We start from the raw sequence: 57,671 nt of genomic DNA, 5'->3' as shown, positions 1-57,671 counted from the left end.
TGCTCAGGCGGTCAAGTATAACGGCAGGTGGAATGTTTTCGTTAGACAGAAAGGTGCCGGATTTCCAGTCGCTTTCGTTGTCGCGTTTAATTGCAATTTATCCAACACTGTCTCCACGGTTCCCGTGAGACACCGTGATGGTTGCCATCACGGTCAATCGGTCAACTTGGTTGGCTCTCGCGGGCGCGATGTCACAACAACCGATGGAGAAAACTTATGTCAACGCGCGTACTTCGCCTGCCTGTCGTTCTGGAACGGACAGGTTACAGTCGCTCCCGCCTATACGCCCGTATTAGCGAGGGACTCTTCCCCCGCCCAATCGCTCTCGGACGCAGAATGGCGGCATGGCCCGAACATGAGGTTGAAGCCGTGATTGCGGCGCATATTCGTGAAACCCCAGAATCCGACATGGCGCAGATGGTTGACCGGATGCATTCCGAGCGCTCGACGTTTGGCTTCAGCCGCCATTCCGGCACCATGACCGGAGAAAGCATGGTCACACGACCAAGGTCTTCTGTTCCTTGACCATACAGACTGGCAAAGCTGGCGCATTCGTCGATCATTCGTTCGTTGGAGTTTTCTGACCGACGGAGCCAATGAGGCTCGACTGAGGTAATCGGCGAATGGGCTTCCAAGGGGATGGATCCCTGAGGGGTAAGGCAACAGTGCGGTCTCCGTTGGAAATCGATCCAGCGCTTAACTTGACGCGCTGGATCCTCGCCAATCGCAAGGCCGAACATGACATCGACGTTTCGCGTCTCGGACTAGCAAAAAAGCGCGGCCATCTCGGCTGACCCGACTTCGGAGTGGATCACCGGTGACGGGTTTGCCAAGAGAATTGCAGGGCCAGACAGGCAGATCGCCCGGTCAGAAACTTCCAGCGGAAGCCTGGAGTCCTCAATCGTCCAGCTGGTGCCTAGGAAGTTTTGGGTTCCTAGCCAACGACGAACGGCTACCAAACGGCTACCAGATGTCAGATTAAGAAGCCTGCGATAGTGAGCACAAGCTCTAACTATCTGTTTTATATGGTGCGCCCTGTGCGACTCGAACGCACGACCACCTGATTAAAAGTCAGATGCTCTACCAACTGAGCTAAGGGCGCTTGAGGTGTCGGATGCCCGACCCGCGCAGTATAAGGGTTTCATGAGCGGGGCGCAAAGTTGGCTTGGCACCATCGCCCCAATGCCTATCTGATACGCTGGAGATCGGGTACGCTGAAGGTCGAGACCTCAAAACCATCATGATAGTTTGGTTTTTTTGTTTTTTGCGCTTGTCGGGGCGAGTCGGATCGGGTTCGGCGAAGCGAACCGGATGCGGAAATTTTCCTTTGTGGGCTTGATTGTTGCGATTACGGGTACAATCGCTTTTAGATACTACAACGATATTAACCGCGCGGAGTGAAAGTCTGACATGAATACCGCCGAAGTGCTGGAAGCCTTTGAGTTACTAGAGAACTGGGAGGCACGTTATGAGTTTATCGGGGAGTTGAGCCGGGAGTTGCTGCAAGTTGCGGACAGTGAGCGGATTGAGGCAAATCTGGTTCAGGGCTGTAACACCCGAACCTGGCTGACTGGAAGTCTGGTGGGCGATGATCCCGAGGTGATTGAGTTTCGCGCCGACGCGGAAACGCCTCTGGTGCGCGGGCTGGTGGCTTTGCTGCTAGTGCCTTTTCAGCGTCAACCGCCGGAGACTGTGCTGGAGACCGATCCCACGGACTACATCAATGGACTGGGACTCAAAGAGCATTTGAGCGCCAATCGCCAGGCTGGCATGGAGCATTTCATGGAACGCCTTTATGCGATCGCGCGCGGTCTTGGTGGAGAGTCGACGCGGAAACAGAGCTGAATCAGATCCTCCATTTCGTACATGTACACTCCAAGACTGAATTCCAGGTCCGAGCTCCAAAGTCGAAACTCAAGGTAACCACATCATGCGCATTGTTGAAGTTGTCGCTCCCGCGCGCCACGCGAAGGAATTAATGGCGATGGCACGTTTTTATGGCGCGGCGGACTGTTGGTGGGGCGCGGAGGGTCCCGATGGCAGGCAAACACTGCGAATGCTGGTCCCGGATCAGGCGCGCCAGAGGCTGCTTGATGGTCTGCAGAGCCTGCTCGAGAAGGAAAGCAACGGGCGCATTGTGATTCAGACTGTCAATGCAACCTTGCCTCGGGTGGCGGCGGGCGACGAGGAGTCCGCGGAGAATAAACGCAGCTCGGTCGCCAACACGCGCGAGGAGTTGTATACAGAGATCGCCAAGGGTGCGCAGCTTGACGGTACTTTCCTTCTGCTGGTGGCCTTGTCAACCGTGGTGGCGGCCATTGGCATGGCCGAGGATAACGTGGCCGTGGTGGTCGGCGCCATGGTCATAGCACCTTTGTTGGGGCCCATTATTGCCTTTGCATTCGCGACCTCATTGGGCGACCGGCGGCTGTCAGCACAAGCGCTGGCAGCTACCAGCGCTGGGCTTGGGCTGGCCATGCTGCTGGCCTTACTCATCGGGTTGCTAGCGCAAATTGATCTCAATAGTCAGGAGATCATGGCGCGAACCGAGGTCGGACTGGGGGGCGTCGCGCTCGCTCTGGCGTCTGGCGCGGCAGCTGTGCTGTCGCTAACCACCGGGCTGTCATCGGCCTTGGTGGGTGTCATGGTGGCAGTGGCCCTGCTGCCGCCAACCGCCGTGCTGGGGCTGATGCTGGGCCATCAGCGCTGGGAACTGGCGCTCGGGGCCGCGCTGCTGCTGGCCGTGAATGTGGTCTGCGTGCTACTGGCGGCCAAGGTGGTCTTCCTTGTCAAGGGCGTGAAACCGCGCGGCTGGCTGGAGACGCGCAAAGCCCAGTATTCGACCTCCTTGTACATCGCGCTCTGGGCTATTTTGCTGGCCGTGCTCATTGCCGCCATGCTGGTGCGCGCTTCGTTCGGCGATCTGCTCAAGAATGTACCGTTCTGGGGCGGCTGAAGGTTAAACCCGGCGCCCCGGACCGAGCGTGATCAGGCGCGTTCGATGGGGAAGGCGATCACTTGATCGATATGATCGGCACCGCAGACCAGCATCAGCAGCCGGTCGAGTCCGAGTGCAACACCGGCACTCTCGGGCAAACCGGCCACAAGTGCCGCGAGCAGTTGTTCATCCTGAGGGACGGGCACCCGACCCAAGGCTTGACGCTCCGCATTATCAAAGACAAAGCGTCGTCGCTGCTCCTCGGCTGCGGTTAATTCCTGAAAACCATTGGCCAACTCCATGCCCTGCATGTACAGCTCAAAGCGCTCGGCATGCGGCGGGTCATGGTCGCTCAGGCGCGCCAAGGCGGCCTGGCTGGGCGGATAGTCGTGCACAAAGGTAAGGCCGGCTTGCCCTAGCTTGGGCTCCAGGCAGTGGGTAAGGAGTAAATCCAGCCAACCATCGGTGTCCAACTTAAGATCTTCGCCCAGTCCTTTGGCATGTGCAACGGCCTGCAAGCTATCCGGCGTGCAGTGCCAGGGGTCCACCGCGAGTTCGCGCTGGAACAACTCCCGGTAACGGACGAACTCGACCGCCTGTTCGGGACGATGCAGCAGATGGCGGACCAGATCAGCCACCTCCCCCATGAGCTCCACCAGCGTCCAGCCCGGGCGATACCATTCGAGCAAGCTGAACTCTGGATGATGCCGCCGCCCGCGCTCACCAGCGCGAAATACCCGACATACCTGATAGATGGGACCAACGCCGGCGGCCAACAGGCGCTTCATCGGGAACTCAGGTGAGGTATGCAGCCAGTAGCCGCTGTCCTCCACCCGCATGGAAGCCAGCGCGGGGTCGGTCGCCGCTGCTTGCGAGAGCATGGGCGTTTCCACCTCCAGCACCTCGCGCGCGGCAAAGAAAGCGCGAATGTCGGCCAACATGCGCGCCCGCGCCCGTAGCACCTCCGGTGAGGCGCAAGGGCCCCAGCTGTTGACCTCCACCCGCGACTGGGCGAAAGCCGGAGGCGGGGTCACTTGCGGTTGCGGACTAGTCGTCCCGGGCGCGTGACACATAGGCGCCGGTGCGGGTATCGACCTTGATCATCTCGCCAATCTGCACGAACAAGGGCACATTGACCACGGCCCCCGTCTCGAGGGTAGCCGGTTTGCCGCCACCGCCGGAGGTATCACCCTTCAGGCCAGGGTCGGTTTCAGTGATCTCAAGCACCACGAAATTGGGCGGTTCGACGCTCAGCGGAGCGCCGTTATAGAGGGTCACCGAGCACATATCCTGCTCCTTGATCCACTTGGCTGCCTCGCCCACGGCCGTCTCATCGGCGGTGAGCTGCTCGAAGGTCTCAGGGTGCATGAAATGCCAGACCTCGCCATCGTTGTAGAGATACTGCAACTCGGTATCATGCACGTCGGCGGCCTCGACCGAGTCACCAGACTTGAAAGTCCGCTCCACCACGCGCCCGCTCTTGAGGTTTTTGATCTTGACGCGATTAAATGCCTGCCCCTTGCCCGGTTTGACGAACTCATTCTCGACGATATTGTAAGGATCACCGTCAAGCATGATCTTCAACCCACCTTTGAACTCATTGGTTTTATAACTTGCCATGCAAACTCCTCGACTCAGGCTCTTGCTCATTGACCCGAAACATCACGCGCTCGACGATGCGTCGCGATCGCATCGCCTCAGACGCTGAGCAGCCCTGATGACGGACTGCTCGATGGGGACGCAGGCGCAGCCAAAGTGCGCGGCCCGCGGCCAGCCGCCAATGGTATCGCGAAGCCGACGCCAATGGCAGACATCCGCGCACAAGAGCGACTGGCATGCTGATCTGCGCACTGGCATTCGCGATCTGCCACGCCTGTGCCAACTGCTTGATCTGGACCCGGCGCTGATTGCCGAGGGCAAGGCGGCCGCCGCATCTTATCCGCTGAGTGCGCCGCGCGCCTGGTTGGATCTCATCGAGCCAGGCAACCCAGATGACCCTCTGCTGCGCCAAATCCTGCCGACTTTGGCGGAAACCCGGCCTCACCCGGATTTTGGCCCCGACCCGGTTGGTGACCAAAACGCCCGACAAACATCCGGCTTGCTGTGCAAGTACCCTGGCCGCGCCCTGCTGCTAGTCACCGGCGCCTGCCCCATCCACTGCCGCTACTGTTTTCGCCGCTGCTTCCCTTTCGCCGCCAGCATGAACCACCCTGACCAGGCCACGCGAGCGCTGGCGGCCATTGCCGCGCGACCGGATCTCAGTGAAGTCATTCTCAGCGGCGGCGATCCCTTGCTACTCAATGATCGCAGCCTAGGCTGGCTGCTCGGCGCCCTGGAGAGTATCGGACATCTGAAACGGATCCGTTTGCATACCCGCATTCCAACCACGCTGCCAAGCCGGATTGACGCGACGCTGTGCCGGCTACTCGGTGGCGGCCGGCTCCCATGCGTGCTGGTCACCCAAACCAATCACCCGCGCGAGCTTGGCGAGGCAGCCGCCACCGCGCTGGCCCGGCTGCAGCGCGCGGGCATCACCCTATTGAACCAAAGCGTGCTGCTACGCGGGGTGAATGACTCGCCGGAAATTCTCCGCGATCTGAGCGAGCGGCTCTTTGCGCTAGGCGTCATGCCCTATTATCTCCACCTGCTCGACCAGGTTACCGGCAGCGCGCATTTCGCCCTGCCCCTGACAAGCTGTGTCAAGATCGCGAAAGAGTTGCGCGCCCAAATGTCCGGCTATCTGATGCCGAGGGTGGTCATCGAGCAACTGGGGGCCAATAGCAAAACGCCGCTTGATCAAGCTCAGGAAGAATCTCGGGAGCAAGGCGATGGACCCAACGCGCGAAAGAGAGTCGCGCACAGCCGGGCGCGGGTATAACATGGCACCCCGAATGTAAACATCGACTGTCGTGACGCGCATCCGGCCTGAGTGGCGCTCAGCCGACGACCGCAATGTCCCATGCAGATCGGCAACCCGGCGCGCCACTCACCGGATCATGCAACAGACAGGCGCTAGTGGGCGGCGCGTTTTTGGAAAGGCACAACTTGCTAGATGGCCAATCCGGTAAATCACTTTCAGCTCCTGATTCTCGCCGCCGCGGCGGCTGACGCGGAAGCGGTGCTCGCTGTTCTGAAGCGCGCCCGATTGCCCGTGCGCGGTGCCTTCTCCGTAAATCCCAAGAGCCTTGTACGCACTAACCACATCGATCTGATCCTCGCCTGCATCGGCGAGTCGGTTTCGGCTCAGGAAATTGCCTCGGCCTATGTGGATATCGACCGGCGCATCCCGCTCATCGTCCTCGCTCCCCCAGGCGACCAGGACGCCAATGCCCTGCATCTGCTGCGCGCCGGCGCCCATGGGCTGCTGACGCCTGGTGACGAAGACGCCTTGGTCCGGGCCGTGCAGCGCGAATGGAAACTCTGGACATCCGCCCAGCAAGCTAAAATACTGCATGAGCGCCTCAAGCGCAGCGAACGCCACCTCCAGGCACTGCTGAAAGCCGGCGGCGAGGGTCTGCAGTCGGGCCAGCGCCTTGATCCCCAAGCAGCCCTGCGCTCCCTGACCGGACCGGTGGACAACAGCGGTTCGCCTCAAAGCAGCCTGATGGATTTGCTCCCCCCCGAGTATCGCGAGGCGCTGGGTCCGCTCATCACCGGTCTGAGGGCAGACCAAAACACGCCGCCAGTGGCAGCTGAAGGTCAAGCGCCAAACCAGCCGCCGGATGAGCTACCCAAGCAACCACCAGATCGACCACAAGACCAAACAGCAGCCCCAGAGCTTGATCTCACCCTGAAACCAAGCGGCGGACAACTGCGACCCGCTCCAGCAACCTCCAGCCCCGGTGAACAAGCCCCCCAAGAACAAGCACCTCAAGAACAGGCACCCCAAGAACAGGCACCCCAAGAACAGGCACCCCAAGAACAGGCAATGGAACAGCAGCTCGCGTTGCAAGTGTCCTCCGAGCCGCTCCCCGACCTCCCGCTGAATGACGCCAAAGAGGCCAAGCTCCCGCCGCTAACCCTTGCAACCAGCGAGGATCCGCTTCCGGATCTTAGCGAACAACCCCATGCGCTCTCCGGTCGCGAACCCAGCGATGAGGAACTGATTGAGCAAATTGAGCGCGCGCTGGACAACGACGGCTTCAAACTGGCTTACCAACCCATCGTCAGCCTACGCGGGGACAGCCAGGAAAGATACAGCGTGCTGCTGCGCCTGCTTGATGACAACCGCACTTTTCACGCGGCCGATAATCTGCTCGAGCCAGCCGCGCGTTCCGGCCGCCTGCCCGATGTCGACCGCTGGGTGATTCAGCATGCCCTGCGCGCGCTGAGTGACAGACGGCAGGCCGGGCAACGCGCGCATTTCCTGCTCAGCTTGTCCGCGGTACTGCTGCAAGATCCGGACTTGTTGATCTGGATCTGCGACCAGCTGCGCCAAAACAGCATTCGCGGCAACTGGGTCAGTTTTCAGATTCACGAGCAGGACATCCGCACGCTGGGCGACACTGCCTATGGCCTGGCCTCTGGGCTCAGACAGGTGAAAAGCAAGGTCGTGGTATCAAACTTCGGCCAGAATCCCGACTCCGAACTCCTGTTCAACGAGTTCCCACTGGATTTTGCGCGTCTTGCACCTGCCCTGACCGAGAATCTCAGCACCGATCAGCTCAAGAATGGCCACGTCAAGCACCTGCTCGCCGCCGCCCAGTCAAAGAGCATTCGAAGTATTGCCGGCTGCATCGAGGATGAGCGCACGCTCGCTGCCATCTGGAGTGCAGGTGCCGACTATGTCCAGGGCAAAGTCCTTGGCCGCCCGTCATCCGCCCTTGACCTAAATGACTGACGACTCCGAGCAACCTGGGTTCGCTACCCCCAAAGGCACATGCCCGGTCGCCACCAGGGTGCTGGCGTCCTGGCAATGGGTCTCCTGATCGTCAAAGAAAATATCCGCGTCAAAGGCCTTTAGAAAGCGACCCTTGCCGAGCCCGCTGAGAAAAAGCGCCTCGTCGATACGGATATCCCAAGCACGCAGGGTGCGGATCACCCGCTCGTGCGAGGGCGCGCCGCGCGAGGTGATCAAGGCTGTACGCAGAGGTGATTCGTCCGCCGGAAAGATGCTTTGAATGCGTTGCAGCGCCAACAGAAAGCCTTTAAACGGGCCATCCGACAGCGGCTCGCGCGCGGCCGCGACCTCATTGGCGTTAAATGCAGCCAGCCCATCGCGGCGGAAAATCCGCTCTGATTCATCGGAGAAGAGCACCGCATCGCCATCGAAGGCAATACGCAACTGCTCGTCATCGCGCGTCTTGGCAAAAGGCGGACTGGCCCAGATGGTGGCGGCCGCGCAGCCTGCCATCAGCGCCTGGCGTACGTCACTCGGGTCGACCGAAAGAAAAAGATGCGCGCCAAAGGCAGACACATAGCGATAAGGGCTCTCACCGCTGGTGAAGGCGGCCCGCGCGATGTCGAGTCCATAGTGATGAATGGAATTAAACACCCGCAGCCCAGTGTCGGAGCTATTGCGCGAGAGCAGAATGACATCCACCTGGCCGCGTTCGCCGAGCCGCTCATTCAGGGCCAGGAGCTTTTTGACCAGCGCGAAAGCAACGCCAGGTTCAAGCACATCGCCCTCATGCGCCACCTGATAGGCATGGTAGGCCTCAATGCCCTGATTCTCGAACACCCGATGGGATTCTGCCAGATCGAACAGTGCCCGTGAAGAGATGGCCACCACCAGGCGGATATCGGACACAGAATCAGGCATTTTCACAACCCAAAGCGCGAACTAACCCAGACCATCCCGTCATCTTGGCCAGGACACCACGGGCCGCGGCTCCCCCCACCGAGCTCAAGTCAAGATCTGGCCAAGACTGGCACAAGGAACCTGGATTACCAGGGCATCATCCCGTTCATGAAGTTCATTGGCCGGCCAATGCTGCGGTTCATCCCTCCGAGGTCGTCACGCATGACCGCCGTGGTAAAGGTCATGGATCGGATGGACTCGTTCATGCTCTGCATGTTGGACAACATGGGCTCCAGAGTGCGTACGTGGACCTCCATACCATCGACCGAAGCGGTGATGCCGCGCATGTCATTGCTCATCTGCACCATGTTATCGGAGATGGACTGCATGTTACTTGCCATCACCGTCATGTTGGAGTCGACGCTAATGGCGAGATAGTGCACGTCCTTGGCCAGACTGAACACCAGATAAAAACCATAGGCCGCCAGAATGATGAAGGCAAAGAGCGACGGGTAGACGATCAACTCCCAACGTCGAGCACTGGTCTCAAACGCCTGCGACAATCGATCAACCGCAAAGGCATTGGCCCGGACATCCCGGCTTTGTTCAGCGGGGCTTTGCACGCCGTCTACGCGCTCGTCATATCCCTCCTCGGCATCGGCGGATGCATGGGAGGCTGAACTCGACTTCTCCCCAGTGTGTTTGTGCTCATCTGTCATCATTACCATACTCCCTGAGCCGCTTGGCGGGCCGGTGCGCGTCCGGGTGAAACAACCCCTTGGCTCCCGGCCAATCCGGCCCTGGGTGGTACCCAGGGCTGGTTTAGTCCAGATGCCGATTAAAGCAGCCGATTAAAGCCAGTTACAACAGGACCGCGCCAGGCCCGCCGCGCCACAACTAACGCAGCAAATGCGGATAGAGCGCGGCCGCCAGTGCGTTGAATTCCCGCGCGGCTTTACCGCGCGAATCGAGTTCAAAGGCCGCCAACCCCTCGCTGAAGGAGCGCCGAAACACGGTTCGCAGCGACAGGCGGCTACGCACAAAACGCACCCCATTTAGCGACACCAGCGCGGCCGCGGCTTCGTCAGTTTCCCGCACCGCGTGATGGGTATCGCCGCGATTGATGAAGCCGAGAATATCGGGCCCCGAGCGATCACGTTCCACGGATTCGACCAGCCGCACAAAGCGCTGAGTGGACCAAATATCGGCCTGCGACGGCGGCACCGGTACCAGCACCCGATCACACAGGGATAAGGCCAGGCGCAGCGCGTCCATGTCCGAGGTGCCGATATCAATCAGCGTCTCGGCGGTTTCACCCAGGCTTTCCGTCGTCAAAGCACTTTGATCGCGCACCTTGAGCACGGGTTTGAAACCTTCCTCGACCCGCACCTGATTCACGTCGGTCAGGGTGGCCTGGGGGTCGGCGTCGATCAATTGCACATCGACCTCGGCCATCGCCAGCCACACGCCCAGATTGAAGGTGAGTGTGCTTTTGCCTGAACCGCCTTTCAAAGATCCGACAACAGTGATCACGAACTTACTCCTTCACGCCCACGCCCTTGGAGAGCCAGTCCCGCGCGGTCATCGCCTCAGTCCAACCCTGCCGCGCTTGAATTGGCGCCTAACAGGGCAGCAGCGACCAAGACCAGGGGGGGTGGGAGCCTGACTACTTCAGTCGTTAGCGCCTAGCATTAACCCACCGATCACTCCGACGAAGCATCAGCGGTGCTCCCCTAAGGTTCAAGCGGGCGAAACCGAAAGCGCGAATCACTGACATTGGCTGGCATCCGGGACTCAAGCCGCTTGTCTTCGCGAAAACTGTAGCCACCCTGCTGGGCACCCCAGGAGCCGGCAGGTACCTGCCAGTCCTGGCGAGCCCCATTGTCGCCGCGAAAGTGATAGCCGCTTGCCTCTGCGTCATACGAAGCCCCATAAGGCGAATACCAGTCAGACTCACGCCACTGAGTTGGGTTTGCACCGTTATCAAACCCGGTCTGCTCATCCAAGGCAGACGGATAATGCGGACTAACGGAACTTTTTGCGCCTACCTGGTAATCCGCCCCCACACCCGATGAACGCGTCGCACCAGGCGCGACCCATTGATGTCGGCTGGAGTCGCCATCGGCATTACCCCGGCCATATGCATCATGCGCGCTGCCGTCATTCCAATTGGAGGCTCGGCCACCCTTGTACCCGCTTGCCCCTGAATAACCTGGCGCTGATCCGGTATAAGGCGCGACATAAGGCAAGGTCTCGCCCGCGCGATACCAACCGGGATCCGCTGTCTTGCTGGCATCCGCTGGCTCCCAGGCACTCGCGGACAGGCTGACACCCAGCGCCGCGGCCAGAGCGAAGCCATGCCCAAGTGTTAACGGATAAGGAACCCGAGTACGCGTCATTCGCTGGCTCCACCTTGATCATCATCGGTTTTTAGCCGAATACCACGTCGCGTTGGCTTCTTGCGCGTGCCGGTGCTGGCCGCCTTCTTGACAGGCGCCTTGCCAGATGCCGCGCCATTGGTCTCGCTAGCCGCTTCGGCATCAGATGCCTTGGTCGTGGTCTTCCTGCTGGTGCTCCTAGTCGTGCTCCTAGTCGTGCTATTGGCGCTGCTGGCCTTTTTCACCGGCACCCTTTTGGTTGGCGGCTTGGCAGGGGCTTTCTTAACAGGTGTTTTCTTAACGGGCGCGCTTTTGGTCGCGGCATTCTCAACGCTCGCATCCTGGGCCGCTGCCCTCTGGGCTGGGTCTTCTGCAATCGGTGCCGGGCTGGCCGCATCCTGGGATGCCCGCTCGGCGCGCACCCTGAGCGCATTGCGTCGAGAAACAGCTTCCGCGGTCTGCACCGGTTTATCGCGCCCCTTCGCGCGCTGCTTGCGCCAGAGATCATTGACCGCGCTATACACCAGCAGCCCCAGACCGCGCAGGGCATAACCGATCATCAGCAGGCCTTCGCCCAGGTATCTCAGCTTGGAGACGCCTGACTTAGATGTCGGCGCCCGGCGCGCGCTGGTTGCCGCCTCGCCGTTGCCCAGCATCCGCGCGCAGGGCACCTCGACCCCGGGCGGCGCGGAGGCCACGGCCACCTCGCACAGATCCTTGCTGGCCGCCACGCAGCCAAGCGGGATAACAATGAGTGTCAGGACGGTCGAGACCAAAACACCCGAAGCCAGGGAAATGGCCATGCCCTGGAAAATTGGATCACTGAAAATGACACTTGAGCCGGCCACCAGCGCCAAGGCGGTTATGACAATGGGTCGGGTTCTGGTGGTGCAGGCGCGCACCACCGCATCGGCCACTGGCACGCCTTTTTGTACCTCGCTGATGGAGAAATCCACCAGCAGGATGGAATTACGCACGATAATGCCGGCCAGGGCGATCCAGCCAATCATGGAGGTGGCGGTGAACTCCCCGCCCAGACCGAACTGGAAGGCGAGAAAATGCGCCGGAATAATGCCAAGCAGGGTCAACGGAATGGGCGCCATGATGATGAGTGGAATACGGAAGTTGCCGAACTCCCACACCACCAGAATATAGATCAGGACCAGGGCCACGCCAAAGGCCGCGCCCATGTCGCGGAAGGTCTCGTAGGTGACCGTCCATTCGCCGCCCCATTCCCAGCCGGCGACCTGATCGCTGGGCGGTGGCCCCAGCCAAAAGCCCTTGGGCTTGGTGCCATCGGGGGCACGATAGTTCGCCGCGGCCATGGCATCGCCAATCTGCAGCATGGCATAGACGGGCGCGGCCAGATCGCCGCCGACATCAGCCACCACATATTCGACCCCGCGCAGGTCCTTACGGTAGATGATGGCCTCCTCGGGCACGCGTTCGAAGCGGCCGAGCTCGCGCAGCGGCACGGTAAAGCCCGAATCTGACTGAATAGGCAGGTCGCCCAGGGTCTGAATTTGGGAGCGTTCGGCCAGAGGCACCTGGATGACAATGCGGATGGGCTCGTGGCCGGAGATTTGTTTGACATCTCCGAGTTCCGCGCCTCCCAGGGCCATGGCCAGATTCTGATTGATGCGATCAACGGAAATACCCCTGCGCACCGCCTTTTCGGTATCGACGTGGAAGCGCCAATAGTCGAAGCCATCGCGCATGTAGTTATCTACATCACGCGTACTCTCGGCCTGCTCGAAAAACTCGGTCATCTCGTGCGCGAATTGCCGTCTCACCTCGTCCGAGGGGCCATGAATCTCGGCCACCACCGCCTGCAGGACCGGCGGTCCGGGCGGCATCTCAACCACGGCAATCCGGGCGCCGAGCTGCTCGGCCAGGGGTTTTAGCATCTCGCGCGCCGCCACGGCTAGCTCGTGGCTGGAGCGGTCTCGATCATGCTTGTTGGTCAGCTGTACCTGCAGTTCACCCTGCCAGGGCTCCGAGCGCAAATAGTAATGGCGCACCATGCCATTGAAATCGAAGGGACGCGCGGTGCCGGCATAGAGCTGAATGGCGGTAACTTCTGGCAACTCGCGCAGGCGATTGGCCATCTGGTTGGCCAGATTGGCGGTCACTGGCAGCGCCGTGCCCTCGGGCATGTCGATGACCACCGAGAACTCCGGCTTGTTGTCCAGTGGCAGCATCTTCACCGGCACCCAGCTGAAGTAGAAGAAGCTGCAGGTGAACAGAAAGGTGCCCCAGAGCACCAGGCGGAAGGTGGCGCGCTTGCGTTTGTCCTCGATCAGCGGGATCAGAATGCGCTGATAGAGTTTTTTCAAATGCTCGGCCTCGCGGTGCTCGCGCTTCTCGGCTACTTCCAGATAGCGCATGGACGGACGCAGCCAGTTGGAAATTGCCAGATAGGGCGTGAACACAAAGGCCGCGAAGAGCGAGATCAACATGGCCACCGAGCCCAGCGCCGGGATGGGTTCCATGTAGGGCCCCATCATGCCGCTGACGAAGCCCATGGGCAGCAGGGCGGCGATCACAGTGAAGGTGGCTAGAATGGTGGGATTGCCGACCTCGCGCACTGCATCGATAGCGGTGGCCTCGTCGGTCTTGCCCTCTTCAAGCCAGCGCCGGTAGATGTTCTCGATCACCACAATGGCGTCATCGACCAGAATGCCAATGGAGAAAATTAGCGCGAACAGGCTCACGCGGTCGATGGTGTAGTCGGTGATCCAGGCCATGAAGATGGTCATCAGGAGCACCACGGGGATGACCAGCATGACCACGATGGCGGGCTTGAGCGCGCGGAAGGCGAGCAACACCAGCACGAAGACAAAGAAGGTCGCGACAAAAAGCTTGAAAATCAGCTCGGAGACTTTCTCATCCGCGGTTTCGCCATAATTGCGGGTAACGCTGACCTCAACATTGTGCGGGATGCGGGAACCGCGCAGTTCCTCCACCTTCTCGATGATGGCATCGGCGACTGTCACGCCATTGGTGAGTGGCTTTTTGGCAATGGCGATGGTGACCGCCGGCTCGCCATCGGCGACCAGCCCTTCTGGCGCGGCAGGGCCGGTGTAGTAAGCAACCATTTGATTGGCATCTTCAGACCCCTGGCGCACGCGGCCAAGATCATGCACATAGACGGGCACTTGATTGAAGGTTCCAACCACCAGGCGGTTGATTTCGTCGGCATTGGTGAGAAAAGCGCCGGTGGTGACCGAAAAATGCGAGCCACTCGATTCCACGCCGCCTGCGGTGGTCTCGGCATTGGCGGTGGTGATGGTGTTGGCCACCTGTCCCAAGCTAATCTGGTAGCTTGACAGCCGCTCCGGCCAGACATCCACGGTGATCTGCTCGCGGCGCCCGCCAACAATGAAGCTATTGCCGGTGTTCTTAACCTCTTTGAGCACCTGCAGCACATCCTGCGCCAGCAGCCGCAACTGGCCATCATCGACATCCGGTTGACCGTTACGATCAACATCCTTCGACCACAGGGTGAGGGTGACAATGGGCACATCATCAATGCCTTTGGTCTTGACCATGGGCGGCATGACACCGGGCGGGATCTTGTCCATGTTGGACGCGATCTTGTCATTGATCTTCACCAGCGAGGGGCCCATCTCCTCGCCGACATCGAACTCGACAGTGACAATGCCCTGACCGCGTTGGGCTGCCGAGTAGACATGCTTGACGCCGGGAATCTCACTCATGATGCGCTCGAGCGGCTGCATGGCGAGATTCGACACCTGCTGCGCCGAAGCGCCCGGATATTGCACCATGATGTCGATCATGGGCACCGAGATCTGCGGATCTTCCTGGCGCGGGGTGGCGATCAGCCCCAACAACCCCATGGCCAGCATGGCCACATATAGCAGCGGGGACAGAGGGGAATGAATAAAGGCCCGCGCGGTTTTGCCAGCCAGGCCCAAATTCTCCGCACTACTAGAGTGGGCGCCAGCATCTGGTGGTGAACTCGGGGCGGAGCCATTCGGGTTCATGTCACTGGGTCTGTCCCCTTGCGGGTGCATGTCATCCTGGCTCATGGGCATGGTCTATCGCGGTAGTCGGTGGGACGGTGTGATCGGCGGGAGGCTTGTCGGACGTTCAGCAGGCCGCCCTAGTTCTTCCAGTCGGCGGCCGATCAGTGACCGGAGGCGGAATTTGCATTCGGGCCCGGGCCGTCGGACCAGCCGCTGGCCACGCCGGGGCCCGGATTGGCCAGAATGCGCTCGCCAGCACGTAGCCCGCTCAGGATGCTCACGCCACCCTCGGGCGTGGCATCGCCGACACGCACCAGACGCAGCTGCGGGCGACCATTGCCATCCAGCACATAAACGCCGGGCAGACTCCCGTTGTAGCGGATGGCCGAGCGCGGCACGACCGGATTGGAGCGCGCCGGGGCATTGAAATCGGGCACCAGCACAGTGGCATACATGCCGGGCTCCGAGGTGCCCTGGGGCAGGTCGAACTTGACCTTGATGGTGTGGCGCCGCGGATCGGCCATAGGGAAAATCTGCGCGATACGCACCGGCACATTCGCCAAGGCGCCAGCGCGCGCGCCCGGTCCAGCCGCCGGCACGTCCAGCTCGGCGCGCAACATCATGCCCTCATGCAAGCCGGAACGCAGCCGTGCCGGCACATCGACCTCCACTTGCAGGTATTCCACATCGGCAAACTTAAGCAGCGGCTGGCCCGGTTGCACCGTATCCCCTACCTCCACCAGCTTGCCAACGATGATGCCATCAAAGGGAGCGATCGAGCGTGCGTCACGCAGTTTGGCGTCAAGCGCGCGCAACTCCGCCTGCAAGCGCATCATTTGGTGATGGGCCTCGCGCACCTGGGTGCGGGAGGCGAAGAGATCAGCCGCTTCCTCGGTGTCCTGATCGCGCTCGCCGAGAAAGTCCTCCATCGGGCGGGTCAACATTTGGTCGAACAAGTTAGGCACGCCCATGCCTCCCGGGGCCGACTTGGAGCGCGGAGAGAAAAGCTCGCGGTTATATTGCACCCCGGCATTGCGAATTTGGGTATCGGCCGAAGCCATCTGCGCCAAAAGCGCCTCGCGCTTGGCCTCCAGTTCGCTCGCGTCGATCGACACTAGCACCTTGCCCTGATCGAAATCATCGCCCTCAATGCCGGCGATGAAGGTCACGCGTCCCGGCATCTGCGCGGCGAAGGTGACTTCCTTGTAGGGGATGACAGTTCCACCGATCGACATGGTCGGAAAGCCCTCGGCCTGGCGCACGACAATGGCCTCGTCCACCGCCAAGGCGCCGCGCCCGAACAGAGCCGCAACCAATGTCAGCACTAACAGGCCTGTTCTAGTAAGGCTTGTTGAACGGCTTTGAGAACAGCCTCGCAAAGAGCGCTGCAAGCAATTCCGTAAATCTGTCCACGAAGGGGTATGCACAGGTTTTCCTTTAAATCCCATCGGTTGGGCACCCAAGATTGAATAAACGAAAAAATGAAGCAGTCTCATGCGACCAAAGGCGCGAGCGCAACACGCCTGAGTTCCGGCGACCAGAGCGACGGTACCACAGCTTGAGCGAAAACATTGATAAAGGTCAATTTGCCAGTCCAATCGCCATAGGGCCGGCAGTATCCAGAAATCCTGTCGCCAATTCAAGCCGAGTCAACAGTTTGAGACCGTCTGCGCGGGCATTCACCAGTCTGGATTTGGGCCCGGGACTTGGCCAGTCAGTCTCCAACCCCCAGCTATCCATTCCGTACCGGGCTCACGCTGAATCCCATGCTCTTCCCGGACAGGTCCGAGGCGGGTCTCAGACCTATCTGGTCCGCGTCGCAAGACTACCTTCGTCCCGCCAAAGCGTATAGTATCCAGCCTGCCAGCGCGAGAACAGCGCCATTCCCGTCGCATCTGTCCCAGAGGCGCGGCCCGCGCCTCACACCCCAAACAACTCGCGTCCCAACAACCAAGCACCACCGAACAGGAGAAGCCAGATGCCCCCGGCGGTCGGATCAGAAAGCGTACAACAGCGCATCAGCGATCTCGAGTCTCACCTGGAGCAGGAGAACCCCATCCTGCTCAACGCGGTGCAGGGCTTCCGGCGGCTCGACAGCGTCGCCTACGAGATGAACCTGCTCGAGACCAATCGCTCCTTTGCCAGCCAGATCCCCTGGTGGCCGCTGATTTCCATCCTTGGCACCTTCTCGGCCGGCAAATCCACCTTTATTAACAGCTATCTCGGCCAAGACATTCAGCGCACCGGCAACCAGGCGGTCGATGACCGCTTTACGGTGGTGGTTTACAGCCCGGAAGAAAAGAGCCATGCCCTGCCCGGCGTCTCGCTCGACTCCGACCCACGCTTCCCTTTCTACCAGATGTCGCGCGAAATTGAGCGCGTCGCCGGCGGCGAGGGCAAGCGCATCGACGCCTATCTGCAGCTGAAAACCTGCCGCAGCGAGCGACTGCGCGGCAAAATCCTGATCGACTCCCCCGGCTTTGATGCCGACGCCCAACGCACAGCCATCCTCAGCCTGACCAACCACATGATCGACCTGTCCGACCTGGTGCTGGTGTTCTTCGACGCCCGCCACCCGGAGCCGGGCGCCATGCGCGACACCCTCAAGCACTTGGTGGCGGACACCATGGAGCGCAGTGATTCGAGCAAATTTCTTTATATTCTCAACCAAATGGACAGCGCCGCGCGCGAGGATAATCCAGAGGACGTGGTCGCCGCCTGGCTGCGCGCCCTGGGTGAAGTCGGCCTGACCACGGGACGCTTCTACACCATCTACAACCGCGATGTCAGTACCCCCATCACCGATCCGGCGCGGCGCAAGCGCTTCGAGCACAAGCGCGACCGCGACCTGGCCGACATCGACCAGCGCATGGATCAGGTCGAAATCGAGCGCGCCTATCGCATCATCGCCACCCTGCGCAAAACCGCCACGGCGCTGAACGACGAGACCATTCCGCTGCTCACCCAGTCAGTCTCCCGCTGGCGCGCCCGCACCCTGCTGGCCGATGGCGCCATTTTCGCCGGCCTGGCCTTTGTGTTCCTGTTCTGGAGCATCAACGCCGGGCACTGGCAGGGGTTACACTATCAGGCTGGCTGGCTCAAGCATCTCGAGGACGTCGGCATTGGCTGGGGGCTGGAAGGGCTTGAGATTGGCATGATACTGCTGCTGATCGCCGCGCATTTCGCCGTGCGCAAACTCATGGTGGTCACCATGCTGCCGGGAATCAAAAAAAAGGCGGCAGCCGGCAAAATGCCCGGCGACCCGTCCGCGGCCTTTGTGCGTAACACCCGCGCCTGGCGCCCGCTGCTCACCGGCAAGCCTCTGGGCTGGAACCAATGGAGCGAGGGCCGCATCGCCAAGGTGCTGCACGACTGCGAGGCTTATGTGCAAAGCCTGAACGAGCGCTTTACCAATCCCAAGGGCATTAAGGATCCGGCTAGCGTGCCCAAAGCGAAGGGCGGATAAGTCGCCCGAGGACGCGAACCCATGCGCATTGGGGTCGATTTGGGTGGCGCTAAAATCAAGGCCGTTATGCTCAAACTCCAGCGGCAAGACGCCACACTCTGACTGATTTGCTGCCGACGAACTTCCGGCCCAACAAGACAGCGGGGCGACCATCACCACCGCATCGATCAATCAGCGAGCCCGTTTTTCGATGACGCCAAACACCACCCCCCCATCCCAACACCAAACCACTCACAGCCCAGGCCCGCCGCGCGGCCCCGCCATCACAGTGCCCGCGCATCCCCAATGGCCGGTGCTGGAAGCAAGCGAAAAAGCCGAGCTAATCGCGCACATTCGCACCCTGATGGCGCGGGAAAAGGCCGTACTGGTCGCCCATTACTACACCGACGGCGATTTACAGGCACTGGCCGAGGACAGCGGCGGACTGGTGGCGGACTCCCTGGAAATGGCCCGCTTTGGCACTGAGACCAGCGCCGAGACACTCATCGTCTGCGGTGTGCGCTTCATGGGCGAGACGGCCAAGATTCTCAACCCGGAAAAGCGCGTGCTGATGCCCAGTCTTGCCGCCACCTGCTCGCTCGACGAGGGCTGCCCAGCCGATGCCTTCAGCGCATTCTGCGACGCCCACCCGGAGCGTCAGGTGGTGGTTTATGCCAACACCAGCGCGGCGGTCAAAGCCAGATCCGACTGGGTGGTGACCTCCAGTATCGCCCTGCCGATCATCAAGCATCTGCATGCCCAAGGCGAAAAGATCCTCTGGGCACCGGACAAACACCTCGGCCACTATGTGCAGCGCGTCACCGGCGCCGATATGCTGCTATGGGACGGCGCCTGCGTGGTGCATGAGGAGTTCAAAGGTTTCGCGCTCGAGCGCATGCGCCGCCTGCACCCAGACGCCGCCGTGCTGGTGCATCCGGAATCACCCGATGAAGTGGTCAACCAGGCCGATGTGATCGGCTCCACCACTCAGCTCATCCGCGCCGTGGTGGACAGACCAGAGCAGGAATTCATCGTCGCCACCGATGCCGGCATTTTTTGGAAAATGCAGCAACTCGCCCCCGGCAAAAAGCTCATCCCCGCTCCCACCGCCGGCGAGGGCGCCACCTGCGAGAGTTGCGCCCACTGCCCCTGGATGGCCATGAACGCACTGCAAAATCTGGCACAGGTGCTGGAACGCGGTGATCAGGACATCCAAATTCCGGAAGACATCCGGGTGCGCGCCGTCCAACCCATTCAGCGCATGCTGGAATTTGCGCGCGAACGGGGGATCGGTGGTTCCGCCAGATCCGACAATTGAGCGCCAACCAGTTCGCAATGGCCACCATCTTCGCCAGTCCTGCCGGGTTTCGATCTCGACCGCGAACGCCGCTCGGTCTGCAACGGCTTCCATGCCAAGGCCGAGATGGAGCCGGTCTGCCGCTTTATCGAACAGCGCTTTCTGCCGGTGCTCGACAATCGCGACCTGCGCTGGTCCAACGAGATCGTGGTCAAGACCGCCTTTCTGGTGATACTCTTTGCTGATCTAGGCTACATCATGGACTCGGAAACCGCCGTCGGGCGCAGGCACTGTGATCTGTCCATGATCCTGCGCCCGGATGCGCGCGCGCCCGGCACCCGACCCCAAGCTTGCGGTAAAGCTGGCATCAGCGGTAAAGCTGGCATCAAGTGAGGCAAGGACGGGGCGCGCAACCGACCTCTCGCGCTTGTACACAGGCCAATTCACCGATAGACTAGTCAGATACCTAGTCATTTCACTCTTGAGACGCCCCATGTCGACTTGGCCCGTTCAGGATGCGAAGGCCCGCTTCAGCGAGTTCCTCGATGCATGCGTGAGCGAAGGGCCGCAGGTAGTGACCCGACGCAGTACTGAAACAGCCGTGCTGCTTCCCATCGCGGAGTGGCGCCGGCTTCAGGTCGCGGCTCGCCCCTCCCTCAAGCAATTGTTGCTCAGCGATTCGGCCCGCACGGATCAGCTCGTGCCCAATCGCCGCCAGGCCCGGCGCAGCCAGGTCGCCGCGCTCGGGTAAGGCCGGTGTATTTGCTCGATACCAATGTTGTCTCCGAGCTGCGCAAACCACGGCCGCACGGGGGGCGGTCGTCGCCTGGATCGAATCCGTTGACAACGCCAGTCTTCATCTGGCCAGTGTCACGCTCGGCGAAATCCAGGCCGGCATCGAGCTGACACGCGAGCAGGATGTCGAGAAAGCCAGGGAAATTGAAGCCTGGCTGGATCTCGTGAGCGGCTCCTATAACCTTGTCGCCATGGATGGGCCCGCGTTCCGCTGCTGGGCAAGGCTCATGCATCGCAGATCAGACACGCTTTACGAAGATGCCATGATTGCCGCCATCGCCAAGGTGCGCGGTCTCAGAGTCGTAACGCGCAACCTCGCTGATTTCGCTCCATTCGGCGTTGATCTTCTCAATCCCTTCGAATTCCGCGCGAACACGGGCACCACGGGCGATGCGAGCCGCGGCGAAAATCCAAAATGACGAGAACGGGGTGAACAGATAAGGACACCGCTCGACCCGCGCGCATCCTCTACAACGGGATCGATCTCTACAGCGCGCAATTGAGTGATGGCGAGAAATACGGCCTCCCGCGGCCAACCTATAGCATCTGGCTGCTCGGGGAGGATCTCCTTCCCAAGCGCGCCGAGTGGATGCATGAGTTTCGCCTGCGCGACAGCCTCGGCCGCCTGCTGCTCGCTCACGGCGGCATCTGGCTGCTGGAATTGAACAAATTCCATGCCGATACCATCCAAACCGAACGGGACCGCTGGCTAAAATTCCTCAAGGACGGCAATCAGCTCGATGCCGACGCCTTGCCGCCCTGGATGCAGACCCCTGGATGCCGATCAGGGAGATGAGACAAGCCATGAACACCCTCAAGGCCTTCTCCGACAAAGAGCGCGCCTACCACGCGTATCAAGCGCGCATGGAGTTTCTGCGCGAGCAACACAGCATTCAGTGCTATCTGGCCGAGCTGCGCGCCAAGGTCGAACAAGAACACCACAGAGCCGAACATGAGCGCGCCAACGCCGAGCAGGAGCGGGAACAGAAGGAACGAGAACGGGCGGAAAAAGAGCAGGAACGCAATAAATGGGGCCAGGGTCGCTTTCATGTTGAAGAAACAATTTGACCCTTTTCTCCTTTGATGGGAATGTGCTCGCATCTGGCCATGATGTGGCATTTGCTCCGAGGGCTGGACTGCTTGGCGCTGAGAGCAATCGCGCATTGCTGATCCACTTTCACTAGTGCGGTGATTGTCAAGGTAGTTGTCGCCTCCCTCATGATTTCACCCAGTCCTTTCGACCGGCGTGATCTTGGCCTCTCGCTCCGAGTTGAGGGAGACGGCCTTGATGGGATCCCAGTTACGCGTCTTGCCGCTCCAGCGCTCGGGGTGCTGCTCGCGAGCCGCTTGGTTGAGCGCATGGCGCTGGGCCAGGATGTCGCGATCCGCACCGCGATGTCGCTCATCGGGCGTGACAAAGCGGATCGCGCTATGACGATGCTCGGTGTTGTACCAATGCACGAACTCAAGCACCCAACGCCGGCTGGTTTCCAAGCACCCGAAGCCCTCGACGAGATAGTGCGGCACATACTTGCAGGTGCGATACAGCACCTCGGAGAAGGCATTGTCGTTGCTTACCCTTGGACGGCTGTAGGACGGGGTGATGTTGAGTGCATAGAGCGTCTCGAGCAAGGTTGCGCCCTTGAATGGGCTGCCGTTATCGGCATGGAGCACCAGCGGGTGATCCACCAGCCCCTCGGCGAGTACCGCGCGGCGGATCACGGCAGGGGCGTTGTCGACCGACTCCGCCTCGAACACCTCCCAGCCCACGACCTTACGGCTATAGATATCCACGGTCATCACCAAGTAGAAGAACAGCCCCTTGACTGGCCCTGGCAGCCAAGTGCAATCCCACGACCACACCCGATTGGGCGCTTGCGCCTGGAACCTTGTTGGTCGTGGGCGGGCGGCCGGTATCTTCGCCCGCCCACGATGGGCCAGTTCCCCATGGCGGCGCAGCACCCGATAGAAGCTCGACACCATAGCGTTGTTCCTCATCGAACAGGCGCGCCACGATCTGCTCCGGGGGCAGGCTGGCGAACGCCGGGCGATGTCAGACCTCCAAGATCGCCTGCTCTTCATCAGGGCTCAGCGCATTGGCCGGTGTTGGACGCTCGGCCAGCGGGCGCTGGTCTTCGCCCCCATCGGGCGCCTGGCACCAGCGTTGATAGGTTCGCAGGCTCAAGCCCAGCGTTTCAGAGGCTTGGGCCAGGCGCGCCCCATGAGCACGGGCCTCCTCGATCAGCGCCATGGCCTTGCGGCGATCTGGGGCGCCGATCATCACGCCACGTCCCCCCAGATCGCCTGGGCTTTTTTTGACAGCGTCAGCAGCGCCGCTGTCTCCGCGAGGGCCAAATTCTTGCGTTGCAGCTCGCGCTCAAGGTCGCGGATGCGCAGGCGCTGCTGCTTGAGTTCCGTCGCTTCGCTTTGGCGCGCAAGCTGTGCCAGTCGCCAGGCTTGTTCGCAGTCCTCGCGCCACGCCGCCAGCTGTTCGGGATACAACCCACGCCGGCGGCAATACGAGGCCGTCACCTCGGCGTTCAGTGCAGCCGTCTCAACCACCGCAGCAAAGCGGTCTTTTGAGAACCAGTCCTGCGCCCCCGTGCATCGGCATCGGGCGGGCAGCGACCCTTGTCGCGCGCATCCTGGCGCCACTTATACACCGTCGCCAGGGACAGACCTTCTTGCTCGGCGACCGCCTGCGGACTCAGGTTCTGCGGGGGTAGCAACTTCGCCACGACAGCGGCACGGCGTTCTTCGGAATAACGAGGCATGATGCGCTCCTCTCGCCCTCAGATGCTCTTAAAAAGGATAACAGGAGCTGACGACTTCTATCCTGACACTGAGGGAGTGTTCCAACGTTTAATAAAATAAATTCAATTACTTAGGGTTCTCGTAATCTGTGTATTTGTCAGGAGCATGGTTAAGTAATTGATTTATATGCACACGCTCGAACAGCGTCAGGCTCAGAATCTGTAGCAAACTATACAGACTTTCATTGATATTCAATCGTTTCTTTACAATTTCTACTAATACATATGTCGAGATCGCTATCCAAATTTGCGATTTCACTGCATTTTCAGTCGTGCCAAAGAAAGCTTTTATGCGCAAGCGTTGCTCGATCCATTTAAAAAACAGCTCTGCGTACCAGCGGTTCCGATAAAGCTCTGTGATCGTGAATGCGGGCAAAGTAAAAGGTTTTTTGTTAAGAAAACCAGCTCCTTATTCGTGGCGGGATCCATGACCTTGACGCGGCGAAGATGCCGAGGGTAACGCAAGGCCGTATTGACACCTGTTAAAGGGACCGTTTGGTTACATCTAAGTCCGGTTTTCTTGTCGACCGGGCGAGAGTGCAATCGTCGCATTTTTGTATTCGCTTTCGCGCGTTTAACAAAAAAAGCACCGGTGAGTTGAAAACGATAAAGACGTTCAAAATCCAGATACGTCCGATCCATGACATAAAAAGCGCCGGCCTCAACCGTCAGCAGATCTAGCGCATTGACGCCATTCAGCTTTGCATCAGAAATTGCAAGAAAAGTCGGTATGTTACCGCGAAGATCCAGCAATGTATGAAGTTTTACGCCTACTTTGGTGCGGCGAAACGGCGCCAATGGGAAAACAGAAAGGAAAAGCTCGATTGTAGATGAGTCAAAAGCCTAAACTGTTTGGTCAAGGTCAAAGGCGAGAGTTTCGTTGATATAAAGATCACGAGCAATTTGAATTAACGTTCGAGTGAACTTGGAATAAATTCGCCAATTACGCACTTGGTTTGCATTAGCGATAGTATTCCGCGATATGCCTCCGCGTATACCCATGTGATAAAGCTTACTCGAATGCGCTCGCAGAGTTGTTTCAATATCTCGAAGACTTTCCCGATAGGTGAGTTGCGCAAACATCATGCGTAGAAACTGGTCGAGACAGGAGAATGATTTAATCTTATGGTTTCCAAGATAACGCGTAACGCACTGCCGAAAAACGGGCAAAGGTAGGTGCTCGGTTAACCGCGAGAAAACGAGTTTGCCGGTATACATTCGAATTATGCCTCCAGTCGAAGATTCCGGACCGAGACTGGTCGAAATTGGCCGGCGCGTTCAAGTCGATTTTTCCTAAAATTTGTAAAAATATCACATAAACAATAATATATAAGACGTGTGCACGAAACGTTGGGGCACTAGTGAGACGCACCAGCGAAGCAGACGCGCCATCTTGGCACCTCATGAAGCGGCTGGAAGCCGCTTCCAAATCAGATAGAACACCCAAATTTGGAACTGCTGGAAACTCAGGGTCAGTGAAAATTCCACACCAAGGCCAAAGTCAGCATCAGCAGCAACATGCCGTACAGGCGATAATCCCACCACCAGCGCATCCCTGGCTCGGGTTTGGACAGCGCTGGCGACCAGAGTGCTGACGAGCGCTGAATCGCACTGACGGGCCAGCGCCAACTGGTGATGAGAAAAATCCCGGCACTGACAAAAAACAGCAAGCCAGCGACCAGGGTGAAATGCAGCGACATGCACCCGAGCAGCCAAAGCACAAAGAGCACCGCCGAGATCAGATGCCCGCCGAGCAGGGTGGCCAGGGCGCTGCGCGGCCCGGCGCGACCAACAAAGGCCCCCAGCAGAAACACGGCCACCACCGGCGGCACCAGATAGGACAACGCCGTTTGTAGATAATGGAAAAGCCCCTCGAAATGGCCGATCAAGGGGGCGATGACAGCCGCGAGCAGCATGAAAAACACGATGGCGGCGCGGCCAATCCAGGCGGTGCGCCTAGGGCCGAGGCTTGGCCAGGCGGGCTTGATGAAATCAAGCGTCAGCAAGGTGGCGGCAGCGTTCAGGGTGGAATCGACACTCGACATCAGGGCCGCGACCAGCGCCGCCAGGATCAACCCGGTCAGGCCCACCGGCAGCAACTCGGCGATCAGCGCCGGAAAGACCTGATCGCCATGTTCGAGCCCCGGCAGGATCTGAATGGCCATCACCCCCGGCAGCACCATGATGAACAACACCGGCAGCTTAAGCAGCCCGGCCAGCAGGGCGCCAGCGCGAGCATGGGCGATGGTGCGCGCGCCCAACACCCGCTGCACGATGAACTGATTGGTGCACCAAAAGTAAAACCCCAGCACGGGCACGCCAATCAGGGTACCGAGCCAGGGCAGATTGGGATCATCCAGCGGCAAGAAGAGGTGCAGGCGCTCTGGTGGCGTGGCCGCGACCAGGGCGCCCCAGTCAAAGCCCAGCTCGGCAAAACCGAGCCAGGTGACCAGGCAAGCACCAATGATGAGCAGGATGGCCTGGAGCATATCGGTGTAGACCACGGCCGCCAGACCACCGGCGGCGGTGTAGCTCGCGGCAATGGCCGCCAGCAGCAGCGCGGCGGAGAAGAGATCCAGCCCCGGGACCAGGCTGGCCAACACCAGTGCACCGGCAAAGAGGGTGCCGGCGGTGTCGACCAGAATGTTGGCCAGCAGCGTGAGGACCGAGAAGTAACGCCGCGCGCGCCGATCGAAGCGGTGCTCCAGCCACTCGGGCACAGTGCCAATGCGGGCATTGAGATAAAGCGGAATGAACACCAGCGCCATGAGCACCAAAATGGGCGCGGCCATCCATTCGTAATTGGCCACCGCCAAACCCCAGGTGTAGGCCGCGCCGGCCAGGCCGATCAGGGTGGTGGAGGAGATGTTGGACGCAAAAAGCGACAGCCCCACCGGCACCCAGTGCAGCCGGCGGCCGGCCAGGAACAGATCCTGATCGTCATGGGTCCGGCGCGCGACCAACACGCCTATCACAGCCACCAGCACAAAGTAGCCAGCGATAACGCCAAGGTCGGTCGCCGTCAGGGAGATCTGGCTCAGATTGATGCTATCCATTAAAGCTCACCTTCGCGGTGCATCCACTCCAACAGGCTGGATATGTCGCTTCATCCTGTCTGATCCCTATCTGATCCCTATCTGGCCCCTATCTGGCCCCTGTCCTAACAGGTCTGCTGCCGCGCGGCGAGCATGCTATTCGCCATGCCCGATCAGGACTCCCCTGGTGGCGCATCCTCCTTGTCAACATCGCTCCCTGCTGACGCGTCTGATGAGAGATCCGGCGAGAACTCCGACCTAGAGGTGGGCTCTACCGGACTCTCGGCGGCCGGCGGCACCTGGCAGGCGGCGAAGAAGTCGTAGTGATCGATGGCCTCGAGAATGCCCGCCGCGAAGGGTTCCTGGGCAAAATAGATGCTTTCGGTGTCGATCAGCTTGGACAGCTCCTCGTTGTGGCGATTGGCTACCACCACGGCCAGGGTGTTGCCGCGCATCATGTCCTCGTCGGCGCCCGAGCCACCGGCGCACAAGCAATGCTCGAGCGGAATACCCCACTGGTCCGCCACATAGCGCAGCGCCAGGCCCTTGGAGGCACGCGCCGGGACCACATCGAGGAACTGACCGAAGGACAGATTGACATGCACGTTCAGGTCCGCCTGGTGCAGCAGGCTGCCGATCTCTTCCAAGGTTGGCGCGTGTTCGGCATCGTAGAAAAAACTCACCTTGAAGCGACTTTGCTCGGATTTCTGCTGCGGCTTGACGCCCGGCAGTTCGATGAGCAAGTCGCGCACCCGACGCGGGTACCAGAGATAATCAATATGGCGCGTCCAGGAGCCATCGGCGGTCAGCTGCGGCGCGTAGTAAATCTCGGTCCCCAGCGCGGTGATGAGCACATCGGGGCGCGGAATGCCGTAGCGACGCATGATGGCCAGGGCCGAGTCGAGCCGCCGGCCGGTGGCGATGCCGAAGGTGGCGCACTTGCGGTTCTCGCGCAGAATGCGGATGAAATCGGCCAGCGAATCCGGATCGCCGAGCAGATTTTGGTCAAGATCAGTGAAAATTGCCCGGTCGTGGTAGAGAATCCGCCGGCGCGACAGAGGTGCCTGGGGTGGAGGCTGGACTTTCTCCAGTAGCGGCTCCAGGGCCTCCATATAGCTCTCGGCATGGGCGCTCCAGGCATAGTGCTTGCGCACGCCAGCCAGGCCGTTTTGCGCGAGTTTGCGCCAGCCGCTGGCGTCGCAGAGCACCTTGAGCAGCGCCTTGGTGATGTCCTGCTTGTCGAGCGGGTCGACCAAAATCCCATTTTTGCAGTGGCCAATGATATCAATTGGCCCACCGTCCTCGGTGGCGACAATGGGCAGACCGCTGGCGGCGGCCTCAATCAGGGTCAAGCCGAAGGGTTCGGTTAGCGCTGGATTGATGAACACCCCGCGCGAAGCAGCGGCAATCTGATAGAGCAAGGGCACATCATCGGCGCTGTGGTGCTTGGGATAAGCCACCCGCCCATACAGATCATACAGGTCAATCAATAGCAGAATGTCGGTCAGCACCTGCTGGGCACCGCTGTCCATGTCGCGCAGATCGTCGCGATTGCCGGCGATGATGACCAGATTGGCTGTTTTTTGCAGCTCTAGCGACTCGCCATAGGCCTCGACCAGAGTGGCAATGTTCTTGCGCTCATCGGGACGCGACAGGGCGAGAATCAGCGGCTTGTTTGGTTCACGCAGAAAGCGCGACAGCTCCTGGCGAATCGGCGCTTTTTGCTCGCGCCCATCGGGCGGGCGGAAGCGCTCCAGATCAGTCCCAGGCGGAATCACCCGCATACGCTCGGGCTGGTAGTGATCATAGAGCCCGTATTGTTCCTCGATCTCCTGGGTCGTGCTGGTAATTACCAGGCTAGCGGCGCCCAGGGTTTCTTCCTCGGCATTGATGCGCCGGGTCATGTTGTAGCGGGTATCGATCACATCCTGCTTGACACCCGAGGCCAGCAGCCGGCGGCGCTTCACCCGCCCGAGCGAGTGCCCGGTATGCACCAGGGGCACGCCAAGCTGGGCCGAGAGGCGCACGCCCACATAGCCAGCATCGGCATAATGGGAGTGGATCAAACAAGGAAGACGTTCGGATTCACGCAGAAAATTCAGGGCATTATCGGCAAAAGTATCGAGGTGATCCCACAGCTGCTCCTTGGGCAGGTACTCGGCCGGGCCGGCCTCGATACGCACAATGCGCGCACCCTCGCCGATGGACTCGATGGGCTCGGCATAGTCGGAGCTGACATGGGAGTCATCAACAAGACGGGTCAGCAGGTCCACTTGGGCCACATCCGGGCGCTTGGCCAAGGCGCGAGCCAACTCGATAACGTACAGAATCTGGCCGCCAGTATCGGCATCACGGCCCAACTCCAAATTGTGACCGCGAAACAGACCGTGCACACTTAGTAAAACAATGTAGCGGGATGGCACTTCGGCATTCATAATATCAGTCAATCAGGCATATGTTAGGGAACTGCCGGGAGCCGTTGCGGCTTGTGTTGCCCGGATTCGACAGCGCAAGACGTCAGTCTAACAAACTCAAGCCACCGAACTCGGGGCAGCCAAGATGTCATTTCACACCCCCTTTGCACTCGGCGTCGGTGCTGAACATCTCACCGGCAAAGCTGTGATGCTTTTTGGCTAGAATTCCGCCATGGCATTTGGAACAGCCAGTGATAAAAAATCCGCATGACGCGCAGGAGCAGTCAGCATGCCAGCGACAGACACCACATCCCTCTACCAATCCTTTCCCCATCTGAGGGAAATCGACAAACTCTGGGGCACCCGTGATGCACGCGACTTCATCAAAACCCTAATGAACGACAGCCGCGAAGGTGCCCGACTGGGTTTCTCCCTGGAGCATGCCTCGACCCTCTTCGCGCTGTTGATCGAGCATGACGAGCAGTTCCCTCAGTTCGACGACTCGCGCGATTTTAACCTCGGCAACGAGAGCGGCGGACTTGCGAACGACTAGAGCCTGGGCGCGCTGTCAGTCACAATCTCCGGCAGACAGCGCGCCTGGCGCCCAGCGCCGAGCGGCACGGCATCAGGATAGGCGCATGCGCACTCGGGCCGCGCCTGTGGACAGCGCGGGTGAAAATGACAGCCCGACGGCGGCTTGGTAGGCGATGGCATATCGCCGCTCAGCCGAATGACCTCGCGGCCGCTGTCCTGATCAATGCTCGGCACGGCGGACAGCAGCGCGCGCGTGTAGGGATGACGGGGATCTCCCAGAACGGCCTCGGCCGGCCCCTGCTCGACAATGCGCCCGAGGTACATGACCGCGACCTGTTGCGCCAAGTAGGACACCACCGCGATATTGTGGGTGATGAACAGATAGGCGATACCAAAATCCTGCTGCAGGGACTTGAGAAGATTGAGAATCTGCGCCTGAACGGACACATCCAGCGCGCTGGTTGGCTCGTCACAGACGATGACTTTGGGCTCCACCGCCAACGCCCGGGCGATGCAGATGCGCTGGCGTTGACCACCGGAGAACTCATGCGGATAACGCGTCATGGCCTCGGCGCCGATGCCGACGCGCTCGAGCAGCACCGCCACCCGTTCGCGCCGCCGTGCCGCTGATGGCTCCATGCCCAGTGCCTGCAAGCCTTCGCCGACAATATCACCAATCAGCATGCGCGGATTCATGGACGCGAAGGGATCCTGGAAGATGATCTGCAGATCCTTGCGCAGCCTGCGCATGCGCCCTGATGCCAGGGTGGCGAGATCCTCATCCTGATAGAGCACCTGCCCGCCCGTGGGCCGTTCCAGTCGCAACAGCCCCTTGCCGACCGTGGTCTTGCCGCAGCCGGACTCGCCGACCAGCGCCAGGGTCTCGCCGGCCTTCAGCGCAAGATCCACGCCATCCACCGCGCGCACATGGCCGACCACCCGCTTGAACAGGCCACGGCGAATCGGGAACCAGACCTGAAGCCCCTTGGCATGCAGCAGCGGTTGCCCGGTTCCTTTCAGCGGTGCATGCTTGGCCACCGGGGCCACCGGGGCCACCGGGGCAGGCGTGCTGGTCTCGCCAAGCTCCACCGCCGCCGCGGGAGCAAGCGAAAAGGCCGGCTGACCCTCGCGCCACAGCAGACAGCGTACCCGATGATCCAAACCGGCCTGATGCCAATCAGGCAAGGTTGTCGCGCAAGACTCAAGGGCCAGCTCGCAACGCGGCGCGAAGCGACAGCCGCTGAAGGGCTGATCGAGTGGCGGCACCCGACCGGGAATCATCGCCAGCGCATCGCCGCGCTTGGCTGCCGTCGGCAAGCTTTCGAGCAGCTTGCGGCTGTAGGGATGCGCCGGCGCGGCAAAGAAGGCGGTACAGCTGGCCTGCTCGACAATCTGCCCGGCGTACATGACCGCCAGGCGGTCAGCGGTCTCGGCCACCACGCCCAAGTCATGGGTAATCAAGAGCACCGCCATGCCAGTGTCGCGTTGCAGGCCCTTGAGCAACTGCAATACCTGCGCCTGAATGGTGACATCCAGCGCCGTGGTCGGCTCGTCGGCGATCAACAATCGCGGATCGCCCGCCAGCGCCATGGCAATCATCACCCGCTGCTTCATGCCGCCGGAGAGCTGATGCGGATACTCCTCGGCGCGCCGCTCCGGGTCTGGAATGCCGACCGCGCGCAGCAACTCGACAACCCGCTCGGGCACTCGAGCGCGTTCCATGCCTTCATGAACCCGCACCGCCTCGGCCACCTGGGTACCGACACGCAGCACCGGATTCAGCGAGGTTTGTGGCTCCTGAAAAATCATCGCCAGACGCCCGCCGCGCAACGCACGCATGTCGCGCTCCGGCAGACTCAGGAGCTCCTGCCCTGCCACACGCACAGAACCGGCGACAATGCGACCGCCCAACGGCAGCAGGCGCATCAGCGATAGCGCCGTCATGGATTTGCCGCAGCCGGACTCGCCGAGCAACGCCAAGGTCTCCCCCGGCGCGATGCGCAGATCAATGCCATCGACCACGGTCACCGTCCGCGCCGCGCCGCCAAGCTGGGTCCGCAGACCACGCACTTCCAGCACGGCATCCGCTTCTTTGCTGACTTGATCAACCATCGGTGTCGAGCTCCGGGCTGGGTTGCGGTCGCGGGAGTCTTGGCGGCAGGGACGCTGCCATGAAGCCTAGAGGGAAGTATTCACGGCGCCCCCCGCGACCACAACCTAGCCCGAAGCATGAGCAGGAACCGGAACCGCCCCCCCTCCGACACGCAATCATTAAGCACCCCCGGCTCAAGTCGCATCCCTCAACCGCGGATCAAAGGCGTCCCGCACCACATCGGCGAGCAGATTGGCCGCCAGCACCAGGGTGAACATAAAGAGAAAGGCCGCCGCCAGGGACCACCAGACGATGGGATCGCGCGCCAGTTCCAGGCGGGCGCTATTGATCATATTGCCCCAGCTGTTCATGGTTGGATCCACTCCAATATTGACGTATGACAGCACCGCCTCGGCCAGCACCAGGCCACTGAAATCCAGCACCAGGGCAATCATCACGATGTGCAGCACATTCGGCAGGATATGGCGCGCCAGGATGCGCGAATGGCGCACCCCGAGCGCGGTGGCCGCCTGCACGTAGTCAACCTCGCGCAGCTTGAGTGACTCACCACGCAACAGCCGGCACAGACCGGTCCAGCTGGTCACCCCCAGAATCAGGCACAAAAACAACAGGCGCAGGTCGGCACGCTCCACCAGACTGTTGAAGTCATCGCCATGGTTGGTCATATAGACCTGCAACATCAAAATGGCGGCGGCAATCAGGAGCACGCCGGGGATGGAGTTAAGCGTGGTGTAGAGGTACTGGATGATGTCGTCGGTCAGGCCACGAAAGTAGCCAGCCATGATGCCCAGGATCACCGCCGCCGGCAGCATCACCAGGGTGGTCAGGGTGCCAATCACCAGTCCGGTGCGAATGCTCTTGAGGCTTTGGAAAAACACATCCTCGCCGACCTTGTCGGTGCCCAGGATGTGATATTTCAGCGCCAGCTCCCCGGCGATGAAGCTCAGGATGAGCATCACCAACAGGGTCCAACAAGCCACCCGCCAAGGCGCCTGTTGCGGCGCCCGCCACAGGGACCGCATCAGTGCATCCAGGGGCTTGCGTGCACGCCAAGACAGACCGCCCAACACAACCAAGAGGATGGCCGTCCAAACGGCTAGCGCCTTGACCAACCCAAGCAGGCTGGAGACCAGAATATCCCAGCCGCGCTCGCGCGCCGGGTCATCGAGATGAGCGCCGCCGTACTTGAGCCGCGGGTAGACGCGCTCCAGGCTGCCATCCGGTTGCTCCATGGGCTCCTTGATGAACAAATGGGTGGCGAAGGGCGCGGAGAAGGTTTTCTCATCGCGCTCGCGCAACGGCGTGAGCCAGAGATCAAGCAGCGACAGGATTTGGGTCGAGTGCGCCGGCGTTGGCGCGTCGGTCGCGGATTGGTCCCCGCCAGTCGCCAGTCGCGGGTGAAAATGCATGGAGTCGAGCAGCCCGATGGCGACATAAAAACCCAGCACCACCAGCGCCGCCGCCGCCACCCGCGAGCGTCCAACCTGACGCCAGGGTTCGGCCAGATGTGGATGGCGCGCGGCATACAAGCCAAAGCCCAGCGCCACCGCGATCAGCAAAAAAATCAGCCCATCAGTGACAAGGATTACCGGCACCGCGCACCTCCCGCGACCCAGACAGCGCGCGCGCGACAGCCTCTGACCACTGACCTCTGACCTCTGACCAATGGCTTCACGACAGCCGCACCCGCGGATCAACCAGGGTGTAAGAGATGTCAGTCATGATCAGCCCCAGGATGTAGAGCACCGAGCCGAGAAACACCATGGAGCGCACAATGGCGAAGTCCTGGCGACTGATGGCATCGATGGTGTAGCTGCCCAGACCCGGCACGCCAAAGAAGGACTCGGTGATCAGTGCCCCCATGAACAACAAGGGCAACACCGCCACCACCCCGGTCAGAATAGGAATGAGCGCATTGCGCAGCACATGGCGAAAGAGCACCACCCGCTCGGCCAATCCCTTGGCGCGCGCGGTGCGCACATAGTCGCGGTTGATTTCCTCGAGGAAAAAGGTCCGATACAGGCGGGTACCGCTGCCAATGCCGGCGATGACGCTGACGATGACTGGCAGGATCAGGAATTTGAACGCATCAAGGCCGGTGTCATAGCCCGAGATGGGCACCAGATGCAGCAGCTTCCCGATCAGAAACTGCCCACCGATGATGTAGAACAGGCTGGAAATGGACATCATGGCCACCAGCAACACCACGCTACCGACGTCGATATAGGTGGCACGGAAGAAGACAATCATCAGCGCATAGCTGATGTTGATTGCCAGCCCCACCATCAGCACGGGCACCGCGATGGCCAGACTTGGCCACATGCGCTGGGCGATGTCGTTGCCAATATCACGCCCGCTGTCGGAAGCACCAAAATCAAACACGAACAGCTTGAGTGATTTTTGGAAAAAGATCGTCTGGGTCAATATCCCCAAGCCCCCGGCCGCGGCATTGACAAAGAGCGGCTGGTCATAGCCGTGCTCGGCCTTCCAGTTGTCGATGGCTTCCTGGGTCACGCGCTTGTCCCCAAGCTGCATGCGCGCCATGTCATCGGGCGAGTTGACCACGAAAAAGAGCGCGAAGGTGAGCAGGTTCACCCCAATTAGAATAGGCAGCGCATAGGCCAGCCGGCGCAGGATATAGGCCATCATCGCGCGCGACTCCGTTCACGCTTGCGTGCCATCCGCCAGGCCGGCAGGGCGCCCAGCATCAAGATCAGGGCCAACAGGCCGAGCGGCCAGAGAATGGGCGGATTCCAAGCTCGGCGCTGCTCGGCGCGCAGTTCGGGTTCCAGACGACGATATTTCAGGGTGTTGTTCGCCATCAGGTTCGGCTTCACGTTCCCAAGCCACTGGTGATACAGGCTATAGTCCTTGGGGAAGAAGCCAAAGGCCACGGGCCCGTCGCGGCGCAGGAGATCGGTCATTTCATTGATCAGTGCCTGGCGTTCGGGGGTGTCGTCCATCACCCGCATTTGCTCGAACAACTGGTCGAACTCGGGGTTCTGGTAGTTAAAGGCATTCTCCCCGCCCTTGATCTTGGCGTTAGGGCCATAAAGCAAAAAAAACAGATTTTCCGGATCAGGGTAGTCGGCATTCCAACCCCACATGAACATCTGCCCGGTGCCCTCGCGCATTTTGTCCTGAAAGCGATTGTAGTCAGTGGCGCGCACCACCAGCTCAATACCGAGTTTGGCGAACTGTTTGCGCATCCAGTTCAGCCGCGCCTTGCCATCGGGGCCGGCATCCATGGCCTCGTAATACAGCGTGAGCGGGCGACCGCTGCGCGGATCGCGCCCATCCGGGTAGCCGGCCTCGGCGAGCAGGGCGCGCGCCTCGCTGATCGGCTTGCGCAGCGCGCGACCATCTTGCCAGTCAAAGATATAAGGATTGAGCCCGGCACGCCCGTCATGGTGGCCAAAGATGCCGGGCGGCAGCATGCCCTGGGCCTCAATACCGCGACCATTGGCGAAAATGGAAATGTACTCGCCGAAGTCCACCGCGATGCTAATGGCCCGGCGCAGCAGGCGCGCGCGCTCAGTGTCGCCACCCAGGACAGGGTCGAGCATGTTAAAGCCCAGGTACCAGATACTGGTATTGACGGCCGTCGCCAGCCGGATGCCCTTCTCGCGCATGCCGGGGGTCAGCTCGGCATCGCCATCGGCGCCGAACGCAATCGCCTGATCGAAAGCATCCGAGGCAATGCCCGAGCTGTCGTAGTAACCCTGCAGAAACTTGTTCCAATAGGGGATGCTTTCTTTTTCCAGGGCGTAGATGACCTCATCGACCAGCGGCAAGGGTTGACCGGCGTCCTGCAGCAGACCTGCCTGCAAGTCTTCCGGCATACCCTCGCTGGGGTAGGTCTCCCCGTGAAAATGCGGATTACGCCTGAGCACCATGCGCAGATTGGGGTTATTCTCGCTCAGCATGAAAGCACCGCTGCCAAGCGGATACCAGTCCAGAGTGATATTACGCTCGGCCAGTCCGGGCTGGGCGTAAAAGGCCTCGGCCTCCCAGGGCATGGGGCTGAAAAACAGCATTGCCAGCCAATACTGAAACTGCGGATAACGTCCCCGGACGCGGATGCGATAGCGATGGCGGTCGATGACCTCGGCCCCGGCGAAGGGGATAGCGCGCAGATCGAGAAAGGGCTGCTCGCCTTTGCCTGCCGCCGCGGCCAGCTCGGCCCGGCGTTCGCTCAGGCGCTCACTGAGTTCGCTAAAATCCAGGATGTGCTTGCCCATCAGTCCGGCGATGGGCGAATGCAGCCAGGGCGCGGCCAGACGCTTGATCTGATACACATAGTCCTCGGCCGTCAGCTCACGGGTACCAGTCTGGGGGAAATCGCCCAGATCCTCGATGCCGCGCAAATCCGCGGGTTCGAGACGATGATAGAGATACCCCTCCCCAGCCGGGGCATCCGCGGCGCGCGCCAGCGCCGGGTGCGGCTGATACTGAATGCCGGGGCGGATGCGGATCAGGTACTCGCTAACGGCGATTTCCGCGGCCGGCGCCGAGTCCGGCAGCGGCTGCCCCTCGGCATCGAAATAGCGCACCTCGGGCATGGACTGGGCCGTGAGCGGCACCAGGGTATAAGGCCGTTTGAGAAAATGGTATTGCAGGGGTGGCTCGTAAATTTGCCCGATGAAGGCATACTCGTTGCTGCTGTAAGAGCGCACTGGGTCGAGATGCTTGGGCTGCTCGGAGAATGCGCTGTAGACAATGTTCGCGCGTGCATCACTGGCTGGATAGGGGTTGTTCCAGGCGTTGTTGCCGCAACCGCCCAACACCGGCACCAAAAACAGCACCGGCACCACCAGCAGCAGCACAGACACCGGGAACCACGGCAGTGAGGACCGCACGGGCGGCACGGCCAGAACAGGGCGAGCCGGGCCTTTTAACTGGAGCGCACTTTGGTTAATGTGACGAGTTGCTTTCACGCGCACAATGATCGCACCCCAGACGCCAGCTGACCAGTGCCGGACAGGATGCGGAGAGGATTAACTGGCAGCGTCGCCCGGGGCCAAAGCACACAACAGCACAGCCACTCAACAGCAGAGATTAGGAAACCATGGGATTTTTAGCAGACAAGCGCTTTTTGATCACCGGCGTCGCCAGCAACCGCTCCATTGCCTGGGGCGTGGCCCAGGCAATGCACCGCGAGGGCGCGCGACTGGCCTTCAGCTACCAGGGCGAGAAGCTGCGCGGACGCGTCGAGGACCTGGCCGCCAAGTGTGATTCTTCCATCGTGCTGCCGCTCGATGTCGCCAGCGATACCGAAATCGACACCTGCTTCGAGCAGCTCGCGGGCCATTGGGATGGCCTGGACGGCATTGTGCATTCCATCGCTTTCGCACCCAAGGAGGAACTCGAAGGCAGCTATATCGACGCCGTCACCCGCTCGGGCTTTAACACCGCCCATGAAATCAGCGCCTACAGCCTGGCCGCGCTGGCCAAGGCCGGCCGGGCGCTGATGGCCGGGCGCAATGGCGCATTGGTCACCATGAGCTACCTGGGCGCGGTGCGCGCGGTGCCGAATTACAACGTGATGGGAGTGGCCAAGGCCAGCCTGGAGGCCAATGTGCGCTATCTGGCGGCCTCTCTTGGCCCAGAAGGCACCAGGGTCAATGCCGTCTCCGCCGGACCGATTCGCACCCTGGCGGCGGCTGGCATCGCGGATTTTCGCTCCATGCTCAAGCAGGTGGAGGAACGCACTCCGCTGAGGCGCAACGTCACCATTGATGAAGTCGGCAACGCGGCGGCTTTTCTGTGCTCCGATCTGGCATCGGGGATCACGGGGGATGTGCTTTACGTCGATACCGGGTATCACATCCTGGGGCTTGGATGACGCCATTAGGCCCTTGTTTCCAGGCTGTCGAGCCTGGAAACATCGCCTGGGATACTCCGCATTCCAAGCGCCTGACTGCCACTATTCCTCTGAGTCTGACCCCAGCGCCTTGCGTTCGATCTTGGCGCCAGCCTCCAAACCCGCCACCAAGTGACTGAAATCCGAACGCCCCAAACTCTGCGCGAGCACTCGCGCCTCGGCCGCGCGAGTGCCAGGCTCCAGGTCATCCATGTCGCCATCACGCACCTCTGATACGACAATCACAAAGGCATCCCCCTCGCCATCGCTGGTCGTCCCGACACTGAAACGCCCGGCGGCGGGACGTGGCAGAACAAAGGCCTCGCGCACCACGGCAGCCGGGAGCTTGCCCGACTGACGCTCAATCATACCGGGATCCTCCAGTTTGTAGGCGTCACCGGCAACCGCGGACAGGGTTTCTCCCTGCTTCACACGCGCGGCCAGCCTCTCGGCCGCCTCACGCGCGGACGCCGCGGCCTTGCGCGAGCTAAGTAATTCGACAATCTCCTCGCGGACCTCATCGAAGGGGCGGAGGGCCTCCGGGCGATGCTCTTCGACCCGCAACACCAGGGCTTCCATGCGTTGCGGATCAGGCTCGATCAGTTCGCTATTGTTACCCATCTCAAGCACTTCGGCGCTGAAGGCAGCGTTGACAACCTTAGGGCTCGCCAGATGTCCACTGCCGCCATCGCGGTCGATCCAGTCACTGGTCTGTATTTCCAGCCCCAACTCCTCGGCGGCCGGCAACAGACTGTCGGGGACCTCGTAGGTCAGTGTGGCGAGTCGCTCGGCATAATCATAAAAAGCACCCTCGGCGGAGCGACTCCGCAGCTCCTTGCGCAACTCATCGGCGACTGCCTCGAAGGGCGGCACCACGCTTGGCTCGACAGCCGTCACCTCAAGCAGGTGATATCCGAAGCGGCTGCGCACCGGTTCGCTCACTTCGCCAGGGCTAAGGCTGAAAGCAGCCTGTTCGAGAACGGGATCGAGCGTGCCGCGCTCAATCTCACCGAGATCGCCGCCGGCTTCGGCCGAGACGGGATCATCCGATTCCTCACCTGCGACACTGGCGAATGCCTCACCGGCTAGAAGCCGTTCGCGCAAGGCCGTGATGTGCGTACGCGCGGCTTCAATACTGGCGTCATCGGCTGTGGTCGGCACCGCGATCAAAATATGGCGCAACGCCCGCCTTTCAGGCGTCTTGAGCGTCCCGATACGCTCTTCGTATAACGCCCGGACATCGGCCTGGCTGACTGGTTGCTCGGCGCCAAGGTGATCGGTGGACAAGAGGATATAGCTTAACCTGACCTCTTCCCGCGACTTGAAGCGCCCCGGATTGTCGTCATAAAAGGCGCGCAACTCCTGGTCATCTGGTGCTTGCTCAGGCGCGAAATCCACCCTAGGAAGCTGGATGTAATGGAGTTCGCGCTGCTGACGGATCAGGCGAATGCTGTGATCAACCTCGCTTTGGGGAGCAAAGGCCGTGTTCTGCACCGCGCGCTCAAGCTGGGTTTCGAGCAGCTGCAGTCGCAGACCCTCTTCAAAAGCGGCGGGCGTCAGCCCTTGGTATTGCAGCACCTGTGCGTAGGTCGCCTTATCGAAGCGGCCGTCTTTCTGAAAGGCCGGTTCTTGGGCAATGGCCGAGCGCAGCACCACATCGGCAACGCGCAACCCCAAGGCCCGCGATGCATCAAGCACCACCTGCGCCTGTATCATCTGCTCGAGCACCCGCTCGCGCAGGCCCGCACCTTCAAACAGGGCCGGGTCGTAGGCCTCGCCCAAGCGCTCGCGCATGTCAATGCGCGTGCGTTGAAGATTTTGTGTCAGCTGACGTTCAAAAATATCAGTGCCATTCACCGACGCCACCGCCGGCTCGGCGCCTACGCCCAGATAAGACTGAATACCCCACAGAGCAAAGGGAATGCTGATTAGGATCACTATGGCCCAGGCGACCCAGCCCTGCGCGCGTTCACGAATCTCGAGAAGCATGGCGTGATGATTGGCTCTTGCGATGCGCTGAAAGCTCAGCGCGGAAGACAAAACTGGCCGAAACGGCGATGACCAGGCACTGGTTTAACGGCCAATTACCGGGCCACAACAAACAGCAGGCAGCAATCAAGCTGCAGTTGTCAGCTGAACTGCCAGCGTCCCGACCAATTCAACGAAGTAAGACTGTTATGTCACGGGAAACTCCTGAAACTGAAACAAAAACGGGGTACCCAACTGGATACCCCGCAGATTTTCGCGTCCAGCGGATCATTTGTGTTGATCCGCTGAGGCGGCTTTGTTGGCGGAGTGGACGGGACTCGAACCCGCGACCCCCGGCGTGACAGGCCGGTATTCTAACCGACTGAACTACCACTCCTAAAATCGTTAACGAAGCACTTGATTGTTCACTTAGCCGCTCTTGCCAAAACTTGCGGCTGCCGACACTCGCGGCTTCGATTTAATTTGCTTCTAGCTGTTATTTGGGTAGCTGTTATTTGGGTAGCAGCCATTTTGGTAGCAGCTAATTTGGGCCTAGGGTCAAGGCTTTCAATCGTGTAACACCATCTTTGGCGTTTGGTACGACTAAAATCACATTGGTGGGTGCTGCAGGGATCGAACCTGCGACCCTCGCCTTGTAAGGGCGATGCTCTCCCAGCTGAGCTAAGCACCCTCTTTACAAGAGACCCTACACCAAGTGCATGGCTACTTGGCCGCCAGATAAAAAATTGAGCTTGAGCCGATACCTAAGCATTAATCTCGCGGATCAGCTCAATCTTGAAGCGGGTTATTTTATCGCATCCTTGAGCGCTTTACCAGCCTTGAATGACGGAGATTTTGAGGCAGCAATCTGAATGGTGGCTCCGGTTTGGGGATTGCGCCCAGTTCTAGCTGCGCGCTCCTTCACCGTGAAATTTCCGAAGCCAATGATGGAGACGGTGTCGCCTTCCTTCAGAGCATTCGCGATGGCGTCGATGAATCCGTCCAACGCCTTGGCGGCTGCTGTTTTTGGGATATCCGCCGCCTCGGCCATGGTATCGACTAGTTCAGATTTGTTCATGCTTCCCCCGCTTGCTGTAGTCGTTTCTTTAACGCCTTCTTGCCATTGCTCGGCTACCGGCCTGGTCGTCCGCTCAGTGGGTCCACGCCAGTTCGTCAAGCGACCAATGCGTCAAGATGGCCAGTTGAACAGGAACGCCCCACGGGTAGTCCTGCTGACGTGGGCGATTGTTGTAGAGATGACCGCAACCTGTCAAGCCGCGCACTCAAGAGAAATAACAGTGCAACAAAGCTCGAAGTGTGACATCAGCCTGCCAAGCTATGCGAAGGCGCGCGGGAAAAGCCGGCCAGTGCTGCACAAAGAATGAACAATTTGAATCATTTCCGTTACCACGGAGCATCGCCTGAACCGGCGATGCAACGCTCTATTATACACAAATTGACAAAGAAACGACTTAATCAGCCAAGGCCTTTGCGCAACAAATAGCTGCGACCAAACACACAACAAGATCTCCGCCCGGCGGATCACCGCGACGAATTTGAACAGGCGCAAGAACCCCGCGCATTTGTCTCCTAGCAGACAGCCATCAGGCCGGACTCAGTGATGCGTACGCGCACCCTCTGGTTGACGCGGCTTTGTCTCGGATTCAGGCGGCCCGATGATTTCAGCCTCGGCATCATCATCGGCGCGCAGAGTCGGACGAGGCACTACGGTCAATGCATGTTCAAATACCTCGTCAATCCAGCGGATTGGACGAATGTCCAGGTGCTGTTTGATGTTCTTGGGAATCTCAACCAGATCGCGCTCGTTTTCGTGCGGGATCAGCACCATTTCGATGCCGCCGCGATGCGCCGCCAGAAGCTTTTCCTTGAGCCCTCCGATCGGCAAGACCTCGCCGCGCAGAGTGATCTCGCCCGTCATGGCCACCGATGACCGCACTGGAACCTTAGTCAAGGCGGACACCATGGCCGTGCACATGGCCACGCCCGCACTGGGACCATCCTTGGGCGTGGCACCCTCGGGCACATGAATGTGCAAATCAAATTTTTGGTGGAAATCGCTATCGATCCCAAGGGATTCAGCACGACTGCGCACCACTGTGAGCGCCGCCTGGATGGACTCCTGCATCACATCACCGAGCTGACCGGTATAGGTGAACTTGCCCTTGCCGGGCACCAGCGCGGACTCAATGCGCAGCAGCTCACCACCCACTTCCGTCCACGCCAGACCCGTTACCTGTCCGATACGATCATGCTCGTCAGCGCGACCAAAGCGGAAACGCTGAACACCCAGATACTTTTCCAAGCTTTTGGGCGTGATCACGATGGCCGAGTCCCGCTTCTTTAGCAAGACTTCCTTCACCACCTTGCGGCAAATCTTTGATACCTCGCGCTCAAGGTTCCGCACTCCAGCCTCGCGAGTGTAGTAACGCACTGTATCTCGCAGGGAGGCTTCACGAATGGACAGTTCACCGCGTTTGACCCCATTGTGTTTCATCTGTTTTGGGAGTAAATAGCGCTCGGCGATATTGACCTTTTCGTCCTCGGTATAACCCGAGAGCCGGATCACCTCCATGCGATCAAGCAGCGCCGGCGGAATGTTCAGCGTATTGGCCGTGGCGACAAACATCACTTCCGACAGATCGAAATCGACCTCCAGGTAATGATCGTTGAAGGTATGGTTTTGCTCGGGATCCAGCACTTCAAGCAGCGCCGAGGCCGGGTCGCCCCGAAAATCCATGGCCATCTTGTCGATCTCATCGAGCAGGAAGAAGGCATTGCGCGATCCCGCCTTGGCCAGGTTCTGGATGATTTTGCCCGGTAAGGCGCCGATATAGGTGCGTCTGTGGCCGCGAATTTCAGCCTCATCACGCACCCCACCCAAGGACATGCGCACGAACTTGCGGTTGGTGGCACGCGCGATCGATTGTCCCAGAGATGTCTTGCCCACCCCAGGCGGCCCGACCAGGCACAGAATTGGCCCCTTAAGCTTGCGCACACGCTGCTGTACCGCAAGATATTCAAGAATGCGCTCCTTGACTTTTTCCAGCCCGAAATGATCGGCATCTAGCACCGATTCCGCGACGCGAATGTCGTTTCGGATTCGAGAGCGCTTCTTCCAGGGCACCGACACCAGGGTGTCGATGTAATTGCGAACGACTGTCGCCTCGGCCGACATGGGCGACATGAGCTTGAGCTTGTTAAGCTCGCCCACGGCTTTCTCATGCACATCCTTGGGCATGCCCGCCTCGTTGATGCGCCTGCCAAGATCCTCGAGTTCGTTGGGTGCGTCTTCAAGCTCACCCAACTCCTTCTGAATGGCCTTCATTTGCTCATTCAGATAGTACTCGCGCTGATTTTTTTCCATCTGCTTTTTAACACGCCCGCGAATCCGCTTTTCCATCTGCAGATTGTCGTTTTCAGACTCCATCAGCCCCATCAGGTGCTCAAGGCGCTCTTGGATATCAACAATTTCAAGCACGCGCTGCTTTTCATCCAATTTGAGCGCCATGTGCGCCGCCATGGTATCGGCCAGGCGACCAGGCTCGTCAATGCTCGCGAGTGATGTCAGCACCTCCGGCGGAACCTTCTTGTTGAGCTTGACATACTGGTCGAACAAGGAGACCGAGGAGCGCATCAGCACCTCCTGCTCGCGCTCGTCAGCCTTGAGTTGCTCGCGCAATGGCAAGGCCATGGCGCCAAAGTAATCCGTGGTGCTAATGAACTTGGTCGCCTCGGCGCGATGATTACCCTCGACCAGCACCTTGACGGTCCCATCGGGTAATTTCAGCAACTGTAGGATGTTGGCCAGGGTACCGATGCGGTACAGATCCTTGATATCTGGATCATCGACATCCGCATGCTTTTGTGCCAGCAGCAGAATCTGCTTGTCGCTGGTCATGGCCGCATCGAGCGCGATAATGGATTTTTCGCGCCCAACGAAGAGTGGAATCACCATATGTGGGTAGACAACCACATCCCGCAGAGGCAGCACGGCAACATCCTGCGGCACCTGGGTGACATATCTTTCCGGGGAGGGGGTCTTCGCCATCAGAGATTCTCGCGGTTATTTGCCCCGCGACTCACGCTTAGGCGCGCCGTCGGGCAAGTGAGTAGAGACTGGGAGACAATGATGGATATCTGGCATCCATATCTGGCAATCCACTTGGCGGGATATCAGGGCAGGCGCGCCCGGCTTCAACGAGCGGACAGGGCTTTGCACATGCGGCACGCCGATCTCTTGCCGGACCGACGACAACCAGCAGTTTGTCGCGGCTGCGTGACTGATCGACGGATCAACCCTCACGCGGACTCATCCGCCATCACCTTTGGTTCGCCGCCTTCATAGAGAATGAACGGCGGGTTTTCGCCAAGAATGACCGAGCGATCAACGGTGATCTTGCTAACATTGTCCATTGACGGCAGGTCATACATGGTATCGAGCAGTGTCTGCTCCATGATGGTCCGCAACCCGCGTGCCCCGGTTTTTCGCTCCATCGCCTTGATGGCAATGGTGCGCAGAGCGTCCTCGCGCAGCTCAAGATCAACACCTTCCATCTCGAACAGGCGCTTGTATTGCCGGTAAAGGGAATGCTTGGGCTCGGTCAGGATACGCACCAGCGCATCTTCATCAAGTTCCTCAAGCGTGGCCATCACCGGCAGGCGCCCGACGAACTCCGGAATCAGGCCGTAGCGAATCAAATCCTCGGGCTCCACGGCGCTCAGAAGCTCGGTCATCTGCTTGTCATCGTCCTGGCTGTGAACCTCGGCCGAGAAACCGATGCCCCCTTTCTTGGAACGCGTGCGGATGATGCGGTCGAGACCGGCAAAGGCCCCTCCCACGATAAACAGAATACTTGAGGTATCCACCTGCAGGAACTCCTGCTGCGGATGCTTACGCCCGCCTTGGGGGGGCACCGAGGCGATAGTTCCCTCGATCAGCTTCAACAGTGCCTGCTGCACACCTTCACCAGACACATCGCGAGTGATGGAAGGGTTGTCCGCCTTACGCGAAATTTTGTCGATTTCATCGATGTAGACGATGCCGGTTTGCGCTTTTTCGACATCGTAGTCGCACTTCTGCAGCAACTTCTGGATGATGTTCTCGACGTCCTCGCCAACATAACCGGCCTCGGTCAGAGTGGTGGCGTCGGCGATGGTGAAGGGGACATTGAGCAGCCGGGCGAGGGTTTCAGCCAGCAGGGTCTTGCCAGAGCCGGTGGGACCAATGAGCAGTATATTGCTCTTGGCGATCTCGACCTCGTCCTTGCCGCCGGAGAGTTCCATGCGCTTGTAGTGATTGTAAACAGCCACCGAAAGCACCTTTTTGGCGTGCTCCTGGCCAATGACGTATTGATCGAGGCTGTCGTTGATCTCGCGCGGCTTTGGCAGCTTGCTGGTCGCCTCATCCGCCGTCTCCTGCATTTCCTCGCGGATGATGTCGTTGCACAGATCAACGCACTCATCGCAGATAAACACCGAGGGGCCGGCAATCAGCTTGCGGACCTCGTGTTGACTCTTACCGCAGAAAGAGCAGTAGAGAAGTTTCCCGTCGTCGTGCTTGCCGTGGCTGTTTCCGCTCATAATTTCCAAACACCGTCTCTAACCAATAGGGCTGGCCAATAGGGCTGGGGCCAATGGGACTGGGGTCGTTGGGGCTTGGAGCCTTACCTGTTGAACTGTCCCACGACCTTGAAGCCGGCGCCGGACGCGCACCGCGCGCGAACCGGCGGATACCTGCCGTTCAGTGACTGATCCCCATCATAGCGACCTTCCGCCCGATAACCAAGGCGGTCAGGACTGGCATCGAATTGAAAGGCTTGGGCGAACATCCCCGGGACAGGGTCGACAAGAACTGTCGTTACCATCCATCTTGCCCTGCAAATCAGGATCTTGTTGACTCAGGATTTTACTGGCATCTCGCGTTTATCGATAACTTTGTCGATCAGACCATAGTCCACCGCCTCGTCGCCGCCGAGAAAGCGATCACGTTCGGTATCATCGGCGATTTTCTCAATCGGCTGTCCAGTATGGTGCGAGAAGATGCGATTGAGTTGCTCGCGAATTTTGAGGATCTCGCGTGCGTGGATGTCGATATCACTGGCCTGCCCCTGAAAGCCTCCCAGTGGCTGATGAATCATCATGCGCGAATGAGGCAAGCAAAAGCGCTTGCCCGCGGTTCCACCGGCAAGCAGCAATGCGCCCATGCTGGCGGCCTGTCCCACGCACATGGTACTGACATCCGGGCGGATGAAACACATGGTGTCGTAAATGGCCAGCCCCGCGGTCACTGACCCGCCAGGCGAGTTGATATAGAAGTGGATATCTTTGTCCGGATTCTCGGACTCAAGAAACAGCATCTGCGCAACCACCAGATTAGCCGTGTGATCATCCACAGGCCCAACCAGAAAGATGACCCGCTCCTTGAGCAGACGGGAGAAGATATCAAAGGAGCGCTCGCCGCGCGCCGTCTGCTCGACAACGATAGGCACCAAGCCAAGTCCCTGGGGATCCCAGGCCCTGCTTGCGTTCCCGCCGTTGACCCCGTTGTTGGTCCCACCGTGAATCAGGCTGCGTTCCATCTTGTACTCTCTCCCGCGAAGGTAAATGGCAATGTCAATCTGGATGAAAAAACCGAGTGGACCACCCTGCTACTGCTCGGTTCCCGTCAACTCGAAAAAGGTCTTGGGCTCATCCTCGACCCGGGCCTCTTCGAGCAGACGCGCAACCACCATCTCCTCGAGCAGGGAGGCGCGAACCTGAGACAAACGTTCCTGATCGGCCAGATAGTAGTTGATCACTTCCCGCGGCTGCTCGTAGCCTGCCGCCAGCGCCTGGAGCTTGGCGCGCACGGCATCGTCACCGATGCTGAGCTCATAGTGCTTGACCGCCTCATTGATCAGCAGGCCAGTTGCCACACGGCGACGTGCGGTCTCAGTAAAAAAGGATTCGGGAAACGGCAACGGCTGGTTGTTGACAGACTTGGTGAGCGACTCACGAATGGCCCGTGCCTCCTGATCGATCAACGACTGAGGCAAGTCGGTGGGGTTTGCCTCGATCAAGGCATCCAACACCCGTGATTTAATGATCTCATCAATGCGCTGGCGGAGTTCCCGTTCCATGGTCTCGCGCACATCAATGCGGAAATCAGCCACCTCACCACTGCTGACGCCCATCTCCTGAATGAAGGCAGCGTCGACCTCGGGGAGCTTGGACTCCTGGACTTTGTGGACCTTTACCTCGAAGTGCACTTGCTTACCGGCCAGATGCTCGGTGCGATAATCCTCTGGAAACCGCAAGTCGAACTCGCGCGCGTCAGCGGCCGCGGCGCCGATGAGCTGATCCTCGAAGCCGGCGAGCATGCGACCAGCACCGATCTCCACCCTATAATCATCGGCCGTGCCACCGTCGAAAGTCTCGCCGTCAATGGTCCCTGTAAATGCGATACTGACTTGGTCGCCTGTGCACGCACCACGTTCAACTGTAACCCACTCGCGTCGCTGCTGGCGTAGCCGCTCGATCATCTGATCGACATCCGCCTCGGCAATCTCGGCCAGCGGCCGTTTGATGGTCGCCCCGGCCAGGGACCGAAGCTCGACGACGGGAAATACCTCAAAACTGGCTGTATACGAATACCGCCGGTTTTTTTGGTCAATATCCGGCTCGATGTTAGGCATGCCAGCGGGCTTGAGCTCTTCCTGCTCCAAAGCGGCCGGAAAGGAGGATTGCACCATCTCGCCAAACACTTCGTTGCGCAGCTGATCGCCATACTGCTGGCGCAACACCCGCACCGGCACTTTTCCCGGACGAAACCCGGGTATCCGCGCCGAGCGTGCAAAGCGTTGCAGACGCTTGTCGATCTCCGCCTCAATCTCATCGGCCGAAAGGTCCACGCGCATCTCACGCTTGAGTCCCTCACCAGCCTGCACAGATACTTGCATGAACCTCTATCTCCTGATTTCCACCATCACGCCCGGGACAGCATTCACCCCGGTCAACGCAAAACCTTGCATTCTAACCGCCATGCGCACTCCACTTCCAGCCATCAATTGCAAATTCGGCAATTCCAAATGTGGGTGTTTCATCTGGTGTAGAAGCGGCTTCTAGCCGCTTCATGACGCGCCAAGATGGCACGCCCCCATGAGGCTTAGATGACTTTCGAGAATCCACCAGCGCCCTGCGTTGCTTCGCGATAGGCATCAAACACCATGCAAATATTGCGAATCAACAGCCGACCCTTGGGCAGCACGCGAATGCCGCTGGCGTCGGTTTCCAGCAGGCCGTCGGCCTCCATGCCCTGAAGCCTGGCGAGGCCGGTGGCGAAATACTCGGCGAACTTGATATCCCACGCACGCTCGACCTCGGCATAGTCGAGCTTGAAGTTGCAGATGAGTCGCGTAATGACGTCGCGGCGCAGTTCATCGTCGCGATTGAGTTCAATGCCGCGAAACACCGCCAGGCGCCCGGCGTCGATGGCCGCGTTGTAGGCGTCCATCTCACGCTGATTCTGGCCATAGGTGTTGGCCACCTTGCCGATGGAAGTGACACCCAAACCGATCAGATCCGCATCGGCGTGAGTGGAATAGCCCTGGAAGTTGCGATACAGGGTGCCATTGCGTTGCGCCAGCGCCAACTCATCGTCCGGGCGGGCGAAGTGGTCCATGCCGATGTAAAGCCAGCCGGCGTCGGTCAGGCGCTCAATGGTCATTTGCAGGATATCGAGCTTGACCTGGGGTGGCGGCAGATCCTCATCCTTGATGCGCCGCTGCGGGCTGAAACGCGAAGGCAGATGGGCGTAATTAAACACCGATACCCGCTCCGGCTCGGCCTCAATGACCTTATCGAGCGTCCGGCTGAACTCCTCGGGATCCTGGAACGGCAGGCCGTAGATCAGATCGATACTAATGGAGCCAAAGCCGACCTTGCGCGCCGCCTCGAGCACCGCCATGGTCTCGGCTTCGGTCTGAATGCGGTTGACGGCTTTCTGCACCTTGGGGTCAAAATCCTGCACCCCCAGGCTCATGCGATTAAAGCCCAGCTCGCGCAGCAGTTGGACGGTGTCGCCGCCGGCCTCGCGCGGGTCGATCTCGATGGAATATTCACCGCTATCGTCATCAAGCAGACGAAAAGACTTGCGCGTCTGCTCCATCAGCTCACGCATCTGCTGCTGACTGATGAAGGTCGGAGTGCCGCCGCCCCAGTGCAACTGCTCGACCACCCGGTCATTATCGAAGAGCGCGCTTTGCATTTCCATCTCGCGGTACAGACGCTCCAGGTAAGGCTGTGCGAGGCTGCGATCCTTGGTGGCCACCTTGTTGCAGGCGCAATAAAAGCACAGGGTGTCGCAGAAGGGAATGTGAAAATACAGTGACAGCGGGCGTTTGCTCGCATTGCTGCGCTCGCAGGTGGCGCGATAGGCGACTTCGTCAAAGCCCTCGTTAAACTCCACCGCGGTGGGGTAGGAGGTGTAACGCGGGCCACTCTGGTCGTAGCGCTTGATAAGATCGAGATCGAAGACGGTGCGCTGATCCGCCATCCGAGCTTGGGTGGTCTGCGGTTGGTCAAGCATGGTTCTTTCGCTAGCTGTTGGAAGTTGAAGCGCGGGCCGCGGCAAGCCCCAGGTGTCAGGGGGCTGCCATAGCCTGTGCGAACTGGTCATGATAGTCGATCAGCTGCTCGCGATGGAGCAGAAAAACGCCCTCGCCGCCATGCTCAAATTCAAGCCAGACAAAAGGCACCCGCGACAAGCGCTCCTGCAACAGGTCCGCTGTGTTGCCAACTTCGAGGATCAGCGCACCCTGTTCGCTCAAATAATCCGGCGCCTGATGCAAAATACGCAGCACCAGATCAAGCCCCTCCGCACCGGCCGCGAAGGCGGCTTCGGGCTCGTGCGCGTACTCTGGGGGCAAGGCGGCCAGTTCGGCGCGCCCGACATAGGGCGGGTTGGACAGGATGAGGTCGTAGCGGCAGCCACCAAGCGCGCTAAATAGGTCCGATTCGATCACCCGGACTCGCTCTTGCAGACCGGCATCATTCATCAGGCGCCGCACATTCTCGCTCGCGACCCGCAGGGCCTCCGCCGAGCGCTCCGCCAGATCCACTCGCGCGCGCGGCAGGTAAGCGGCGGTGGCGATGCCGATACAGCCACTGCCGGCACAAAGATCAAGCACCGCCGTCATCTGATCTAGGTCGAGCCAGGGCTCGAACTGATGTTGGATTAACTCCGCGATGGGCGAGCGCGGAATCATAACCGCCTCATCCACGGCGAATTCAAGCCCGGCAAACCAGGCATACCCCGTCAGATAGGCGGCTGGAATGCGCTCACGCACGCGCCGTTCGAGCAGAGCGATCACCTCGGCTCGCTCGCTCGGCGTCAGACGACAGGGGTACAGATCGGGAGTCAGCGGCAACGAGAGATGCAAGGCAGCGGCAATCAGCCAACAGGCCTCATCCACAGCATTGCCAGTGCCATGACCGAAGAAGAGGCCAGCCTGGTTGAAACGGCTGCTGGCCCAACGGACAAAATCCCCAATGGTGATCAGATCCCGGGTGTCAGCGAGTAAGTCAGGCGAGAGAGGGTCCATAAGCGAGGGACGCGGCCATGATTGAGCAGCTTGAATTGAAAGCCGCAGAATATCACTGCCCGCCCACGGGAGCACAAGCTGCTTGACAAGGAAAGGCTAGCGGCGCCGATACTTGCAGCCCGTCTTATGATAACCCCATGGATTTCCCCTGTTCTAGGCCGCGCGTTTGCTTAAGGGTTCGGCCACCAGACGCGCGCTAGGTTGTAGACGCTGGTCGCGATGGCCGCCGCGCTCGACCAAATCCTGCAGGGATATTTTACTGAGGAAACCGAAGATCTCTTCGCTCAGCTGATCCCAGAGGCTGTGCGTCAGGCATTTTTGCCCGTTGCGACAGTTCTCGCGCCCACCGCAGCGGGTAAATTCGACCCACTCATCGACCGCGCAAATTATATCGGCGATGGAAATCTCGCCCGAGTCCTTGCCCAGATAATAACCTCCACCCGGACCGCGCACGCCGCGGACCAAACTTTTCGCGCGCAAGGCGGCAAAGAGTTGCTCCAGATAAGAGAGGGATATGCCCTGGTTGTCTGAAATATCAGCCAGCGTCACCGGACCCTGGCCGTCGTGGAGCGCCAGATCCAGCATTGCCGTCACTGCGTACCTACCTTTCGTGGAAAGCCTCATGATCTCGTACCCCAATTCCTTATGCCGCACCAGGCGACCCTAATACCCTACGCCTAAGCTTGGTTTTATGGAGGCAATAGTCAAGCATCGCGGTCAGGAATTTTTTCGGGGCGTACCGGGCTGTCAGCACAGGGTCGCAGGGTCCGCGACCCTGGCCCTGGTCGCGTGCTGACGCGCCGGAAAAAAGCGATAGTCCTCGCTAACGCAGTAAGACAGCCACTTGGCAAGAAACCAATTGGCGTTCCATTTCGACTGCAGGGTTGCCAGACGATCATCGCCCAGCAGCGGCAGAGCCGTCTGACGCAGTGCGATCACCTCGACCTGGCGCGCGTCATGGCAGACACGCAATCTCGCATCGGGGTCCGCCTGAAACGCATCTGCCTGAGGAGAGACAGCTGGGACAATCACCCGGCCCGCATCATCACAGGAATGGGCGCACTGTAATCCAGACTGGGTTCCACACTGGGATTCAGACTGGGATTCAAACTGGGGCGGAAAGCGGTAGGTAAGGCGCAGGATGGTGGTATAGCGCGCCTGAGCTATGACATCCAGGTAAAGGTCCGTACCCCGGCCGGGCGCACGATGCGCCCCTGAGAGCCGGCGCAAATCCGGTGCCAGGCACAGGAGCAGACGGTGGTTCTCTTCCATCAGTTCGAGCAAGGCACCGACCGTTGGGCCGCGCAGCCAGGGAATGGCCATGACAGACAGAGCTCCGGGGGCACACAGCCAACCGCTATTAGTCGTTATTGGCCGCCGCCTGCTGCTGGGCCATGTCCGCGCGTACCTTGTCCATGTCGAGCGCGCTGGCCTGAGCGAGCAGATCGCGCAAGGATGACTCCGGCAGCGCGCCAGCCTGGGAAAAAATAATGACTTGGTCGCGGAAGATCATGAGCGTGGGGATGGAGCGAATCTGAAAATGTGCCGCAAGCTGCTGCTCTTCCTCGGTATTGACCTTGGCGAAAACAATGTTGTCGTGATCATTCGAGACTTTTTCATAAACGGGCGCAAATGAACGGCAAGGCCCGCACCAGGGCGCCCAGTAATCAACAACAACAAAAGGGTTTTGCGTGATTGTGGACTCGAAATTTTCACTGGTCAGTTCGACAATAGCCATCGTGGACTCCTATTCGCTTTGATCCGGTTGCAGGATGGCTGCCAGTGTAACAGATTAGAACAAGTCCGACAGACCCTCTCTGATGTTCGCGATTACAATGATCGAACACAGGGCAACAATCAGCGCCGGCTGGATGCCGGCGCCACGGTCTTCAATCCACGTCGCCCAGCGCCTTGAGAATGCGCTCGCGCACTTCATCGACACCCGCCACGCCCTCAACCCGACAGTAAAGCGGGGCGCCTTCACCGCCCGCCTCAGCCCAGCTCGAGTAATACGCGATCAGCGGGCTGGTCTGATCATGGTAGACCTCCAGACGCTTGCGCACCGTCTCCTCCTTGTCATCGTCGCGCTGCACGAGGGGCTCGCCAGTCGCATCGTCCTTGCCCTCCTCTTTGGGCGGGTTGAAAACCACGTGATAGGTGCGCCCCGAGGCCGGATGCACCCGCCGCCCGGACATCCGCTTGATGATTTCCTCGTCCGGCACCGCAATCTCCACCACGGCATCGACAAAGACCTTGCTGGCCTTGAGTCCATCGGCCTGGGCGCGGGTGCGCGGAAAGCCATCGAACAAAAAGCCATTCTGACAGTCATCCTCGGCAATACGCTCCTTGACCATGGCCATGATAATGTCGTCCGACACCAGCCCACCCGCGTCCATGATGGCCTTGGCCGCCTGACCAAGCTCGCTGCCCGACTTGACCTGGGCCCGCAACATATCGCCGGTGGAGATTTGGGGAATCTTGAAGTGCTCTGTAATGAACGCAGCCTGGGTGCCCTTGCCCGCTCCCGGTCCGCCGAGAAGAATCACGCGCATGTTCTTAAGCCCTCATGTTAGTCAAGTGAAGCCGGGCTAGGCTGCCACAGCGGGGCAAGCGGGGCAAGCGGGGCAAACTTTGGCAAACAATAACGACTTTTCGGAAGGGACTCATGCTTGCAATTCTATTGTCAGCCATTCCAAATTTCGTTTTCCAGCGCCCGGTTGTTGGCCCGGTCATCAGTAGACGCGCCATCTTGGCGCGTCATGAAGCGGCTGAAAGCCGCTTCTACGCCAGATGAAACAGCCGAATTTGAAATTGCTGTTCTATTGTTGCCCTGAAGTTGCCATCATGCGGATTGCCATTTTCGCTTTTATAACAGCCCTGTCTGCGTTCTTGCTCGGCGCTGTCGCGCAGACGCAAGCCACTTGTCCAGAGCCGGCACATCGCCAAACTGACTCGGTATTCGTCGTGCGGCAGCACATCCATGCCGCGATGCCAGGCCTGCTTGAGCGCTACCAGGTTCCGGGTGCGGCGGTGGTGTTGGTTCAAGATGGCGAGCCCAACTGGAGCCATGGCTATGGTCTGGCGATTCCGGACCGGCAGATTCCAGTCGATCCCGCGACCACCCTGTTCCAGGCCGCATCGGTGTCGAAACCGGTCACGGCCTTGACTGTGCTGACCTTGGTGCGGCAAGGGCGCGTTGCGCTCGATCAAGCCATACTGCCGCAGTTGCAGGGCAACACTGGCTCCTGGCGGCTTCCCGCCTCGTCATATAGTCGCGATGCCGTGACCCTGGCGCGGGTGTTGAGCCATACCGCCGGGCTTTCCGTGCCAGGTTATGGTGGCTTTCCACCCGGAACACCCGCGCAATCACTGCTTGACTCGCTCCATGGGGCGGCAGACGCAGGCAATACACCGCTCAAAGTAGTCCAGCCGCCTGGCCAGGGGTTTCGCTACTCTGGCGGCGGCTACAGCCTGCTGCAGTTGCTCATTCGAGAATGGGCGGACGAGCCCTTCGCCACCGCCGCGGCGCACCGCATTCTTGAACCTCTGGCGATGACGAACAGCCGTTTTCCGACCCTGCCGTCTGCTTCGCCGCCACTGGCCGCGACCTTCAACGACCAGGGTCAGCGTGCTCCCGCGCGCCATTTCACCGCCTTGGCCGCCGCCGGATTGCAAACCACCGCGACCGATCTGGCGCGGCTGCTCACGCTGCTCATGCCCGGACACCGAGGGGAGGTGCCCGGTCGCGGAGTGCTTCAACCAGCGCTGATTGATCGCCTGCTGACACCCATGCCGCACTCGGACAACGACCTGGTCCTCAGTGGCTCGCGTTATGGACTGGGGATGGCCCTTTACGAACTCGATAGCGGTCGGCGGCTGGCCTATCATCCGGGCGATAATCTGCCCAACTGGCACAATCTGATCGCGGCCATTCCCGAGCGCCGCGTCGGGCTGGTGGTGATGACCAACGCCGCCGGTGGCCGGGCGCTGCGCAAGGATTTGCTGTGCCTATGGCTCGACGCGCTCAATGAAGCCCACCCCGAGGGCCGCATTGGTGGCGGTTGCGCCTCTGTTGAAAGGATCCCCATGCAAGTGATCGGCGAGACATGATCAGCGGCTACAAGCGCCGCCAAAAAATTGAAATTATGCCCGGCGTCATCGACTAGAGACTGCTCAAAAAAACCATAATCCGAGACGCGTGTTAGGTCCGATGCCTACCATGCGCCGACCGCAATGACAAAGGTCAATACTGGCGCCCCCAACCCTCTCCGGAACTGCTATAGTTTGGGAGAAGTCAAACTTTTTCGCCAAGCTTGACGCGCGCGCCCTCTCGCGGCGCTAGCCGCAGGCTTGGCGACAGCAACAATGGAAGGTCGCCCCCGTCTGGCGCCCACCACAGCGGTGGTCATTCCGCCAAGGCCAGTGCATTGCCCCATCCCCCCCAGCAGTCCTCTACCCGGTCTCCCAAACGGTTCCCCAATCAGTCCGCCAACCAATCCCCAAGCACGGCCAAGCTGACTTCATCCCCCGCGCCCAAGCCGGTTCTTCGCAGACTGCTTCCGCCGCTTGCCCTGTTACTAGCATGTCTTCTCGCCGGCGCCATCTGGCTGCCAATCGACCTGCACCGAAGATACCTTGACGCCTCGCTCGAGAATCTTGCGGTCGATGTCATCCACGAACTCGAGCTGTCATTGCGGGAACAAGCAGACGGGCTAGCCATTGCGGGCCAGGTTCTGGCGCGGGACGCGAACCTGCAAGAGGCACTCGCGGCCTTTGATCGGCCCGCCGCTCTAGCCCAATGGGGCCCCCTGTTCGCGAGCCTGAAGCAGAGGCATCAAGTGACACATTTCTACCTGCTTGGGCCCGACCGTCTGTGCCTGCTCAGGCTGCATCAGCCTAACCGCCATTCCGATGTGATCGCACGCTTTACCGCGCGCGAAGCGGAGCGCCGCGGCCAGTCCGTCGCTGGTATCGAGCTCGGACCTTTAGGCTCATTCACTCTGCGCGTGGTCGTTCCTGTTCATGCCGATGGGCGACTGCTTGGCTATGTTGAGCTCGGCAAGGAAATCGAGGATGTTCTAAACGACCTTCGTTACCATCTTAACGTGGAAATCGCCCTGCTGATAGACAAAATCCACCTGAACCGAGAAGGCTGGCGGGAGGGCATGCATATGCTTGGCCGCACGGCCGATTGGGACCAGTTCGCGCGGCAAGCGCCCAACTTCGTCTCCAACCCCGAACTGCTTGACAGACTCACGGCGCCAGCCCTTGAGCAAGCAGACACTCAACTTCCTCCAGTGAGCAAAGCACCAGTGACCAAGGGCGTGCGCTTTCAAGACCAGGAGCGCGGGACTTGGTGGTCCACGCGTCTGCCGCTGCGCGATGCCACTGAGGCCCGGGTCGGTGACCTGCTGGTTTTTCGCGACATCAGCGCCGAGGAGGCAAGGTTTTATCGCCTGCTTGGCATCAGTCTGCTCATCGGGCTCGCCTTGCTGCTGATGGTGGTCGGTCTGGTCATCCTGCTCTTGCGACGGGTGGACGATCAACTCCTCGCGCAGCAGCGTGCTCTGCATGACAGCGACCAACTGCTGCGCGACCTGGCACGCATGGTCCCCGGCTTTTTGTTCCAAATGGAACAACTTTCTGATGGCCGCCTGGCCATTCCCTTTGCCTCCGATGGCATCCGCGATATCTATGCGCTGTCGCCCGATGACGTGCGCGCCGATGCCCAGCCAATACTGACGCCCATTCACCCCAAGGACAGGGAAGCCTTCCTCGCATCCATTCAGGCTTCCGCAAAAGATCTTTCACTCTGGCAACTGGATTTCCGTGTGCTGATGCGCGGGAAGGGCTTGCGCTGGCTGCGCGGACTCTCCCGCCCGGAGCAATTGGCTGACGGGCGCGTGCGCTGGTCTGGCTACATCACCGATATCAGCGCGAGTAAAGCCGACGAAGAACGCCTTAGTGTGACCAATCGCCAGCTGGCCCAAGCCATCTCCAGGGCAGAAGCCGCCAATCACGCGAAGAGTCAATTCCTCGCCAACACCAGCCATGAAATCCGCACCCCACTCAATGGCGTGCTCGGCACCCTGCAACTGCTCGGCGAAAGGGATCTCGACAAGGATCAGCGCCAGCTGCTCGAAACCGGGCTCGAATGCGGCCGCACCCTGCTGCAACTCATTAACGACATCCTGGACTTCTCCAAGATTAACGCCGGCGCCTTCGAACTGCGTCCGAGCACCTTCGCGCCCCGCGAGTTGCTTCATACCATCTGCGCGGTTTTCGCGCTGCAAGCCAAGCCGAAAAACCTGCGGGTTGAATACAGTGTTAGCGCCACGGTTCCCGTCTTAGTGCGCACCGATGCCGGTCGCCTGCGTCAGATTCTGCTTAATCTGATTGGTAACGCCGTTAAATTCACCGATCAGGGGCGAATCGACATCGACCTGCAGGCGGAGCCGGTCGCCAAGACGGCTGACAGCTGCCAGCTAGTGTACACTATCACGGACACAGGCATTGGCATGGACCCCGCGATAATCGATCGGCTGTTCGAGCCCTTCACCCAGGCCGACGCGTCCGACACCCGCCGCCACAAAGGCACTGGCCTCGGGCTATCGATTGTCAAACGCCTGCTTGATCGACTCGGCGGCGACATCCAGATCGACACCAAACCCAATGCCGGCTGCCGCATCCGGTTCACGCTGCCGGTCGGGATCATCAGGCCCACCTCGGACATGGCCTCATCCATCGCCCGCGTGAGCGAGACAACGGCCGCCACAACCGACCTCAATCGCCCAGTCACGCCGCGAAACAACAACCTGTCCCTGTCCATCCTGATCGCCGAGGACGAGCCGGCCAATCGGTTGGTGGTGGATCGATTGCTCACCAAAGTCGGCCACCGAGCAACCTGCGTCGAAAACGGTCAGCAAGCGCTCGACGCGCTGGCTGCCGGACATTTCGATCTGATCCTGATGGATGTTCAGATGCCTGAACTCGACGGTCTCGAGGCCACCCGCCGAATTCGCACCGACCCGCGGGCAACCTGGCCGCGCGATATCCCGATCATCGCCCTGACAGCGCACGCCATGGCGCAGGATGCGGATCGTTTCATCGCTGCTGGCATGACCGATTTTCTGCCCAAGCCGATTGATTTCGCCGCCCTCAAGAAGCTTTTGGCGCGCTACACAGATCGATGAGACTCAGGACGAATTATCACCAACAACGAACTTTTTCCTGTTCGCGCAAAACTTCCAGTTGCAAATTCATGACAAAGGCGTTATTATGCTCAGCTCAGTTGCGGGGTGGAGCAGTCAGGCAGCTCGTCGGGCTCATAACCCGAAGGTCGTAGGTTCAAATCCTGCCCCCGCTACCAACAAGGCATCTTTCGGCATTTGGCCGAATCAAAAAACCGGCTCGCAAAGCCGGTTTTTTTATAAACCACACAATCATAAGATGACCTGGCAAAGGATAACTTGGCTGTAACATGCTCGAGAGTCGCCGATGTTATCGATCACCGCAGAACACCGCTGCAGTCCGCGTCATCAGATCGATTGTCTGATCAAACTGGAGCCTCTTGACGCAGCCGCGGGTCAAGATCCCCGCACCACTTCCACTGCCCCGTCCTGTACAAAGACTGCAGAGATCGGACTGCAAAGCGCCATCGTGCAGGATGCCAGCACCAGTGGTGCACGCATCTGGGCCGACCGCCCTTACGCGCCAAACGAACAACTATTGATTCATTTCGGCTGCGC

Annotated in this window: 43 protein-coding genes, 4 tRNA genes and 4 pseudogenes (1 of these 51 only partly in view); 20 read left to right on the top strand and 31 right to left on the bottom strand. The window is 60.0% G+C overall.

Annotated elements, in window-relative coordinates; genetic code table 11:
- Positions 1-216: 216 nt before the first annotated feature.
- Positions 217-306 (top strand): annotated as a pseudogene (locus Thiowin_RS25160) (helix-turn-helix transcriptional regulator); the annotation flags it as partial.
- 30 nt (positions 307-336) lie between these two features.
- Positions 337-525 (top strand): hypothetical protein, encoded by a 189-nt coding sequence (locus Thiowin_RS25155; protein WP_408034265.1) that lies wholly within the window; start codon positions 337-339, stop codon positions 523-525.
- 501 nt (positions 526-1,026) lie between these two features.
- On the opposite strand, the gene Thiowin_RS02950 is transcribed toward Thiowin_RS25155, so the two are convergent.
- Positions 1,027-1,102 (bottom strand) — tRNA-Lys (locus Thiowin_RS02950).
- 308 nt (positions 1,103-1,410) lie between these two features.
- On the opposite strand from Thiowin_RS02950, the gene Thiowin_RS02945 reads away from it, so the two are divergent.
- Positions 1,411-1,845 carry a SufE family protein gene (locus Thiowin_RS02945; RefSeq protein ID WP_328986251.1) on the top strand — a complete coding sequence of 145 codons (435 nt, stop codon included), beginning with the start codon at positions 1,411-1,413 and terminating at the stop codon, positions 1,843-1,845.
- Between the two features lie 85 nt (positions 1,846-1,930).
- Positions 1,931-2,956, top strand: a complete 1,026-nt coding sequence (locus tag Thiowin_RS02940; RefSeq protein WP_328986250.1) for a TIGR00341 family protein — start codon at positions 1,931-1,933, stop codon at positions 2,954-2,956.
- A gap of 32 nt (positions 2,957-2,988) precedes the next feature.
- Here Thiowin_RS02940 and epmA read toward each other — a convergent pair whose 3' ends face one another.
- Together epmA and efp are read right to left on the bottom strand one after the other, a co-directional pair.
- On the bottom strand, positions 2,989-4,011 hold the full coding sequence (gene epmA / locus Thiowin_RS02935; RefSeq protein WP_408034151.1) for an EF-P lysine aminoacylase EpmA: 1,023 nt from the start codon (positions 4,009-4,011) through the stop codon (positions 2,989-2,991).
- A complete protein-coding gene (gene efp / locus Thiowin_RS02930; RefSeq protein ID WP_328986248.1) occupies positions 3,986-4,558 on the bottom strand; it encodes an elongation factor P in 573 nt (190 codons plus the stop codon). The genes epmA and efp overlap by 26 nt, the downstream gene beginning before the upstream one ends.
- Before the next feature lie 160 nt (positions 4,559-4,718).
- Here efp and epmB point away from each other — a divergent pair, with 160 nt between their 5' ends.
- A complete protein-coding gene (gene epmB, locus Thiowin_RS02925) occupies positions 4,719-5,816 on the top strand; it encodes an EF-P beta-lysylation protein EpmB (RefSeq protein ID WP_328986247.1) in 1,098 nt (365 codons plus the stop codon).
- Positions 5,817-5,990: 174 nt separating this feature from the next.
- Positions 5,991-7,778 (top strand): EAL domain-containing protein, encoded by a 1,788-nt coding sequence (locus tag Thiowin_RS02920; protein WP_328986246.1) that lies wholly within the window; start codon positions 5,991-5,993, stop codon positions 7,776-7,778.
- Here Thiowin_RS02920 and Thiowin_RS02915 read toward each other — a convergent pair.
- The 6 genes from Thiowin_RS02915 to Thiowin_RS02890 all read right to left on the bottom strand — a co-directional run bounded on the left by Thiowin_RS02915 (position 7,767) and on the right by Thiowin_RS02890 (position 16,361).
- Positions 7,767-8,699, bottom strand: a complete 933-nt coding sequence (locus tag Thiowin_RS02915) for a 5'-nucleotidase (RefSeq protein ID WP_328986245.1) — start codon at positions 8,697-8,699, stop codon at positions 7,767-7,769. The two genes, Thiowin_RS02920 and Thiowin_RS02915, sit on opposite strands and share 12 nt — an antisense overlap.
- A 125-nt stretch (positions 8,700-8,824) precedes the next feature.
- Positions 8,825-9,400: a hypothetical protein gene (locus Thiowin_RS02910; RefSeq protein WP_328986244.1), complete on the bottom strand. Its 576-nt coding sequence runs from the start codon at positions 9,398-9,400 to the stop codon at positions 8,825-8,827.
- 175 nt (positions 9,401-9,575) lie between these two features.
- Positions 9,576-10,211 carry a ParA family protein gene (locus tag Thiowin_RS02905; RefSeq protein WP_328986243.1) on the bottom strand — a complete coding sequence of 212 codons (636 nt, stop codon included), beginning with the start codon at positions 10,209-10,211 and terminating at the stop codon, positions 9,576-9,578.
- Between the two features lie 200 nt (positions 10,212-10,411).
- Complete coding sequence (locus Thiowin_RS02900) at positions 10,412-11,077, bottom strand: hypothetical protein (protein WP_328986242.1); 666 nt, start codon at positions 11,075-11,077, stop codon at positions 10,412-10,414.
- On the bottom strand, positions 11,074-15,108 hold the full coding sequence (locus Thiowin_RS02895) for an efflux RND transporter permease subunit (protein WP_328986241.1): 4,035 nt from the start codon (positions 15,106-15,108) through the stop codon (positions 11,074-11,076). Before Thiowin_RS02895 ends, Thiowin_RS02900 begins: the two co-directional genes overlap by 4 nt.
- 98 nt (positions 15,109-15,206) lie before the next feature.
- Positions 15,207-16,361: an efflux RND transporter periplasmic adaptor subunit gene (locus Thiowin_RS02890; RefSeq protein ID WP_408034260.1), complete on the bottom strand. Its 1,155-nt coding sequence runs from the start codon at positions 16,359-16,361 to the stop codon at positions 15,207-15,209.
- 662 nt (positions 16,362-17,023) lie between these two features.
- Here Thiowin_RS02890 and Thiowin_RS02885 point away from each other — a divergent pair.
- From Thiowin_RS02885 to Thiowin_RS02855, 8 genes and pseudogenes are all read left to right on the top strand, one after another.
- The gene (locus tag Thiowin_RS02885) at positions 17,024-18,511 is read left to right on the top strand and encodes a dynamin family protein (RefSeq protein ID WP_328986240.1); all 1,488 of its coding nucleotides are present in this window, start codon (positions 17,024-17,026) and stop codon (positions 18,509-18,511) included.
- Between the two features lie 190 nt (positions 18,512-18,701).
- Entirely contained in the window at positions 18,702-19,808 is a 1,107-nt protein-coding gene (nadA, locus tag Thiowin_RS02880; RefSeq protein WP_328986239.1) for a quinolinate synthase NadA, read from the top strand.
- A gap of 105 nt (positions 19,809-19,913) precedes the next feature.
- Positions 19,914-20,180: a hypothetical protein gene (locus Thiowin_RS02875; protein WP_328986238.1), complete on the top strand. Its 267-nt coding sequence runs from the start codon at positions 19,914-19,916 to the stop codon at positions 20,178-20,180.
- A gap of 100 nt (positions 20,181-20,280) precedes the next feature.
- Positions 20,281-20,538, top strand: coding sequence for a type II toxin-antitoxin system Phd/YefM family antitoxin (locus Thiowin_RS02870; RefSeq protein WP_328986237.1), 258 nt, complete (start codon positions 20,281-20,283; stop codon positions 20,536-20,538).
- A pseudogene (locus Thiowin_RS25150) lies at positions 20,465-20,836 on the top strand (hypothetical protein); the annotation flags it as partial. The gene Thiowin_RS02870 and the pseudogene Thiowin_RS25150, both read left to right, overlap by 74 nt.
- 9 nt (positions 20,837-20,845) lie before the next feature.
- The gene (locus Thiowin_RS02865) at positions 20,846-21,001 is read left to right on the top strand and encodes a PIN domain-containing protein (protein ID WP_328986236.1); all 156 of its coding nucleotides are present in this window, start codon (positions 20,846-20,848) and stop codon (positions 20,999-21,001) included.
- A gap of 80 nt (positions 21,002-21,081) precedes the next feature.
- Positions 21,082-21,378, top strand: a complete 297-nt coding sequence (locus tag Thiowin_RS02860) for a PD-(D/E)XK nuclease family transposase (protein WP_328986235.1) — start codon at positions 21,082-21,084, stop codon at positions 21,376-21,378.
- A gap of 8 nt (positions 21,379-21,386) precedes the next feature.
- Entirely contained in the window at positions 21,387-21,650 is a 264-nt protein-coding gene (locus Thiowin_RS02855; protein ID WP_328986234.1) for a hypothetical protein, read from the top strand.
- 156 nt (positions 21,651-21,806) lie between these two features.
- On the opposite strand, the pseudogene Thiowin_RS02850 reads toward Thiowin_RS02855, so the two are convergent.
- From Thiowin_RS02850 to Thiowin_RS02835, 4 genes and pseudogenes are all read right to left on the bottom strand, one after another.
- Positions 21,807-23,356 (bottom strand): annotated as a pseudogene (locus tag Thiowin_RS02850) (IS3 family transposase).
- Positions 23,357-23,462: 106 nt separating this feature from the next.
- A pseudogene (locus Thiowin_RS02845) lies at positions 23,463-24,613 on the bottom strand (IS4 family transposase).
- A 254-nt stretch (positions 24,614-24,867) separates the two neighbouring features.
- The gene (locus tag Thiowin_RS02840; protein ID WP_328986233.1) at positions 24,868-26,451 is read right to left on the bottom strand and encodes a sodium:solute symporter family transporter; all 1,584 of its coding nucleotides are present in this window, start codon (positions 26,449-26,451) and stop codon (positions 24,868-24,870) included.
- Between the two features lie 152 nt (positions 26,452-26,603).
- The gene (locus Thiowin_RS02835) at positions 26,604-28,865 is read right to left on the bottom strand and encodes an HAD-IIB family hydrolase (RefSeq protein WP_328988189.1); all 2,262 of its coding nucleotides are present in this window, start codon (positions 28,863-28,865) and stop codon (positions 26,604-26,606) included.
- Between the two features lie 268 nt (positions 28,866-29,133).
- Here Thiowin_RS02835 and Thiowin_RS02830 point away from each other — a divergent pair, with 268 nt between their 5' ends.
- Positions 29,134-29,397, top strand: a complete 264-nt coding sequence (locus tag Thiowin_RS02830) for a hypothetical protein (protein ID WP_328986232.1) — start codon at positions 29,134-29,136, stop codon at positions 29,395-29,397.
- Here Thiowin_RS02830 and Thiowin_RS02825 read toward each other — a convergent pair.
- From Thiowin_RS02825 to Thiowin_RS02810, 4 genes are all read right to left on the bottom strand, one after another.
- On the bottom strand, positions 29,394-31,490 hold the full coding sequence (locus tag Thiowin_RS02825) for an ABC transporter ATP-binding protein (RefSeq protein ID WP_328986231.1): 2,097 nt from the start codon (positions 31,488-31,490) through the stop codon (positions 29,394-29,396). The two genes, Thiowin_RS02830 and Thiowin_RS02825, sit on opposite strands and share 4 nt — an antisense overlap.
- 174 nt (positions 31,491-31,664) lie before the next feature.
- Positions 31,665-33,086 (bottom strand): ABC transporter permease, encoded by a 1,422-nt coding sequence (locus Thiowin_RS02820; protein WP_328986230.1) that lies wholly within the window; start codon positions 33,084-33,086, stop codon positions 31,665-31,667.
- A 76-nt stretch (positions 33,087-33,162) separates the two neighbouring features.
- Positions 33,163-34,140, bottom strand: a complete 978-nt coding sequence (locus Thiowin_RS02815) for an ABC transporter permease (RefSeq protein ID WP_328986229.1) — start codon at positions 34,138-34,140, stop codon at positions 33,163-33,165.
- Positions 34,137-36,323, bottom strand: coding sequence for an ABC transporter substrate-binding protein (locus Thiowin_RS02810; protein WP_328986228.1), 2,187 nt, complete (start codon positions 36,321-36,323; stop codon positions 34,137-34,139). Before Thiowin_RS02810 ends, Thiowin_RS02815 begins: the two co-directional genes overlap by 4 nt.
- 236 nt (positions 36,324-36,559) lie before the next feature.
- Between Thiowin_RS02810 and Thiowin_RS02805 the strand changes: the two genes are divergently transcribed.
- The gene (locus Thiowin_RS02805) at positions 36,560-37,336 is read left to right on the top strand and encodes an enoyl-ACP reductase FabI (RefSeq protein WP_328986227.1); all 777 of its coding nucleotides are present in this window, start codon (positions 36,560-36,562) and stop codon (positions 37,334-37,336) included.
- 81 nt (positions 37,337-37,417) lie between these two features.
- Here Thiowin_RS02805 and Thiowin_RS02800 read toward each other — a convergent pair whose 3' ends face one another.
- The 14 genes from Thiowin_RS02800 to adk form a co-directional block, all read right to left on the bottom strand.
- On the bottom strand, positions 37,418-39,343 hold the full coding sequence (locus Thiowin_RS02800) for a SurA N-terminal domain-containing protein (RefSeq protein ID WP_328986226.1): 1,926 nt from the start codon (positions 39,341-39,343) through the stop codon (positions 37,418-37,420).
- A 299-nt stretch (positions 39,344-39,642) separates the two neighbouring features.
- A tRNA-Asp gene (locus Thiowin_RS02795) sits at positions 39,643-39,719 on the bottom strand.
- Between the two features lie 218 nt (positions 39,720-39,937).
- Positions 39,938-40,013: transfer RNA gene (locus tag Thiowin_RS02790), tRNA-Val, on the bottom strand.
- Between the two features lie 114 nt (positions 40,014-40,127).
- The gene (locus tag Thiowin_RS02785; RefSeq protein WP_328986225.1) at positions 40,128-40,400 is read right to left on the bottom strand and encodes an HU family DNA-binding protein; all 273 of its coding nucleotides are present in this window, start codon (positions 40,398-40,400) and stop codon (positions 40,128-40,130) included.
- A gap of 537 nt (positions 40,401-40,937) precedes the next feature.
- Complete coding sequence (gene lon / locus Thiowin_RS02780) at positions 40,938-43,391, bottom strand: endopeptidase La (protein ID WP_328986224.1); 2,454 nt, start codon at positions 43,389-43,391, stop codon at positions 40,938-40,940.
- 251 nt (positions 43,392-43,642) lie between these two features.
- Positions 43,643-44,923 (bottom strand): ATP-dependent Clp protease ATP-binding subunit ClpX, encoded by a 1,281-nt coding sequence (clpX, locus tag Thiowin_RS02775; RefSeq protein ID WP_328986223.1) that lies wholly within the window; start codon positions 44,921-44,923, stop codon positions 43,643-43,645.
- 317 nt (positions 44,924-45,240) lie between these two features.
- Positions 45,241-45,921 carry an ATP-dependent Clp endopeptidase proteolytic subunit ClpP gene (gene clpP / locus Thiowin_RS02770; protein ID WP_328986222.1) on the bottom strand — a complete coding sequence of 227 codons (681 nt, stop codon included), beginning with the start codon at positions 45,919-45,921 and terminating at the stop codon, positions 45,241-45,243.
- A 69-nt stretch (positions 45,922-45,990) separates the two neighbouring features.
- The gene (gene tig / locus Thiowin_RS02765; RefSeq protein WP_328986220.1) at positions 45,991-47,280 is read right to left on the bottom strand and encodes a trigger factor; all 1,290 of its coding nucleotides are present in this window, start codon (positions 47,278-47,280) and stop codon (positions 45,991-45,993) included.
- Positions 47,281-47,486: 206 nt separating this feature from the next.
- Entirely contained in the window at positions 47,487-48,908 is a 1,422-nt protein-coding gene (gene hemN / locus Thiowin_RS02760; RefSeq protein WP_328986219.1) for an oxygen-independent coproporphyrinogen III oxidase, read from the bottom strand.
- A gap of 55 nt (positions 48,909-48,963) precedes the next feature.
- Positions 48,964-49,923: a 50S ribosomal protein L3 N(5)-glutamine methyltransferase gene (prmB, locus tag Thiowin_RS02755; protein ID WP_328986218.1), complete on the bottom strand. Its 960-nt coding sequence runs from the start codon at positions 49,921-49,923 to the stop codon at positions 48,964-48,966.
- A 153-nt stretch (positions 49,924-50,076) separates the two neighbouring features.
- Positions 50,077-50,547, bottom strand: coding sequence for an Rrf2 family transcriptional regulator (locus Thiowin_RS02750; protein WP_328986217.1), 471 nt, complete (start codon positions 50,545-50,547; stop codon positions 50,077-50,079).
- A gap of 123 nt (positions 50,548-50,670) precedes the next feature.
- Entirely contained in the window at positions 50,671-51,246 is a 576-nt protein-coding gene (locus Thiowin_RS02745; RefSeq protein ID WP_328986216.1) for a DUF1249 domain-containing protein, read from the bottom strand.
- Positions 51,247-51,283: 37 nt separating this feature from the next.
- Complete coding sequence (gene trxA, locus Thiowin_RS02740; protein ID WP_328986215.1) at positions 51,284-51,661, bottom strand: thioredoxin; 378 nt, start codon at positions 51,659-51,661, stop codon at positions 51,284-51,286.
- A gap of 151 nt (positions 51,662-51,812) precedes the next feature.
- A complete protein-coding gene (adk, locus tag Thiowin_RS02735; protein ID WP_328986214.1) occupies positions 51,813-52,475 on the bottom strand; it encodes an adenylate kinase in 663 nt (220 codons plus the stop codon).
- Between the two features lie 292 nt (positions 52,476-52,767).
- On the opposite strand from adk, the gene Thiowin_RS02730 reads away from it, so the two are divergent.
- From Thiowin_RS02730 to Thiowin_RS02715, 4 genes are all read left to right on the top strand, one after another.
- Complete coding sequence (locus Thiowin_RS02730; protein WP_328986213.1) at positions 52,768-54,033, top strand: serine hydrolase domain-containing protein; 1,266 nt, start codon at positions 52,768-52,770, stop codon at positions 54,031-54,033.
- Between the two features lie 317 nt (positions 54,034-54,350).
- Positions 54,351-57,116, top strand: coding sequence for an ATP-binding protein (locus Thiowin_RS02725; RefSeq protein WP_328986212.1), 2,766 nt, complete (start codon positions 54,351-54,353; stop codon positions 57,114-57,116).
- A gap of 99 nt (positions 57,117-57,215) precedes the next feature.
- Positions 57,216-57,292 (top strand) — tRNA-Met (locus Thiowin_RS02720).
- A gap of 128 nt (positions 57,293-57,420) precedes the next feature.
- Positions 57,421-57,671 carry the 5' portion of a PilZ domain-containing protein gene (locus Thiowin_RS02715; RefSeq protein WP_328986211.1) on the top strand. It continues 208 nt past the right edge of the window, so only the first 251 of its 459 coding nucleotides appear in the window; it begins with the start codon at positions 57,421-57,423; its stop codon lies beyond the right edge, outside the window.

The sequence above is a fragment of the Thiorhodovibrio winogradskyi genome (genome assembly GCF_036208045.1).
Classification (GTDB): Bacteria; Pseudomonadota; Gammaproteobacteria; order Chromatiales; family Chromatiaceae; genus Thiorhodovibrio; species Thiorhodovibrio winogradskyi.
This window is presented reverse-complemented; position numbering and strand designations above follow the sequence as displayed.

Coding starts and splice junctions, on each gene's coding strand:
- Thiowin_RS02855 (WP_328986234.1), top strand. CDS start 21,387: ATGAACACCCTCAAGGCCTTCTCCGACAAAGAGCGCGCCTACCACGCG.
- Thiowin_RS02895 (WP_328986241.1), bottom strand. CDS start 15,108: ATGAGCCAGGATGACATGCACCCGCAAGGGGACAGACCCAGTGACATG.
- Thiowin_RS25155 (WP_408034265.1), top strand. CDS start 337: ATGGCGGCATGGCCCGAACATGAGGTTGAAGCCGTGATTGCGGCGCAT.
- lon (WP_328986224.1), bottom strand. CDS start 43,391: ATGGCGAAGACCCCCTCCCCGGAAAGATATGTCACCCAGGTGCCGCAG.
- nadA (WP_328986239.1), top strand. CDS start 18,702: ATGACGCCAAACACCACCCCCCCATCCCAACACCAAACCACTCACAGC.
- hemN (WP_328986219.1), bottom strand. CDS start 48,908: ATGCTTGACCAACCGCAGACCACCCAAGCTCGGATGGCGGATCAGCGC.
- clpX (WP_328986223.1), bottom strand. CDS start 44,923: ATGAGCGGAAACAGCCACGGCAAGCACGACGACGGGAAACTTCTCTAC.
- clpP (WP_328986222.1), bottom strand. CDS start 45,921: ATGGAACGCAGCCTGATTCACGGTGGGACCAACAACGGGGTCAACGGC.
- Thiowin_RS02865 (WP_328986236.1), top strand. CDS start 20,846: ATGATTGCCGCCATCGCCAAGGTGCGCGGTCTCAGAGTCGTAACGCGC.
- Thiowin_RS02915 (WP_328986245.1), bottom strand. CDS start 8,699: ATGCCTGATTCTGTGTCCGATATCCGCCTGGTGGTGGCCATCTCTTCA.
- Thiowin_RS02940 (WP_328986250.1), top strand. CDS start 1,931: ATGCGCATTGTTGAAGTTGTCGCTCCCGCGCGCCACGCGAAGGAATTA.
- Thiowin_RS02785 (WP_328986225.1), bottom strand. CDS start 40,400: ATGAACAAATCTGAACTAGTCGATACCATGGCCGAGGCGGCGGATATC.
- Thiowin_RS02825 (WP_328986231.1), bottom strand. CDS start 31,490: ATGGTTGATCAAGTCAGCAAAGAAGCGGATGCCGTGCTGGAAGTGCGT.
- Thiowin_RS02800 (WP_328986226.1), bottom strand. CDS start 39,343: ATGCTTCTCGAGATTCGTGAACGCGCGCAGGGCTGGGTCGCCTGGGCC.
- Thiowin_RS02745 (WP_328986216.1), bottom strand. CDS start 51,246: ATGGCCATTCCCTGGCTGCGCGGCCCAACGGTCGGTGCCTTGCTCGAA.
- adk (WP_328986214.1), bottom strand. CDS start 52,475: ATGCGCGTGATTCTTCTCGGCGGACCGGGAGCGGGCAAGGGCACCCAG.
- Thiowin_RS02910 (WP_328986244.1), bottom strand. CDS start 9,400: ATGATGACAGATGAGCACAAACACACTGGGGAGAAGTCGAGTTCAGCC.
- Thiowin_RS02805 (WP_328986227.1), top strand. CDS start 36,560: ATGGGATTTTTAGCAGACAAGCGCTTTTTGATCACCGGCGTCGCCAGC.
- Thiowin_RS02815 (WP_328986229.1), bottom strand. CDS start 34,140: ATGATGGCCTATATCCTGCGCCGGCTGGCCTATGCGCTGCCTATTCTA.
- Thiowin_RS02840 (WP_328986233.1), bottom strand. CDS start 26,451: ATGGATAGCATCAATCTGAGCCAGATCTCCCTGACGGCGACCGACCTT.
- tig (WP_328986220.1), bottom strand. CDS start 47,280: ATGCAAGTATCTGTGCAGGCTGGTGAGGGACTCAAGCGTGAGATGCGC.
- trxA (WP_328986215.1), bottom strand. CDS start 51,661: ATGGCTATTGTCGAACTGACCAGTGAAAATTTCGAGTCCACAATCACG.
- prmB (WP_328986218.1), bottom strand. CDS start 49,923: ATGGACCCTCTCTCGCCTGACTTACTCGCTGACACCCGGGATCTGATC.
- Thiowin_RS02750 (WP_328986217.1), bottom strand. CDS start 50,547: ATGAGGCTTTCCACGAAAGGTAGGTACGCAGTGACGGCAATGCTGGAT.
- Thiowin_RS02730 (WP_328986213.1), top strand. CDS start 52,768: ATGCGGATTGCCATTTTCGCTTTTATAACAGCCCTGTCTGCGTTCTTG.
- Thiowin_RS02945 (WP_328986251.1), top strand. CDS start 1,411: ATGAATACCGCCGAAGTGCTGGAAGCCTTTGAGTTACTAGAGAACTGG.
- Thiowin_RS02835 (WP_328988189.1), bottom strand. CDS start 28,865: ATGAATGCCGAAGTGCCATCCCGCTACATTGTTTTACTAAGTGTGCAC.
- epmA (WP_408034151.1), bottom strand. CDS start 4,011: ATGTGTCACGCGCCCGGGACGACTAGTCCGCAACCGCAAGTGACCCCG.
- Thiowin_RS02920 (WP_328986246.1), top strand. CDS start 5,991: ATGGCCAATCCGGTAAATCACTTTCAGCTCCTGATTCTCGCCGCCGCG.
- efp (WP_328986248.1), bottom strand. CDS start 4,558: ATGGCAAGTTATAAAACCAATGAGTTCAAAGGTGGGTTGAAGATCATG.
- Thiowin_RS02875 (WP_328986238.1), top strand. CDS start 19,914: ATGGAGCCGGTCTGCCGCTTTATCGAACAGCGCTTTCTGCCGGTGCTC.
- epmB (WP_328986247.1), top strand. CDS start 4,719: ATGGTATCGCGAAGCCGACGCCAATGGCAGACATCCGCGCACAAGAGC.
- Thiowin_RS02900 (WP_328986242.1), bottom strand. CDS start 11,077: ATGACGCGTACTCGGGTTCCTTATCCGTTAACACTTGGGCATGGCTTC.
- Thiowin_RS02830 (WP_328986232.1), top strand. CDS start 29,134: ATGCCAGCGACAGACACCACATCCCTCTACCAATCCTTTCCCCATCTG.
- Thiowin_RS02885 (WP_328986240.1), top strand. CDS start 17,024: ATGCCCCCGGCGGTCGGATCAGAAAGCGTACAACAGCGCATCAGCGAT.
- Thiowin_RS02870 (WP_328986237.1), top strand. CDS start 20,281: ATGTCGACTTGGCCCGTTCAGGATGCGAAGGCCCGCTTCAGCGAGTTC.